54 protein-coding genes, 1 tRNA gene, 1 other RNA gene and 3 pseudogenes (2 of these 59 running past the window's edge) are annotated in these 56,746 nt (G+C 54.8%); 33 read left to right on the forward strand and 26 right to left on the reverse strand.

Annotation, left to right across the window (positions count from 1 at the left end):
- On the reverse strand, positions 1-1,380 hold the 5' portion of the coding sequence (locus NMK_RS13145; RefSeq protein ID WP_146187208.1) for a HAMP domain-containing sensor histidine kinase. 60 nt of this gene lie to the left of the window's left edge; only the first 1,380 of its 1,440 coding nucleotides appear in the window; it begins with the start codon at positions 1,378-1,380; its stop codon lies beyond the left edge, outside the window.
- A gap of 81 nt (positions 1,381-1,461) precedes the next feature.
- On the opposite strand from NMK_RS13145, the gene NMK_RS13150 reads away from it, so the two are divergent.
- The 7 genes from NMK_RS13150 (at position 1,462) to NMK_RS13180 (ending at position 5,615) form a co-directional block, all read left to right on the forward strand.
- On the forward strand, positions 1,462-1,953 hold the full coding sequence (locus tag NMK_RS13150; RefSeq protein WP_109016215.1) for a dihydrofolate reductase: 492 nt from the start codon (positions 1,462-1,464) through the stop codon (positions 1,951-1,953).
- 127 nt (positions 1,954-2,080) lie between these two features.
- Positions 2,081-2,707 carry an NAD(P)H:quinone oxidoreductase gene (wrbA, locus tag NMK_RS13155; RefSeq protein WP_109016216.1) on the forward strand — a complete coding sequence of 209 codons (627 nt, stop codon included), beginning with the start codon at positions 2,081-2,083 and terminating at the stop codon, positions 2,705-2,707.
- Between the two features lie 226 nt (positions 2,708-2,933).
- Positions 2,934-3,335, forward strand: coding sequence for a BON domain-containing protein (locus tag NMK_RS13160; protein ID WP_109016217.1), 402 nt, complete (start codon positions 2,934-2,936; stop codon positions 3,333-3,335).
- Positions 3,336-3,430: 95 nt separating this feature from the next.
- Entirely contained in the window at positions 3,431-4,492 is a 1,062-nt protein-coding gene (locus NMK_RS13165) for an NAD(P)-dependent alcohol dehydrogenase (protein WP_109016218.1), read from the forward strand.
- A 1-nt stretch (position 4,493) separates the two neighbouring features.
- Positions 4,494-5,033, forward strand: coding sequence for a hypothetical protein (locus tag NMK_RS13170; RefSeq protein WP_109016219.1), 540 nt, complete (start codon positions 4,494-4,496; stop codon positions 5,031-5,033).
- Entirely contained in the window at positions 5,030-5,374 is a 345-nt protein-coding gene (locus tag NMK_RS13175) for a four-helix bundle copper-binding protein (RefSeq protein ID WP_109016220.1), read from the forward strand. Before NMK_RS13170 ends, NMK_RS13175 begins: the two co-directional genes overlap by 4 nt.
- A gap of 13 nt (positions 5,375-5,387) precedes the next feature.
- Positions 5,388-5,615 carry a hypothetical protein gene (locus tag NMK_RS13180; protein WP_109016221.1) on the forward strand — a complete coding sequence of 76 codons (228 nt, stop codon included), beginning with the start codon at positions 5,388-5,390 and terminating at the stop codon, positions 5,613-5,615.
- 44 nt (positions 5,616-5,659) lie between these two features.
- On the opposite strand, the gene NMK_RS13185 is transcribed toward NMK_RS13180, so the two are convergent.
- From NMK_RS13185 to apbC, 7 genes are all read right to left on the reverse strand, one after another.
- Positions 5,660-7,903, reverse strand: coding sequence for an arginine/lysine/ornithine decarboxylase (locus tag NMK_RS13185; RefSeq protein ID WP_109016222.1), 2,244 nt, complete (start codon positions 7,901-7,903; stop codon positions 5,660-5,662).
- A 90-nt stretch (positions 7,904-7,993) separates the two neighbouring features.
- The gene (locus NMK_RS13190; RefSeq protein ID WP_109016223.1) at positions 7,994-8,218 is read right to left on the reverse strand and encodes a hypothetical protein; all 225 of its coding nucleotides are present in this window, start codon (positions 8,216-8,218) and stop codon (positions 7,994-7,996) included.
- Between the two features lie 16 nt (positions 8,219-8,234).
- Positions 8,235-8,807, reverse strand: coding sequence for a dCTP deaminase (gene dcd / locus NMK_RS13195; RefSeq protein ID WP_109016224.1), 573 nt, complete (start codon positions 8,805-8,807; stop codon positions 8,235-8,237).
- Positions 8,808-8,889: 82 nt separating this feature from the next.
- A complete protein-coding gene (locus NMK_RS13200) occupies positions 8,890-9,450 on the reverse strand; it encodes a GNAT family N-acetyltransferase (protein ID WP_109016225.1) in 561 nt (186 codons plus the stop codon).
- Positions 9,437-10,528 carry a 3-deoxy-7-phosphoheptulonate synthase AroG gene (gene aroG / locus NMK_RS13205; protein WP_109016226.1) on the reverse strand — a complete coding sequence of 364 codons (1,092 nt, stop codon included), beginning with the start codon at positions 10,526-10,528 and terminating at the stop codon, positions 9,437-9,439. The genes NMK_RS13200 and aroG overlap by 14 nt, the downstream gene beginning before the upstream one ends.
- A gap of 120 nt (positions 10,529-10,648) precedes the next feature.
- Positions 10,649-11,080, reverse strand: a complete 432-nt coding sequence (locus NMK_RS13210; RefSeq protein ID WP_109016227.1) for an EamA family transporter — start codon at positions 11,078-11,080, stop codon at positions 10,649-10,651.
- 5 nt (positions 11,081-11,085) lie between these two features.
- Positions 11,086-12,174 (reverse strand): iron-sulfur cluster carrier protein ApbC, encoded by a 1,089-nt coding sequence (apbC, locus tag NMK_RS13215; RefSeq protein ID WP_109016228.1) that lies wholly within the window; start codon positions 12,172-12,174, stop codon positions 11,086-11,088.
- A gap of 153 nt (positions 12,175-12,327) precedes the next feature.
- Here apbC and metG point away from each other — a divergent pair, with 153 nt between their 5' ends.
- Genes metG through NMK_RS13230 form a run of 3 tightly spaced genes read left to right on the forward strand, consistent with a single transcriptional unit; the run spans position 12,328 to position 15,344 of the window.
- On the forward strand, positions 12,328-14,397 hold the full coding sequence (gene metG / locus NMK_RS13220) for a methionine--tRNA ligase (RefSeq protein ID WP_109016229.1): 2,070 nt from the start codon (positions 12,328-12,330) through the stop codon (positions 14,395-14,397).
- A gap of 32 nt (positions 14,398-14,429) precedes the next feature.
- Positions 14,430-14,939 carry a YMGG-like glycine zipper-containing protein gene (locus tag NMK_RS13225; protein WP_227871504.1) on the forward strand — a complete coding sequence of 170 codons (510 nt, stop codon included), beginning with the start codon at positions 14,430-14,432 and terminating at the stop codon, positions 14,937-14,939.
- 15 nt (positions 14,940-14,954) lie between these two features.
- A complete protein-coding gene (locus tag NMK_RS13230; RefSeq protein ID WP_109016230.1) occupies positions 14,955-15,344 on the forward strand; it encodes an RNA-binding S4 domain-containing protein in 390 nt (129 codons plus the stop codon).
- 41 nt (positions 15,345-15,385) lie between these two features.
- On the opposite strand, the gene NMK_RS13235 is transcribed toward NMK_RS13230, so the two are convergent.
- Positions 15,386-16,474, reverse strand: coding sequence for a PA0069 family radical SAM protein (locus NMK_RS13235; protein WP_227871490.1), 1,089 nt, complete (start codon positions 16,472-16,474; stop codon positions 15,386-15,388).
- Positions 16,475-16,644: 170 nt separating this feature from the next.
- On the opposite strand from NMK_RS13235, the gene NMK_RS13240 reads away from it, so the two are divergent.
- The 6 genes from NMK_RS13240 to NMK_RS13265 all read left to right on the forward strand — a co-directional run bounded on the left by NMK_RS13240 (position 16,645) and on the right by NMK_RS13265 (position 23,671).
- Positions 16,645-17,979 (forward strand): DEAD/DEAH box helicase, encoded by a 1,335-nt coding sequence (locus NMK_RS13240; protein WP_109016232.1) that lies wholly within the window; start codon positions 16,645-16,647, stop codon positions 17,977-17,979.
- A 64-nt stretch (positions 17,980-18,043) separates the two neighbouring features.
- Positions 18,044-19,336, forward strand: coding sequence for a Vi polysaccharide biosynthesis UDP-N-acetylglucosamine C-6 dehydrogenase TviB (gene tviB, locus NMK_RS13245; RefSeq protein ID WP_305778756.1), 1,293 nt, complete (start codon positions 18,044-18,046; stop codon positions 19,334-19,336).
- 16 nt (positions 19,337-19,352) lie between these two features.
- The gene (locus NMK_RS13250) at positions 19,353-20,360 is read left to right on the forward strand and encodes an NAD-dependent epimerase (protein ID WP_109016233.1); all 1,008 of its coding nucleotides are present in this window, start codon (positions 19,353-19,355) and stop codon (positions 20,358-20,360) included.
- A 34-nt stretch (positions 20,361-20,394) separates the two neighbouring features.
- Entirely contained in the window at positions 20,395-22,266 is a 1,872-nt protein-coding gene (locus NMK_RS13255) for a polysaccharide biosynthesis protein (protein ID WP_109016234.1), read from the forward strand.
- A gap of 8 nt (positions 22,267-22,274) precedes the next feature.
- The gene (gene galU / locus NMK_RS13260; protein ID WP_109016235.1) at positions 22,275-23,141 is read left to right on the forward strand and encodes a UTP--glucose-1-phosphate uridylyltransferase GalU; all 867 of its coding nucleotides are present in this window, start codon (positions 22,275-22,277) and stop codon (positions 23,139-23,141) included.
- On the forward strand, positions 23,141-23,671 hold the full coding sequence (locus NMK_RS13265; protein WP_109016236.1) for a hypoxanthine-guanine phosphoribosyltransferase: 531 nt from the start codon (positions 23,141-23,143) through the stop codon (positions 23,669-23,671). The genes galU and NMK_RS13265 overlap by 1 nt, the downstream gene beginning before the upstream one ends.
- A 14-nt stretch (positions 23,672-23,685) precedes the next feature.
- On the opposite strand, the gene cysG is transcribed toward NMK_RS13265, so the two are convergent.
- The 10 genes from cysG to guaB all read right to left on the reverse strand — a co-directional run bounded on the left by cysG (position 23,686) and on the right by guaB (position 35,570).
- Positions 23,686-25,098 carry a siroheme synthase CysG gene (cysG, locus tag NMK_RS13270; RefSeq protein WP_109016237.1) on the reverse strand — a complete coding sequence of 471 codons (1,413 nt, stop codon included), beginning with the start codon at positions 25,096-25,098 and terminating at the stop codon, positions 23,686-23,688.
- 103 nt (positions 25,099-25,201) lie between these two features.
- Positions 25,202-26,800 carry an ABC-F family ATPase gene (locus NMK_RS13275; protein WP_109016238.1) on the reverse strand — a complete coding sequence of 533 codons (1,599 nt, stop codon included), beginning with the start codon at positions 26,798-26,800 and terminating at the stop codon, positions 25,202-25,204.
- Between the two features lie 79 nt (positions 26,801-26,879).
- Positions 26,880-27,485, reverse strand: coding sequence for a nitroreductase family protein (locus NMK_RS13280; RefSeq protein WP_109016239.1), 606 nt, complete (start codon positions 27,483-27,485; stop codon positions 26,880-26,882).
- Positions 27,482-27,997, reverse strand: coding sequence for a GreA/GreB family elongation factor (locus NMK_RS13285; protein ID WP_109016240.1), 516 nt, complete (start codon positions 27,995-27,997; stop codon positions 27,482-27,484). The genes NMK_RS13280 and NMK_RS13285 overlap by 4 nt, the downstream gene beginning before the upstream one ends.
- Before the next feature lie 150 nt (positions 27,998-28,147).
- A complete protein-coding gene (locus NMK_RS13290; protein WP_227871491.1) occupies positions 28,148-28,858 on the reverse strand; it encodes an N-formylglutamate amidohydrolase in 711 nt (236 codons plus the stop codon).
- On the reverse strand, positions 28,855-30,081 hold the full coding sequence (locus NMK_RS13295; RefSeq protein ID WP_109016241.1) for a carboxylate-amine ligase: 1,227 nt from the start codon (positions 30,079-30,081) through the stop codon (positions 28,855-28,857). The genes NMK_RS13290 and NMK_RS13295 overlap by 4 nt, the downstream gene beginning before the upstream one ends.
- Positions 30,078-31,544 carry a RimK family ATP-grasp domain-containing protein gene (locus NMK_RS13300; protein WP_109016242.1) on the reverse strand — a complete coding sequence of 489 codons (1,467 nt, stop codon included), beginning with the start codon at positions 31,542-31,544 and terminating at the stop codon, positions 30,078-30,080. Before NMK_RS13300 ends, NMK_RS13295 begins: the two co-directional genes overlap by 4 nt.
- Complete coding sequence (locus NMK_RS13305; protein WP_109016243.1) at positions 31,519-32,271, reverse strand: C39 family peptidase; 753 nt, start codon at positions 32,269-32,271, stop codon at positions 31,519-31,521. Before NMK_RS13305 ends, NMK_RS13300 begins: the two co-directional genes overlap by 26 nt.
- 202 nt (positions 32,272-32,473) lie before the next feature.
- Complete coding sequence (gene guaA / locus NMK_RS13310) at positions 32,474-34,036, reverse strand: glutamine-hydrolyzing GMP synthase (RefSeq protein WP_109016244.1); 1,563 nt, start codon at positions 34,034-34,036, stop codon at positions 32,474-32,476.
- Between the two features lie 73 nt (positions 34,037-34,109).
- Positions 34,110-35,570 carry an IMP dehydrogenase gene (guaB, locus tag NMK_RS13315; protein ID WP_109016245.1) on the reverse strand — a complete coding sequence of 487 codons (1,461 nt, stop codon included), beginning with the start codon at positions 35,568-35,570 and terminating at the stop codon, positions 34,110-34,112.
- 128 nt (positions 35,571-35,698) lie between these two features.
- Here guaB and NMK_RS13320 point away from each other — a divergent pair, with 128 nt between their 5' ends.
- Complete coding sequence (locus NMK_RS13320; protein ID WP_146187209.1) at positions 35,699-36,310, forward strand: hypothetical protein; 612 nt, start codon at positions 35,699-35,701, stop codon at positions 36,308-36,310.
- 3 nt (positions 36,311-36,313) lie between these two features.
- Here NMK_RS13320 and NMK_RS13325 read toward each other — a convergent pair whose 3' ends face one another.
- Both NMK_RS13325 and NMK_RS13330 read right to left on the reverse strand, forming a co-directional pair.
- Positions 36,314-36,634: an RnfH family protein gene (locus NMK_RS13325; protein WP_109016247.1), complete on the reverse strand. Its 321-nt coding sequence runs from the start codon at positions 36,632-36,634 to the stop codon at positions 36,314-36,316.
- Positions 36,635-36,636: 2 nt separating this feature from the next.
- Entirely contained in the window at positions 36,637-37,065 is a 429-nt protein-coding gene (locus NMK_RS13330) for a type II toxin-antitoxin system RatA family toxin (protein ID WP_109016248.1), read from the reverse strand.
- Positions 37,066-37,148: 83 nt separating this feature from the next.
- Here NMK_RS13330 and smpB point away from each other — a divergent pair, with 83 nt between their 5' ends.
- The 4 genes from smpB (at position 37,149) to NMK_RS13350 (ending at position 41,458) form a co-directional block, all read left to right on the forward strand.
- Entirely contained in the window at positions 37,149-37,598 is a 450-nt protein-coding gene (gene smpB / locus NMK_RS13335) for an SsrA-binding protein SmpB (protein ID WP_109016249.1), read from the forward strand.
- Positions 37,599-37,662: 64 nt separating this feature from the next.
- Positions 37,663-38,027, forward strand: a transfer-messenger RNA (tmRNA) gene (gene ssrA / locus NMK_RS13340).
- 414 nt (positions 38,028-38,441) lie between these two features.
- A complete protein-coding gene (locus tag NMK_RS13345) occupies positions 38,442-40,853 on the forward strand; it encodes a putative bifunctional diguanylate cyclase/phosphodiesterase (protein WP_109016250.1) in 2,412 nt (803 codons plus the stop codon).
- Positions 40,854-41,383: 530 nt separating this feature from the next.
- Positions 41,384-41,458 (forward strand) — tRNA-Cys (locus tag NMK_RS13350).
- Between the two features lie 68 nt (positions 41,459-41,526).
- Here NMK_RS13350 and NMK_RS13355 read toward each other — a convergent pair.
- A pseudogene (locus NMK_RS13355) lies at positions 41,527-42,075 on the reverse strand (polysaccharide deacetylase family protein); the annotation flags it as partial.
- Between the two features lie 727 nt (positions 42,076-42,802).
- Between NMK_RS13355 and NMK_RS13360 the strand changes: the two are divergent.
- Positions 42,803-43,498, forward strand: a complete 696-nt coding sequence (locus NMK_RS13360; protein ID WP_227871492.1) for a DUF1345 domain-containing protein — start codon at positions 42,803-42,805, stop codon at positions 43,496-43,498.
- Between the two features lie 388 nt (positions 43,499-43,886).
- Entirely contained in the window at positions 43,887-45,137 is a 1,251-nt protein-coding gene (locus NMK_RS13365; RefSeq protein WP_181376284.1) for a diguanylate cyclase domain-containing protein, read from the forward strand.
- A gap of 125 nt (positions 45,138-45,262) precedes the next feature.
- Here the strand turns inward: NMK_RS13365 and NMK_RS13370 are convergent.
- Together NMK_RS13370 and NMK_RS19175 are read right to left on the reverse strand one after the other, a co-directional pair.
- Positions 45,263-45,617: pseudogene (locus NMK_RS13370) on the reverse strand (methyl-accepting chemotaxis protein); the annotation flags it as partial.
- A 213-nt stretch (positions 45,618-45,830) separates the two neighbouring features.
- Positions 45,831-46,106 (reverse strand): annotated as a pseudogene (locus NMK_RS19175) (PAS domain-containing protein); the annotation flags it as partial.
- Between the two features lie 158 nt (positions 46,107-46,264).
- Between NMK_RS19175 and NMK_RS13380 the strand changes: the two are divergent.
- Positions 46,265-47,578: a sensor domain-containing diguanylate cyclase gene (locus tag NMK_RS13380; RefSeq protein WP_109016256.1), complete on the forward strand. Its 1,314-nt coding sequence runs from the start codon at positions 46,265-46,267 to the stop codon at positions 47,576-47,578.
- A 45-nt stretch (positions 47,579-47,623) separates the two neighbouring features.
- On the opposite strand, the gene NMK_RS13385 is transcribed toward NMK_RS13380, so the two are convergent.
- Entirely contained in the window at positions 47,624-47,962 is a 339-nt protein-coding gene (locus NMK_RS13385; RefSeq protein WP_109016257.1) for a hypothetical protein, read from the reverse strand.
- A gap of 239 nt (positions 47,963-48,201) precedes the next feature.
- On the opposite strand from NMK_RS13385, the gene NMK_RS13390 reads away from it, so the two are divergent.
- A complete protein-coding gene (locus NMK_RS13390; protein ID WP_109016258.1) occupies positions 48,202-48,477 on the forward strand; it encodes a cupin domain-containing protein in 276 nt (91 codons plus the stop codon).
- Positions 48,478-48,514: 37 nt separating this feature from the next.
- Here NMK_RS13390 and NMK_RS13395 read toward each other — a convergent pair whose 3' ends face one another.
- Entirely contained in the window at positions 48,515-50,188 is a 1,674-nt protein-coding gene (locus NMK_RS13395) for a methyl-accepting chemotaxis protein (RefSeq protein WP_109016259.1), read from the reverse strand.
- Positions 50,189-50,354: 166 nt separating this feature from the next.
- On the opposite strand from NMK_RS13395, the gene tcdA reads away from it, so the two are divergent.
- From tcdA to leuC, 8 genes are all read left to right on the forward strand, one after another.
- Positions 50,355-51,119, forward strand: a complete 765-nt coding sequence (tcdA, locus tag NMK_RS13400; RefSeq protein ID WP_109016260.1) for a tRNA cyclic N6-threonylcarbamoyladenosine(37) synthase TcdA — start codon at positions 50,355-50,357, stop codon at positions 51,117-51,119.
- Between the two features lie 181 nt (positions 51,120-51,300).
- Complete coding sequence (locus tag NMK_RS13405; RefSeq protein WP_109016261.1) at positions 51,301-51,792, forward strand: urate hydroxylase PuuD; 492 nt, start codon at positions 51,301-51,303, stop codon at positions 51,790-51,792.
- A gap of 95 nt (positions 51,793-51,887) precedes the next feature.
- A complete protein-coding gene (locus tag NMK_RS13410; RefSeq protein WP_227871493.1) occupies positions 51,888-53,078 on the forward strand; it encodes an acetylornithine transaminase in 1,191 nt (396 codons plus the stop codon).
- Positions 53,075-53,989 carry an ornithine carbamoyltransferase gene (gene argF / locus NMK_RS13415; RefSeq protein WP_109016263.1) on the forward strand — a complete coding sequence of 305 codons (915 nt, stop codon included), beginning with the start codon at positions 53,075-53,077 and terminating at the stop codon, positions 53,987-53,989. Before NMK_RS13410 ends, argF begins: the two co-directional genes overlap by 4 nt.
- A complete protein-coding gene (locus NMK_RS13420; protein ID WP_109016264.1) occupies positions 53,989-55,212 on the forward strand; it encodes an argininosuccinate synthase in 1,224 nt (407 codons plus the stop codon). Before argF ends, NMK_RS13420 begins: the two co-directional genes overlap by 1 nt.
- A 7-nt stretch (positions 55,213-55,219) precedes the next feature.
- Positions 55,220-55,531 (forward strand): pyrimidine/purine nucleoside phosphorylase, encoded by a 312-nt coding sequence (gene ppnP / locus NMK_RS13425; protein WP_109016265.1) that lies wholly within the window; start codon positions 55,220-55,222, stop codon positions 55,529-55,531.
- Between the two features lie 105 nt (positions 55,532-55,636).
- The gene (locus NMK_RS13430; RefSeq protein WP_109016266.1) at positions 55,637-56,131 is read left to right on the forward strand and encodes a YajQ family cyclic di-GMP-binding protein; all 495 of its coding nucleotides are present in this window, start codon (positions 55,637-55,639) and stop codon (positions 56,129-56,131) included.
- 37 nt (positions 56,132-56,168) lie between these two features.
- Positions 56,169-56,746 carry the 5' end (the start) of a 3-isopropylmalate dehydratase large subunit gene (leuC, locus tag NMK_RS13435; RefSeq protein WP_109016267.1) on the forward strand. It continues 832 nt past the right edge of the window, so the window shows 578 of its 1,410 coding nt (coding positions 1-578); it begins with the start codon at positions 56,169-56,171; its stop codon lies beyond the right edge, outside the window.

Raw genomic sequence — 56,746 nt, forward strand, 5'->3', positions numbered from 1 at the left:
TTTCCAGTCCGGGTTGTGCACGATCTCGATAGTGCCGCCGTGGGCAAGTACGCAATCCTTTGCGATCGACAGCCCCAGGCCTGTCCCCTTGACGTGGCCTTCCTGGCGGGCGCTGCCCTGGTAGAAAGGCTCGAATAGGAACGGCCGATCCTTTTCCGAGACGCCGGGGCCGTTATCCATGACTTCCAGGATCGCCAGATCGTCGCGGCCATGAAGGCTGATTTTCAATATTCCCCGTTGCGGCGCGAATTTGGCCGCGTTCGAGACCAGGTTGTCGCACAAGGTTTTGAGCCGAGTCTCGTCGCCCCACAGCCAAGTGTTTTCGATGTCCGAGATCAGCCTGAGTTGGCGTGTGGAAAGTGGCAGGGCATGGTCTTCCAGGACGCGCTTGACCACCTCGTGCAGCGCCACTTGCGTTCTCGGAGTATCGGCGTGAAAGCGGCTGGCGCTGTAGTTGAGCAGACCTTCGATGAGGCGCTGCAGCTTGAGGCTGTTCTCGCGCAGGATCGTAGCGATTTCCTGTTGTTGCTGGCTCAAGGGGCCGCCCACACCTTCGGTGAGCAGTTCCGTGCCCTCGCGAATGGCGGTGAGCGGCGTCTTGAGTTCGTGCGAGACTTCACGCAAGAAACGGCTCTTTTGGTCTTCCAGATGGGCTTGCTGTTCGCGCAGCCAATCCAGGCGCTCTCCGAGTTTCTTGAGGTCTTCCGGGCCGTTGACTTCGATCTTGCCGGAAAGCTTGCCGTTGCCGAGGTCGTGAATTGCGCTGTCGATCTGGCGTAGCGGCCGGGCGATGAGATAGGTAATCGTAAACGTCACGAACAAGGCGAAGGGAATCAGCGACAGCCCCTGCCACATCAACGCGTTCTGGGCTTCTTCTGCGGCGGCTTGCAGTGCCGAGGTTTCGCGTTCGATTACTTGGTTGTCGGTCACCAGCAACGTGTTTGCAGCATCGAACATCCGGCCGAACTCAGGTAAAAGCCGCATGGTTTTGGCGGCATCGCCCTGGCTGACTTGCTTTGCCAGCATATCTACCCTGGATTCCAAATCGAACAGCAACGTCTGCTGTTGGGCATCCAACGGAAGTTGTCTCAATTTTGCGACAGTGTCGTCGAAAGCCTTATGGTTGAGATTAAAACGGTCCAGCAACTCGCTGCTGCCGATGACCAGATATTGTCGGGTTGCGCGCTCCATGTGGCTGAGCTGTTCGATGAGCGTTCGCGTCTCGCTGGTCATCTGCACGGCTTGCGTCACGGCCACGCGGCTTTGCTTGGTAATGTTCTTGAGGTTGTGCGACGCGTTGGCGAAGGCTAGCAAAAACGGCAGCACGACGAGCGAAAAGCCGATCAGCAGCAACTTGAGGAATGATTTTGGATAGGGCACGTGCAATTGTCGAAATCAGGGGAGTCCAGGGTAGTATAATCCTTACCCGCAAAAATCATACCTAAGCGAAAACAAGCGAAAATGTCCTCACGCCTCTCCGTCATCGCCGCCTTGGCGCGTAATCGTGTTATCGGCCGCGACAACGATCTGCCCTGGCACTTGCCGGAGGATCTCAAGCGTTTTCGCGCGCTGACCATGGGACACCACATCGTCATGGGACGCAAGACTTATGAATCGCTCGGCAGGCTGCTGCCCGGACGTACGACCGTCATTGTCACCCGTAATCATGATTACCAAGTGCCAGGTGCGGTTGTCGTCCATTCGCTGGAAGAGGCCGTGACGGCCTGCGGCGACGATCCAGAAGTTTTCCTCATCGGCGGTGCAGAGTTGTACCAGCAATCCCTGGCATTGGCCGGTCGCTTGTATCTGACCGAAATCGATGCCGAGTTCGAGGGCGATGCTTATTTTCCCGCTTTCTCACAGGACGGTTGGCGCGAAACTGCTCGCGAATCGCATACCAGCGGCGAAGGCTTGCCTTTCAGCTACGTCACCTACGAAGCCGTCCCACGCTGATTCCGAGCTGAATTTACCTCGGTTCTAAAATCTGCCTGACCATTTTTCGGTTCGGTAGCGTACATACGATCGTCATCTTCAGCGCTTAGGCTGATCGTCCCTAATTAGCAATTCGGTGGACGAGTCGATGACGACTAAGGTACAAGTGGTTTTTTACAGTTCTGGCGGGCACGTTTACCAGATGGCGGAAGCCGTCGCTGCGGGTGCACGCGAAGTGGAAGACACGGAAGTTACCTTGTTGCAGGTGCCCGAGCTGGTGCCGGAGGAAGTGCTTGAAAAAAGCGGAGCCAAGGCATCGCGCCAAAAGTTTTCCTCAGTACCGGTAGCCAAGCCGGAGCAGCTGGCGGAAGCCGATGCCATCATCTTCGGTACGCCCACACGGTTCGGCAACATGTGTTCGCAAATGCGTAATTTTCTCGACCAGACCGGCAAGCTCTGGATGAAGGGCGCCTTGGTCGGCAAGATCGGTAGCGTATTCACCAGCTCGTCCACGCAGCACGGCGGGCAGGAATCGACCATTCTCAGCTTTCACACTACGTTGCTGCATCATGGCATGGCCATCGTCGGTGTGCCGTATTCCGAGCAACGCCAGATGACCATGGCCGAAATCAGCGGGGGAAGTCCCTACGGCGCCTCGACGATCAGCGGCGGCGACAATTCGCGAGATCCAAGCGAAAACGAACTTGCTATTGCGCGCTTTCAAGGCCGACATGTGGCCGAGATCGCCAAGAAGCTCAAGGCCGCAACGGCCTGATTCCGCTTTAGCCCATCCATTCGGGTGGGCCCCGCCTTCATCTAAGTGCCGTATCGAACAGAACCCGCAGCCCCATCCCTCCACAATAGATTTCATTCTTGGACGTCAGCACTTGTGATGTGCAAAGCCGATTTCACAGGCTTGGAACCGCAGTCTGACCATCACCAAGCATCTACTGATTTCTAGTGCTGATGCCCATTTTCCGTCGAGTCGAAAGGAGAATGTGATGAGACAGCCTAAATATTTATCCGCCTTGTTAGTTGGTACCGCATTGATGGGGCCGCTGGGCGCAATCGCTTATGACGATCCGGTACGCAGCAACGAACCGGTGCAGATGACAGATAAGGATTCGGATGCTGCCAAGCTTTCTACCGGGCAGGGGCGCTCGGATAGCAAATCCAAGGCGGGCTTTGTTGATGATCGCGATATCAGCGATAACGTAAAAAAAGCCTTGGGCCGCGATCCCCAAGTCTCCGGCCAGGATGTCAAGGTGGATGTCCATAACGGCTTGGTCACGGTGAGCGGCAAGGTCAACGACGAGCGCTTCAAGGGACGCATCATCCAGGTCGTGCAAGGCGTGAAGGGCGTTCGGGCCGTCAAGAACGAGTTGAAGCTGGGCACGCCTTAATCCTAGGTCGTAATGCTGGTGCGGAAGCCGATAAGCGCTTCCGTTTTTTAACTGTCACCGTTTTTTAACCGTTATTTTCTACGGAAACGCCAGCCATGTTCAAAACCTCCGGTTATGCCGCTTTCGATCCTAGATCCCCTCTCGGCCCGTTCGAATTCGAACGGCGCGATTTGCAGCCGACCGATGTCCGCATCGAAATCCTGTATTGCGGCGTCTGCCATACGGATATTCATCAGGTTCGCAACGAGTGGGGAGAGTCGGTATATCCCATCGTTCCCGGACATGAAATTGTCGGCCGTGTGGTAGGCGTGGGCACGGAGGTGAAGAAATACCAGGCCGGCGATCTGGTCGGCGTGGGTTGCCTGGTGGACTCTTGCCGCTATTGCGAGGATTGCGAGGACGACCTCGAGCAGTTTTGTCCGCACGCCGTCTTCACCTATAACAGCCTGGATAAACATACCGGGAAGGTCACCTATGGCGGTTATTCCCGCGAGATCGTGGTGGAAGAACGCTTTGTGCTGTGTATCTCGGATAAGTTTGCGGCCCCGGAAAAACTGGCGGCTGTGGCGCCTTTGTTGTGCGCCGGGATTACTACCTATTCGCCGCTACGGCACTGGAACGTGGGCAAGGGTGACAAGGTCGGCATCGTCGGGCTCGGCGGCCTAGGCCACATGGGCGTCAAATGGGCACATGCCTTCGGCGCGCATACCGTGTTGTTCACTACCTCGCCCAACAAGAAAGAAGACGCACTCCGGCTGGGTGCCGACGAAGTCGTGGTTTCGCGAAACGAGGAGGAAATGAAGAAGCATGTACGCAGTTTCGACTTCATCCTCAACACCGTCGCCGCGCCTAACGACCAGAACCCCTTGCTGGCGCTGTTGAAGCGCGACGGCGTGCTGTGCCTGGTCGGTGTGCCGGATCATCCCCATCCGCCAATTCATGCCAGTGCGCTGGTGCTGTACCGCCGCTCGCTGGCCGGCTCTCTCATCGGTGGGCTCAAGGAAACCCAGGAAATGCTGGATTTCAGCGCCGAACATGACATCGTCAGCGATATTGAATTGATCGCCATGCCCAAGATCAACCAGGCCTACGAACGCATGCTGAAAAGCGACGTCAAGTATCGCTTCGTGATCGACATGGCCACGCTAGGAGCCTGACATGGAAGACTACCTGCATCGGGTATACGGCATCTACGCCCATCGGCGCGACGCCGAAGCGGTCTGGAACGATCTGACCGAGGCCGGATTCGGCAACGACCAGATCGAATTGCTGGAACGCAAGGAACAACTGGAAACGCCGGCGAAAGAACAGGTGGTGAAGCCTGACAGCGACGAGGTACGTAACGACATTCTCGTGGATAGTGCTATCGGCACGGCCATCGGAGCAGGCGCCGGCGCTATCGGCGAAGCTTTGCTGGCCGCGGCCAATATCAGCCTGTTTGTCGCTAGCCCTATCATCGGCACGTTGACCATGATCGGCTGGGGAGCCGCCGCTGGCGCTATTGTCGGAGCCGCCGCCGGTGCCGGGGATGAAACCAAGAAGGATTTCGAGCGCTTGGTGAAAGAAGCGGTCGATAGCGGCTATTACGTACTTATCGTGAAAGCGGCGAGCGAAGCGCAGACCAAAATCGCCAGGCAATTGATCGGCGATTCGACGGCGGAAAACGCCGTGGTACCCCTGGACGGAACCGCATCATGACCCAGCAGGCCACGACGACGCATCAGAACATGCAGTCCTGCATCGACATTAGTTTTCACTGCCATCAAACCTGCTTACAGACGGCGATGAATCACTGCCTGGACACGGGCGGCAAGCTGGTCGATTCCGAGCATTTCCGGCTCATGATGAATTGTGCCGAGATCTGCCAGGTCTGCGCCAATTTCCAACTCACCAATTCCGCGTTTTGCGTGCAAATTTGCAAGCTCTGCGCTGACGTTTGCGAGGCTTGCGCCGATGATTGCGAAAAGCTAGGGGGCATGGATGGCTGTGTCAAAGCCTGCCGCGAATGCGCCCAGTGCTGCCGCAAACTGGTGGTGTAGTCCTGCCAACCGCATGGAGGGCTTGAGCTGGTTGCAATGGCCTGCCATGGCGGTGACGATTTGCGCCACCATGTTTACTGCATCGCTAGGTAAGCATAAGCGCGAAATCGGCTTCTGGATGCTGCTGGCGGGAAACGTCTTGTGGGCGGTGTGGGGCTGGCACGACCGGGCCTATGCATTGATCGCCATGCAAGTAGCCCTGGCCGTGCTCAACATCTACGGCATTATCAATAACGATTAACGCAATTAATGGATGGGGAAACGTTTCCCCATCCATTGTTCGTCTTACTCTGATGCTACGCAATCGACGTGGTAGCTGACCTCTCCGCTGTCCTTGTCCACGACCAAACCGTGAATGTCGGTTTCGAAGCCTGGGAATTTGCCGTTGAACTCACGTGCGAATTGCAGGTAACGCACGATGGTGGCATTGAAGCGCTCACCTGGAATCAACAGCGGGATGCCCGGCGGATAGGGCGTCAGCAGCACGGCGGTAATCCGGCCTTCCAACTCATCGATGGGCACGCGCTCGATATTGCGGTGTGCCATTTTCGCAAATGCATCGGCAGGCTTCATTGCCGGCACCATGTCGGAGAGATACATTTCCGTGGTCAGGCGTGCCACGTCGTTGGCCTTGTAGACGCCGTGAATCTGGTCGCACAGGTCGCGCAGGCCGGTCTTTTCGTAGCGGGGATGCTTGGCGACGAATTCCGGCAGCACGCGCCAGCACGGCTGGTTCTTGTCGTAGTCGTCTTTGAACTGCTGCAAGGCGGTCACGAGCGTGTTCCAGCGGCCCTTGGTGATACCGATGGTGAACATGATGAAGAAGGAGTAGAGGCCGGTCTTCTCGACGATAACGCCATGCTCTGACAGATATTTGGTCACGATGGCCGCCGGGATGCCGAATTCTTCCGAGAACTCGCCGTCCACGTTGAGCCCCGGGGTAATGATGGTGGCCTTGATGGGGTCTAGCATGTTGAAGCCCTTGGCCATCTTGCCGAAGCCATGCCAGCGCTCCTTGGTCTTGAGCATCCAAGCGTCGCGCTCTTCGATACCTTCTTCGGACAGATCGTCCGGGCCCCAGACCTTGAACCACCAGTCGGAGCCCCATTCCTCGTCCACCTTGCGCATGGCGCGGCGGAAGTCGAGCGCTTCCATGATGGATTCTTCCACCAGCGCAGTACCGCCCGGCGGTTCCATCATGGCCGCTGCCACGTCGCACGAGGCGATGATGGAGTATTGGGGGCTGGTGGAGGTGTGCATCAAATACGCTTCGTTGAACACGTCGCGGTCCAGCTTGCTGTTCTCGGCGTCCTGCACCAGGATTTGTGAAGCCTGCGACAGGCCGGCCAGCATCTTGTGTGTGGACTGCGTGGAGAACACCATGGATTCCTTGCAGCGCGGACGGCCCTCACCAATCGCATGGTAATCGCCGTAGAAGTCGTGGAAGGAAGCGTGCGGCAACCATGCTTCGTCGAAATGCAGGGTGTCGATCTTGCCGTCCAGCATTTCCTTGATTTCCTCGACGTTGTAGAGCACGCCGTCATAGGTAGATTGCGTGATGGTCAGTACGCGCGGCTTGGCGTTTTTATCCGTGGCGAAGGGGTTGCGGGCGATCTTTTTCTGAATGTTAGACCACTCAAATTCCTCTTTGGGAATCGGCCCGATGATGCCGAAGTGGTTGCGTGTCGGCATGAGGAACACGGGAATGGCGCCCGTCATGATGATGGAGTGCAACACCGACTTGTGGCAGTTGCGGTCCACCACGACGATATCGCCCGGCGCCACGGTGGAATGCCAGACGATCTTGTTGGAGGTCGACGTGCCGTTGGTCACGAAATACAGGTGATCGCTGTGGAAAATGCGTGCAGCGTTGCGCTCGGAGGCGGCTACCGGGCCGGTATGGTCGAGCAGTTGCCCGAGTTCGTCCACGGCATTGCAAACGTCGGCGCGCAGCATGTTTTCGCCGAAGAACTGATGGAACATCTGGCCCACAGGCGACTTCAGGAAGGCTACCCCGCCGGAGTGGCCGGGGCAGTGCCAGGAGTACGAACCGTCGGCAGCATAATGCGTCAGCGCACGGAAAAACGGCGGCGGCAGCGAATCCAGGTAGTCGCGGGCTTCTCGCACGATGTAGCGTGCGATGAACTCCGGCGTATCTTCATACATGTGGATGAAGCCATTGAGTTCGCGCAGGATTTCATTGGGAATGTGGCGCGAGGTACGCGTCTCGCCATGCAGGAAAATTGGGATTTCGGCATTGCGGAAGCGGATTTCGTCCACGAAGGCTCGCAGGCGCTTCAGTGCGGCCGGCGATTCCTCGACGAACTCTTCATCGTCGATGGAAAGAATAAACGCCGAGGCCCGGCTTTGCTGCTGCGCGAACGAGGACATATCGACGAAGCTGGTGACGCCCAGCACCTCGAAGCCTTCTTCCTCGATGGCTTTGGCAAGTACGCGGATGCCGAGACCGGAAGCGTTTTCAGAACGGAAATCTTCGTCGATGATGACGACGGGATAACGAAATTTCATCGGGGTTTCCTTACGGAAAAATGCGCGAATTGTCGCAGCGGCTGATGACACTGCGATGTAACGGCTTCGAAAACGGAACCGGACAGGACACTATTCTGCCGGAGGGTAGGGGTTGACCAGGTTGGCCACTAATTCTGTGAGCACGGCGCGGACTTGATGCTCGTCGCATCCCATGAGCACCGCGTCTTCCAGGGCATCCTGGCAAATCTGGCGGATTTCCTCGAGGTTTTCCTTCATCACCTTGTTTTTTTCGGTACAAGAGATGATTTCGCCCTTGGGGCCGCGCCAGACGATTTTTGGAATATCCAGGTTCATGCGTTAAATCTTCAGGTCAAATCTTGGGCAGCGTCACACCGTGCTGACCCTGGTATTTGCCGCCGCGGTCCTTGTACGAGGTTTCGCACACGTCGTCTTCATCCGCTTCGAAGAACAGCACCTGGGCGCAGCCTTCGTTGGCGTAAATCTTGGCCGGCAGCGGCGTAGTGTTGCTGAATTCCAGCGTGACATAACCTTCCCATTCCGGTTCGAAAGGCGTCACGTTGACGATGATGCCGCAGCGTGCGTAAGTCGATTTTCCGAGGCAAACCGTCAGTACGTTGCGCGGAATACGGAAGTATTCGACGGTGCGTGCCAACGCGAACGAATTCGGCGGAATAATGCAGTAATCGGCATCCACTTCGACAAACGAGTTCGGATCGAAGTTCTTGGGGTCGACGATCGTACTGTTGATGTTGGTGAACAGCTTGAACTCGCTTGAGCAGCGGATATCGTAGCCATAGCTCGAGGTCCCGTAGGAAACGAGTTTCTGCCCGTTGGCCTGTTTCACCTGGTTGGGTTCGAAAGGCTCGATCATGCCGTGCTGCTCGGCCATGCGGCGAATCCACTTGTCAGATTTAATGCTCATCGCGTCGGTCGTTGTCGGGTGAATGAAAAAAGAGTGCGCATTATACGGCGAACGCGCTGTTTTGTATGCGAATTAAGGGCTTTTAATCGCCCGAAACCAAGGGTTTTTCGAGTACTTCCAGCTGCAGGCCGCTTACCTTGGGGATGCCGAACTTTTCCGATTGCGGAAACGGCTTGATTTCTCCGGTGCGGCGGAAGCCTCGACGCTCGTAGAACGCGATCAGGGATAGTCGCAAAGTGATGACCGACATGGTAAGGGATGAGCATTGCCAGGAGGAGCGTACAAACCCTTCTGCGGCCTGCATGAAGCGCTTGCCGATGCCGCCGTTTTGCAACCCCGGCTTGACTGCGAACATGCCGAAATGCGCTTGATCGCCAGCTTTTTGCAAGTGCGCGCTGGCAATCAGTTCCCCATTCGATTCGCCCAGGAAAAAGACTGAATTTGGATCGGCAAGGATACTGTTTATTTCCTCGCGATCTGTGCGCTGGCCATCCAATAGGTCGGCCTCGGTAGTCCATCCCTTGCGGCTGGAATCGCCGCGGTAAGCAGAATTGACCAGCGAGACGATATTCGGCACATCCGCTGGCTGGGCAATGCGGAAGTCCAGCGCTGGTACGGCGGCACCCGGTTTATTGCCCGTCATCGTGCTCCTGGCTGACGCGTCGGCGGGCGCGAACGCTTTCGGCGAGGATTTCCAGCAGGCGAGTGCTGTCTTCCAACCCCAGGCATGCATCGGTAATGGATTGGCCGTATTCGAGCTGGCAACCCGTTTCCAGATCCTGGCGGCCTTCCTTGAGGTGCGATTCCACCATCAGTCCGAAAATACGCTGATCGCCCGCTGCGACTTGGGCCGCCACTTCGCTAGCTACCTCGACTTGCAGCTTGTACTGCTTACGGCTGTTGGCATGGGAGCAATCGACCATGACGCGCTGGGCCAAGCCTGCTGCGGCCAGTTCCTTGCAGGCGGCATCCACGCTCGCGGCGTCGTAATTGGGCTGCTTGCCGCCGCGCAGGATGACGTGGCAATCCTCGTTGCCGCCGGTGGAAACAATGGCGGAATGGCCGGCCTTGGTCACGGACAGGAAATGGTGCGGGCTGGCCGCTGCCTTGATAGCGTCTACCGCGATGCGGATGTTGCCGTCGGTGCCGTTCTTGAAGCCCACGGGGCAAGACAAACCGGATGCCAGTTCGCGGTGAATCTGGCTTTCGGTCGTACGGGCACCAATGGCACCCCAGGTGACGAGATCGGCCGTATATTGCGGGGTGATGACGTCGAGGAACTCGGTGCCGGCGGGCATGCCGAGCTCGTTGATATCGCGCAGGATACGGCGGGCTAGCTTCAGGCCTTCGTTGATGCTGAAACTGCCGTCGAGATGCGGGTCGTTGATGAGGCCCTTCCAGCCCACCGTGGTGCGCGGCTTTTCGAAATATACCCGCATGACGATGACCAGCTCGGAAGCGAAACGCTGGCGCTGCTCCAACAAGTAGTTAGCGTACTCCATCGCGGCATCGTAATGATGGATGGAGCAAGGGCCGATGATGACGAGCAGGCGGTCGTCTGCACCATGAAGAATGCGGTGGATGTCCTGGCGCGTCGCCAGGATGTTCTCGGAAGCCAGGCTGGTCGCGGTGAGTTCGGCGAGGATGCGTGAAGGCGGCAGCAGCTCCTTGATTTCCTTGATGCGGACGTCGTCGGTAGCGGGTTTGTGCGGAGTATTCATTCCAGCATTAAGGCGGCTTCAGCCGCGAAAATTCGCAAAAAGGGGCATTTTACCCCGGAAGCGCTTTAGAGCCTATTTCGATCTAGTTTCGGATGGTGAAAGGAGGATGGCGGCCGATGTTTACAGACGTAGCCCTAGCAGGACCACGCCAGCCGCTACCAGCAGGATGCCCAGCCAGTCCATGTTCGATGGCCGTTCGCCGAGAAAAACGAAGGCGAGGATAGCGACCAGCACCAGACTGAGCTTGTCGACGGGGGCAACCTTGGAAGCCTCGCCCAGCTTGAGCGCACGAAAATAGCAAACCCACGAAGCCCCGGTCGCAATACCGGACAAAGTCAGGAAGGCCAGGGCTTTGGGGGAGAACTTGAGCGGGTTGGTCCATTTACCGCTGTAAATGATGAATCCCGCCAGGATCAGCAGGATGATGACGGTACGACCCAGCGTCGCGAGATCGGAGTCGATGCCCTCCAGCCCGATCTTGGCGAAGATCGCCGTCAGCGCCGCAAACAGCGCCGACAGCAATGCCCAGGTCAGCCAACCGGTTTCAGGCATCTTCCTTAAGAGTTCTGGATCACGATGTTGGGAAACTTGCTGCTGTAATCCATGGCGAGCTCGGAGAGCTTGACTGCAGTGCGGCGGGCGATCTCACGATAAGTGCCGGCGACCTTGCCTTCCGGATCGGCCACGACGGTAGGCTTGCCGCTGTCGGCTTGCTCGCGGATGTTGATGTCGAGGGGGAGCGAACCCAGCAGTTCCACGTTATAGTCCTTGCACATTTGTTCGCCGCCGCCTGCGCCGAAGATGTGTTCCTCATGGCCACAGTTGGAGCAGATGTGCGTGCTCATGTTTTCCACGATGCCGATGATGGGGATGCCCACCTTCTCGAACATCTTGAGGCCCTTGCGTGCGTCGAGCAGGGCGATGTCCTGCGGTGTGGTAACGATAAGTGCACCTGTGACCGGTACTTTTTGCGACAGCGTGAGCTGGATGTCGCCCGTACCCGGCGGCAGGTCGATCACCAGGTAATCCAGGTCGTTCCAGTTGGTCTCGCGCAGCAGTTGTTCCAAGGCGCCGGTGACCATGGGGCCGCGCCATACCATGGGGGTGTCGGTATCGATGAGGAAGCCGATGGACATGGCCTTGAGGCCGTATTTCTCCATGGGTTCCATGCTCTTGCCGTCCTTGGTTTCGGGGCGGCCGGAAATGCCCAGCATCTGCGGCTGCGAAGGGCCGTAGATGTCGGCGTCCAGGATGCCGACCTTGGCGCCTTCTGCGGCCAAGGCCAGTGCTAAATTGACGGCTGTGGTGGATTTGCCTACGCCGCCCTTGCCGGAAGCGACGGCGATGACGTTCTTGACGCCGGGAATCAGTTGCACACCGCGCTGCACGCTGTGCGAGACGATCTTGCTTGTCACGTTGACGAACACACTGCCGACTTCAGGCAGTGTCTTCAGCTTGTCGGCGACGCGCTGTTGCAGCTCGGCGGAAACGGTCTTGGCGGGGTAGCCCAGCACGATGTCCAGCGCGACGTTATTGCCGTCGATGCGGATGTTCCGGGCCGACTTGGAGGAGACGAAATCCTTGCCGGTATTGGGATCGACGATTTCTTTCAGAGCGTTCTGGACCTGAAGTTCGGTTAAAGCCATGAGTGGATAATTCCTGAGTAAATAATTCGGCTAATTTTAGCCCATGTCGGGTTCGCGTTGCGCGTTTATGTAGTACAACATAAACAACCATAGCCATGATGGCATTTGCTAAAATGGCGGCCTTTTCCAAGGTTTCAAGCTCCATTTAGCCCAATGACACGAAAAATTCTCGTCACGTCCGCATTGCCCTATGCCAACGGCAGCATCCATCTCGGCCATTTGGTCGAATATATCCAGACCGATATCTGGGTGCGCTTCCAGAAAATGCAGGGGCATGAGTGCCATTACGTTTGCGCCGACGATACGCATGGCACACCCATCATGCTACGGGCGGAAAAAGAGGGCGTGACGCCGGAACAGCTGATTGAACGCGTGCACGGCGAGCACAGCGCGGATTTCCGCGATTTCCTGGTTGCGTTCGACAACTACCACTCGACCAACTCGCCCGAAAACAAGGAGTGCGCTACCGGCATCTACAAGGCGCTCAAGGCCAACGGCAAGATCGCCACACGCACCATCGAGCAGTATTACGACCCGGTCAAGAACATGTTCCTGCCGGATCGCTTCATCAAGGGCGAGTGCCCCAAGTGTCATGCCAAGGACCAGTACGGCGATTCCTGCGAGGTGTGCGGTGCGACTTATAGTCCGACCGAGTTGATCAACCCGTTCTCGGCCGTTTCCGGCGCAACCCCGGTACGCAAGGAAACCGAGCACTACTTCTTCAAGCTGAGCGATTGCGAGGAGTTCCTCAAGAACTGGACCACCGGCAAGCTGAGCGACATTGCCCCCTTGCAAACCGAAGCCGCCAACAAGATGCAGGAGTGGTTCGCCTCTGGGTTATCAGATTGGGATATCTCCCGCGATGCGCCGTACTTCGGCTTCGAGATTCCCGATGCGCCGGGCAAGTATTTCTACGTGTGGCTGGATGCGCCCATCGGCTACATGGCGAGCTTCAAGAACTTGTGCGAAAAGCGCGGCCTCAACTTCGACGAATACTGGGCCAAGGATTCCAAGACCGAGTTGTATCACTTCATCGGCAAGGACATCCTGTATTTCCACTCGCTGTTCTGGCCGGCGACGCTGGAGTATTCCGGCTACCGCACGCCGACGCAGATCTTCGCTCACGGCTTTTTGACCGTGAACGGCGAGAAGATGTCGAAGTCGCGCGGGACTTTCATTACGGCTCGGAGCTACCTTGAGCACGTGAAGAATCCCGAGTACTTGCGTTATTACTACTCGGCCAAGCTGAACGGCTCGATGGAGGATATCGACCTCAACCTGGACGACTTTATCGCGCGGGTGAATTCGGATTTGGTCGGCAAATACGTGAATATCGCGAGCCGGACTGCAGGGTTTATTGCCAAGCGTTTTGACGGCAAAGTCAAAGCTGCTGGCGCGAATTCCGTGATCGAAATGATGCGCGAAGGCGCTAGTGTCATTGCGGCCCATTATGAAGCGCGTGATTTTGCCAAGGCACTTCGCGAAATCATGACCTTGGCTGATCGGGCAAATGCTCATGTTGCTAATGCCGCGCCCTGGGAAATGGCGAAGCAGGAAGGGCTTGAAGCGAACTTGCACCAAGTCTGCTCCGAAGCGCTGGAAATGTTCCGGCTGCTGACGCTGTATCTCAAACCCGTGCTGCCTGCGCTGGCTGCCGCAGTGGAGGAGTTCCTAAATATTCCCGCGCTGGACTGGACCAATGTTCCGAATGGCTTGCCTGAAGGACATCAGATCAATACTTACCAACACCTCATCACCCGTCTCGATCCCAAGCAGATCGAAGCCATGGTGGAAGCCAACAAGGAAAGCCTGCAACAAGCGCAGGCCCCTGCACCGCAAGGAAAAACCGAAATGACGAATCAAGCCGCATCTGCTGCGGAAGCTACTGAGCAAACCTACATCTCCATCGACGACTTCACCAAGGTCGATCTCCGCATCGCCCGCATCGCCAATGCAGAGCATGTGGAAGGCGCGGAGAAGTTGCTTAAACTAACCCTCGATATCGGCGAGGAAAAGCCGCGCCAGGTGTTCGCCGGTATCAAGTCGGCTTATGATCCTGCTACGCTTGTCGGCCGACTGACGGTCATGGTGGCGAACCTTGCGCCACGTAAAATGAAGTTCGGCATGTCCGAGGGCATGGTGCTCGCGGCGAGCGACGAACGCGGCGGCCCGTTCATCCTGACGCCGGATGTCGGCGCGCAGCCTGGCATGCGCGTTAAGTGATTTCCATAACACCTAGAATAGGAAAACAACCAATGAAAACTCAGTCTCTTTTTATCTCCCTGATGCTGGCTTCCGGCCTGGCTATGGCAGACAGCAGCGATGTTAACTCCGCGCTTGGCGGCGGTTTGGGCGCTGTTGCCGGCACGGCTATCGGTCAGGCCGTAGGCGGCAAGACCGGTGCTGTCGTGGGCGGCGCAGTGGGCGGCGGCGCAGGTGCTGCGGTCACCACCAAGGGTTCCGGCAAGACTGGCGCCATCGTGGGAGGTGCAGTAGGCGGCGGTGCGGGTGCAGCGGTAGGCCAATCGGTCGGCGGCAAGACCGGCGCACTGATCGGCGCAGGTGCTGGTGGTGCTGCGGGTTCCGTGATCGGCAAGAATGTGGGCGAATCCACCCCGACGACCAAGGTTTCCAACCGCAAGCCCGAAACGCGTGTGGCCATGGAGGACGGCTACGATGACGATGAGCATCATGGTCACGGCAAGCACGGCCGCGGTCACGCTTATGGCCACTACAAGAACAAGCATCACGGCCACGACGATTAATGGCTGAGTGCTTCAATGTCGGATAACGATAAATTCCGTCTCGACAAATGGCTCTGGGCCGCGCGTTTTTTCAAGACGCGCGGCTTGGCCGTCGATGCCATCGATGGCGGTAAGGTGCGCGTCGACGGCTTGCGCGCCAAAGCCTCCAAGGAATTACGTCTTGGCAACGAAGTCCGCGTCACCCGTGAAGACGGCGAATGGACGGTGATCGTCAGGGGATTGTCCCTGCAACGCCGTCCTGCCGCCGAAGCGGTGCTGCTGTATGAAGAAACCGAGGAAAGCAAAACACGACGCCTGGCGTTGGCCGAGCAGCGCAAAGCCGAATACGGCGAGCGCGAACGCGGCGCCGGACGCCCAACCAAGCGCGATCGCCGCTTGATCCATCGCTTTACCGACGATTATTGATGTTCCGTCGATGCGTCCGCATCGATCATTAAATTCCTGTCCTAGAACAAATCCATCTGTAGACTGTTGTCGCGAGGCGGCTGGAACAAGGTGGTATCCAGCCGGCTTCTATCCTGCAATCCCAATCGTTTGACCGCCAGGCGGAAGCGCTGGGCGAGCATCTGTGCGAACAATCCTTCGCCTTGCATGCGTTTATGGAATGTTGAGTCGTAGGCTTTGCCGCCGCGACTTTGACGGATCAGGCTCATCACATGCTCAGCCTTGAGTGGAACATGCAGTTGCAGCCATTCCTCGAATAGCCCCACCAGTTCATGTGGAAGGCGTAGCAATACATAAGCGGCCGAGCGCGCACCGGATTGGTGGGCAGCTTCCAGAATCGCCTCCATCTCGTTGTCGTTGAGCGCCGGAATCATGGGGGCGGTCATGACGGTGGTAGGAACGCCTGCCTCGGTCAGACGAGCGATTGTTTCGAGTCTGCGTTGCGGTGCGGCAGCGCGCGGTTCCAGATGGCGCGAGAGCGTTCTGTCCAGCGTGGTGACGCTGACGGCGGCATGAGCGAGACCGAGCTTGGCCATGGGGCCGAGGATGTCGAGGTCGCGCTCGATCAGCGCCGACTTGGTCACGATGGTGACCGGGTGCTTGCACTCTGCCAACACTTCCAGGATTTGCCTCGTCGCCCGGTATTGCCGCTCGATGGGCTGGTAGGGGTCGGTATTGGTGCCCATGGCGATGGGCGCGCAGCGGTATTTGGGATGCGCCAGCTCTTTCCTTAATAACGCCGCGGCGTCGGGTTTGACGAAGAGCTTGCTTTCGAAATCGAGACCAGGAGACAAGCCAAGGTAAGCGTGACTGGGACGGGCGAAGCAATACACGCAACCGTGCTCGCAGCCCCGGTAGGCATTGATGGAGCGATCGAAGGGGATATCCGGCGACTCGTTGTAATTGATGATGCTACGGGTGGCATCGAGCGTGACTTCAGTGCGCAGTGGCGGCAAGTCTTCATCCAGCGTGCCCCAGCCGTCATCCACCTGTTCGCGCGTCAGGTGTTCGAAGCGTCCCACTTCGTTGCTGGATGTGCCGCGGCCCTTGAAGATCAGTGGGCGAAAAGCGTTTGTTGTACGATCGTTCACAAAACGCATTCTAACGTAAAATCGGCGCGGCTGTTAGAATAGCGTCCGCGGCATTCGTCCCAGTCTACGCGCCGCAGCCTATCCTGGTGTTGTCTCGATTTTATTCCGCCTGATACTGGCGCTTCGGCCTGAGAGCCGATGCGACAGGCAAGATTTTTATTTGGAAATTTATGACCTTTGCATCTCTCGGTTTGTCCGAAGACATCGTTCGTGCCGTGACTGAACGCGGCTATACCGAACCTACCCCCATTCAAAAGCAAGCCATTCCGGCCGTCCTGAACGGCGGCGACTTGCTCGCCGGCGCCCAGACCGGCACCGGCAAGACCGCAGGTTTTACCCTGCCTATCCTGCATCGATTGTCCGATAAATCCGTCAAGGGTCCGTCCAGCGGACGCCCGCCCATCCGCGCCTTGATCCTCACGCCGACCCGCGAGCTGGCGGCCCAGGTCGAGGAAAGCGTGCGGGAGTACGGCAAGTACCTGAAACTCTCTTCCATGGTGATGTTCGGCGGCGTCAGCATCAATCCGCAGATCACCCGCTTGCGCAGCCGCGTCGATATCCTTGTCGCAACGCCCGGCCGATTGCTCGACCATGTTCAGCAGGGAACGCTGGATCTGACCAAGATCGAAATTCTGGTTCTGGACGAAGCGGATCGCATGCTGGATATGGGCTTCATCCGCGACATCAAGAAGATCCTCGCGCTGTTGCCGGCCAAGCGCCAGAACTTGCTGTTTTCGGCGACGTTCTCCGATGAAATCAAAGCCCTCGCCGATGGTCTGCTGGATAATCCGGCCCTCATCGAAGTGGCGCGCCGCAATGCGACCGCCGATACCATCGCCCAAAAAATCTATTTGGTCGACCGCGAAAAGAAACGCGACCTGCTGGCGCATCTCGTCCAAGAGCACAACTGGTTCCAGGTACTGGTGTTCACCCGCACCAAGCACGGTGCCAACCGTCTGGCGGAACAGTTGACCAAGGGCGGAATTCCAGCGCTCGCTATCCACGGCAACAAGAGCCAATCGGCCCGCACGCGCGCCCTGAAGGAATTCAAGGACGGCACGCTGCAAGTGCTGGTCGCCACCGACATCGCTGCGCGCGGCATTGACATCAGCGAACTGCCGCACGTGGTGAACTACGAGCTGCCCAACGTCCCAGAGGATTACGTTCATCGTATCGGCCGTACAGGACGTGCCGGGGCGGAAGGCGAGGCGATTTCGCTGGTGTGCGTGGACGAGCATAAATTGCTCAAGGACATCGAACGCCTCATCAAACGCGAATTGCCCAAGGTGATCGAGCCGGGCTTTGAGCCCGACCTTAACGCCAAGCCGGAACCGATACAGAATGGGCAGAACCGCGGTGGCCAGCGGCATGGACGCAATCAGCCCCGCGCCGCGGGTCAAGGGCAAGGCAAGCCTCGGGATGCTGGAGCGAACAAGGGCAACCATACTGCTCCCGCCCGCCGCCAAGGCGCACCGCGCGGCCGTAACGGCCAACGTTCGAGCTGAAGCCGGAAGGCATGCGCCGGTTCGGTGATAGAATCGGCGACATTCTTTTGCGTAGGGGTACCGAATGGGTGAAATGCACCTCGTCTCCCTCGATGACGTCAGGTTAGGCGTTGTCGGGCTCGGTTATGTCGGCTTGCCGTTGGCGGTTGAATTCGGCAAGCGTCTGCCGACGGTGGGGTTCGATATCAACCAGGCCCGCGTCGACGAGCTGGCTGGCGGTGAGGACAGTACGCTAGAGGTAGAAGACGCCGAGTTGCGCGAGGCAGCCCATTTAAGCTTCAGTACCGATCTCGAGTCATTGCGCGGTTGCAATACCTTCATTGTGACCGTGCCGACGCCCGTGGATGCGTACAATCGCCCTGATTTAACGCCGCTGATCCGTGCCAGCGAAAGCCTGGGCAAGGTGATCAAGCCGGGCGACGTGGTGATTTACGAGTCTACCGTCTACCCCGGCGCGACCGAGGAAGACTGCGTGCCGGTGATCGAAAAAATCTCCGGCCTGACCTTCAACCGCGATTTTTTCGTGGGCTATAGCCCGGAGCGCATCAATCCCGGCGACAAGACCCACCGGTTCACCAATACCCGCAAGGTGACGTCAGGCTCCACTCCGCAAACGGCCGATTTCGTGGATGCACTGTATGCCAGCGTTGTGACGGCGGGCACGCATAAGGTCAGTTCCATCAAGGCCGCGGAAGCGTCCAAGGTGATCGAAAACACCCAACGCGACTTGAATATCGCACTCGTCAACGAATTTGCGCTGATTTTCAACCGCATGGGCATCGATACCCAGGAAGTGTTGGAGGCGGCTGGTACCAAGTGGAATTTCTTGCCGTTTCGTCCCGGTCTCGTCGGCGGGCATTGCATTGGCGTCGACCCTTACTACCTCACTCATAAGGCGCAGGAACTAGGTTATCACCCCGAAGTAATACTCGCCGGCCGTCGTATCAACGACGGCATGGGTGCTTATGTGGCCGAGCAGGTCATCAAGTTGATGACACAAAAACGCATCCATGTAGTGGACGCCCGCATCTTGGTACTGGGGTTGGCCTTCAAGGAGAACTGCACCGACCTGCGCAATACCCGCGTGGTGGATATCGTGCAGGAATTTGCCCAGTATCACGCCAATGTGGATGTTTTCGATCCTTGGGTGGATGCAGACGAAGCCAGGCATGAATACGGCATTTCGTTGATCGATGCTCCTCAGCAAGGTCGCTACGATGCCGTGATCCTGGCAGTTGCGCATCAGGAATTCGCTTCGATGGGCGCGGAAAAGATTCGAGCTTTCGGCAAGCCGGTTTCGGTACTATACGATGTGAAATACCTGCTGAAACCGGAGCAGGTGGATGGAAGACTCTAAGCAAAGGCTGTAAACAATGAAGATTTTAGTAACCGGAACCGCCGGTTTTATCGGTAACGAACTCGCTATCCGACTGTTGGAGCGGGGGGATGAAGTTGTCGGCATCGACAACGTCAACGATTACTACGACATTCGCCTCAAGGAAGCGCGATTGGCGCGCATCAATCAGTATCCCGGTTTTACTGAAATCCGTGCCGGCATTCATGACCGGGCCGTCATGGAAGAAGTCTTCGCCAAATACAAGCCGCAGCGGGTGGTGAACTTGGCAGCGCAGGCGGGTGTTCGCTACTCGCTCAAAAATCCTTACGCTTACGTCGATTCCAACTTGCACGGCTTCATCAATATCTTGGAAGGCTGCCGCCATCACGAGGTCGAGCATCTGGTATACGCTTCGTCTAGTTCGGTCTACGGCGCCAATACGAAAATGCCGTTCTCGGTGCACGATAACGTTGACCACCCCGTGAGCTTGTACGCCGCCAGCAAGAAAGCCAACGAGTTGATGGCGCATTCCTACAGCCATTTGTACAGCCTGCCCACGACCGGCTTGCGTTTCTTTACCGTCTACGGTCCTTGGGGACGTCCCGACATGGCGTATTTTTCGTTCACCAAGGCCATCCTCGAAGGCCGTGCCATCGATGTGTTCAATCACGGCGACATGAAGCGCGACTTCACCTATATCGACGACATTGTAGAAGGCGTGATGCGGACACTTGATTACGTACCAACCGGCAACACCGAATGGAACGGCAACGATCCCGACCCCGGTTCCAGCCGCGCGCCTTATCGTATCTACAACATCGGTAACAATAATCCCGTGGACCTGATGCACTTGATCGGGCAGTTGGAACAAAACTTAGGTAAAACCGCCGAGAAGAATTTTCTGCCGATGCAGGCTGGCGATGTGCCCGCCACCTTTGCTGATGTGGACGATTTGATGCGGGATGTAGGTTTCAAGCCGGCCACGTCGATTGAAGACGGCATTGAGAAGTTTGTACGCTGGTACAAAGATTTTTATCGCGGATGATAGAATCCGCTTATTGCGAATAAAGCTAGCTTCCATGCGTTTCAGCCCACGCTCTCGTATTCTCCTGGTGTTCGTTCATGACGTCCTGGCAACGCTCGTGTCTTGGGCGTTTGCCTATCTGCTGCGCTTCAATTTTTCCCTCCCCAAGGAATTTATCGTTTCGCTGTTGGAAACCTTACCGGTGGTGATGCTGTTGCAATCTGCTATTTTCCTCAAATTTGGCCTTTATCGAGGAATGTGGCGGTTTGCCAGTTTGCCCGATCTCAAGCGCATCCTTGCGGCAGTGGGGGTTTCTGCCTTGACGGTGGCAGCTGTGATGCCATTCATGCACCTGGGTATTGTCGTTCCGCGCTCGGTGCTGGTTCTCGACCCGCTTCTGCTGGTCATGATCATGGGAGGTAGTCGGTTTGCCTATCGCGCCTGGAAAGAACATCACCTGTATGGACCTCGTCAATTGCAGGGCGAGCCTGTCATCGTGCTCGGTGCCGGAGATGCAGCCGTAGCGCTGCTCAAGGATCTGGAACGTAGTACCGCCTGGCGTGTGATCGGGTTGCTGGCCGATAAGGACGAGCTAAAGGGCCGACAGGTTTACGGCGTTAAGGTGATGGGCAGCCTGGAGCAATTGCCGATAATCTGCGAAAAAACAGGCGTACGGCATGCCATTGTAGCTATGCCATCCTCCACTCATGTAGAGCGCCGCAGGGCTGTGGACATTGCTAATAGCGTAGGCATCACGGTGCTAACCGTACCATCTTTCGACGATCTGGTCAGCGGCAAGGTCAGCGTTTCGCAAGTGCGTCGCGTCGAAGTGGAGGATTTGCTCGGGCGTGAGCCGGTGCAACTCGACGATGCGGGCTTGCACCAATTGATCGAAAAGCGCGTCGTGATGGTGACGGGGGCAGGAGGGTCGATCGGTTCCGAATTATGCCGTCAGATTGCCAACTTCCACCCTGCATTGCTGGTTCTTTTTGAGCTGAGCGAGTTTGCTCTTTATCGGATAGAACAGGAACTTGCGCAAAGTTTTCCCCAACTTCGGGTGGCTTGTGTCATCGGCGATGTCAAGGATAAAAAACGCCTTGATGCTGTCGTGGGACGTTATCAACCCGAAGCTGTTTTCCACGCGGCAGCCTACAAGCATGTACCCATGATGGAGGATATCAACGCCCCTGAAGCCTTGCGTAATAATGTGCTCGGCACATTTTCCGTTGCAGAAGCATGCGTTCGCCATCAAGTCGCCAAGTTCGTATTGATTTCCACGGACAAGGCTGTGAATCCGACCAATGTGATGGGGGCTACCAAGCGCCTTGCAGAGATGGTTTGCCAGGGGCTGCAGAACGGTGGTGTGACGCGATTCGTCATGGTGCGTTTTGGCAACGTGTTGGGCAGCAGCGGGAGTGTCATTCCGAAATTTCGCGAACAGATTGCCAAGGGCGGACCAGTAACGGTCACGCATCCTGAGGTGACGCGTTTCTTCATGTCAATTCCCGAAGCCGCGCAATTGGTCATGCAGGCGGGGCTGATGGGGCAGGGCGGTGAAATTTTCGTGCTGGATATGGGCGAATCCATCCGTATTGCCGATTTGGCGAAAGAAATGATCCGCCTGTCCGGGTTTACCGAAGATGAGATCAAGATCGTCTACAGCGGACTGCGTCCTGGTGAAAAACTCTACGAGGAATTGCTGGCCGACGACGAACATACCTTGCCCACGCCGCATCCCAAGCTGCGTATTGCCGAGGCGCGAAAAGTAGACGAGGCATGGGTGCAGGAAGCGGTTAGCTGGATCGAGTCCGGCGATTTCGACGAGATCGCGGTTAAACGCAAACTGAAGGACTGGGTGAGTGAGTATGCGCCCATGGAACCAGGTTTTCAGACGCTTGCCGTTCCTCATTCCATTACGATTCATTGAGCACGAGAATGAAAAGAGTCACCAAAGCCGTTTTTCCCGTCGCCGGGATGGGCACGCGTTTTCTTCCTGCCACCAAGGCAAGTCCCAAGGAAATGTTGCCCATCGTCGATAAGCCCTTGATCCAGTATGCTGTAGACGAGGCTATTGCAGCAGGCATCACCGAGATGATTTTCGTCACCGGACGCAGCAAGCGTGCCATTGAAGATCACTTCGACAAAGCCTATGAGCTGGAGACCGAGCTGGAAGCGCGCGGCAAGGAGGCGATGCTGAAGGTACTGCGTGGTATTCTTCCGCCACAAATCACGTGCGTCTACATTCGCCAAGCCGAGGCGCTGGGGTTAGGACACGCCGTGCTGTGCGCCAAGCCTGTGGTGGGTGATGAGCCGTTTGCGGTGATCCTGGCCGACGATCTGATCGATGGGGCACCGTACGCCACCCAGCAAATGGTGCAGCGTTATGAGGAAACGGGCCATTCGATCCTGGGGGTGGAAACGGTTGCGCCTAGTGAAACCGCGAGTTACGGCATTGTCGATACCAATGGTGCTAATGATGCACTGACCCCGATCAAAAGCATCGTCGAAAAACCGGATCCAGCCGAGGCGCCATCCAACTTGGCGGTCGTCGGTCGTTATGTTTTGACCACAGGCATTTTCGAATGTCTGGAGAACGTCAAGCCGGGCAAGGGGGGCGAAATCCAGCTCACCGACGGCATCGCTGCTTTGATGGAAAAAGAACCCGTCCTGGCCTATCGATATCAGGGAACGCGCTACGATTGCGGCAGCAAGCTCGGCTATATGAAAGCCAACGTCGAATTCGCCCTGCGTCATCCCGAGATCGGAGCAAGTTTCCAATCCTATCTTGATGGGCTTAAGTAATGACAGGCGACGAAATTTTTTCTCGGTCCGACCTGGTGTTTTCCGCCGAGGAAGTCGGCGCCGCTTATGTGCGACTCGCCAGGGAAATCACTGAAACACTGGGGGAGGGAAATCCCTTGGTGTTGTGCGTGATGAAGGGGGCTGTGGTGTTCGCCGGACAGTTGCTGCCACTGCTGCGCTTTCCCCTGGATTTCGATTACGTACATGCCACGCGTTATCGCAATGAAACGGTAGGCGGGGAGATTGATTGGCGCGTCTTTCCTGATACGCAAATGGCCGGCCGCCAAGTGTTGATCCTTGACGATATTCTCGATGAAGGCCATACGCTGGCGGCGATTCGCCAGCGTTGCCTGGATGCTGGGGCAACAGCATTCTACAGCGCAGTCTTGTTGGAAAAGCTACTGGACAAGCCCAAGCCGGTTCACGCGGATTTCATCGGCCTGCAAGTGCCGGATCGCTACGTCTTTGGCTGCGGCATGGACGTGAATGGCCTCTGGCGCAACCTGCCCGCTATCTACGCCCTGCGGTAAATCTCCGATACATCCTAGAGCATGAGCGGCGGTTGCGTGCCGTCGCTTGGTTCGAACCAAGCCAGCTTTTCCCGTAGTTTCACCACTTCCCCAATAATCGTCAGTGTCGGTGCCTTGAAGCCGGCTTCCGCAACGCGTGCGGCAATATCGGAGAGAGTACCGGTCATGACGCGCTGATGTCTCGTCGTGCCTTGCTGCACGATGGCGATAGGCCAATCAGCGGGGAGCCCGTGAGCGATCAGCTGTTCGCAAATCTTAGGCAAGCCGACCAGTCCCATGTAGATCACGACCGTTTGATTCGGCTGTGTAAGCGCCTGCCAGTCGAGGTCGATGGAGTTGTCGCGCAAATGCCCGGTAGCGAATAGCACAGACTGCGCATAATCGCGGTGCGTGAGTGGAATGCCGGCGTAGCTCGCCACGCCGTTGGCGGCTGAGATACCAGGCACCACCTGAAAGGGAATGCCTTGCTCCGCCAGCATTTCGATTTCTTCACCGCCGCGGCCGAAGATAAACGGATCCCCGCCCTTGAGCCGCAGCACGCGCTTGCCTTCCTTGGCGAGCCGTACCAGCAGTGTGTTGATTTCTTCTTGAGGCAGTGCGTGGTTGTTGCGCCGCTTGCCGACGTAGATGCGTTCCGCGTCGCGTCGCACCAGTTCCATCACGCCGGGTGAAACCAGCGCGTCGTAGACCACCACGTCGGCCTTCTGCATCAGCCGTAGTGCGCGGAACGTCAGCAAGTCTGGATCGCCTGGGCCGCCCCCTACTAAATATACCTCGCCTTTGATACCACTATCCGCTGCGCTGTCCAGCGCCTGTTGCAGGTTGTGCTTAGCAGCTTCTTCCTGGCCAATCAGCACTTGTTCGGCGATGGGCCCTTCGAAGATGTCTTCCCAGAAGACGCGGCGTTGCTGGATCGTAGCGAGACGCTGTTTCACTTGGTCGCGGAATTCGCCTGCCAAATGCGCGAGTCGACCGTATGCAGCCGGAATCATGGTTTCCAGTCGCGCGCGCAGCATGCGCGACAGGACCGGCGCAGCACCGCCGCTGGAGACCGCGATGACGATGGGGCTGCGGTCGATGATGGAAGGGAAAACGAAAGTGCAGAGTTCAGGTTGATCGACGACGTTAACCGGAATATTCAGCGCTTGCGCCGCTTGCGATACCTGCCGGTTCACGCTGTCGTGGTCGGTCGCGGCGATGACGAGCGTAGCGCCGCTTAATTGCTCAGGATGGAACGGTGCGGCAAGCCAGTGCAACTGTCCTGCGCTGTTGTATTCGGCTACAGCGGGGCACAACTCCGGTGCCGCAACATGAATGTCGGCGCCGGCTTTCAGCAGCAAACTGATCTTGCGCGCTGCAACTTCGCCGCCGCCGATGACGACGCAACGGCGGTCTTGCAGGCGAATGAAAATAGGGAGTTGGTCCATCGAATGCCTATTCAAATCTGGAGACTGACGAGTTGAGCTATTTTAGCCGCCCGCCGGGTCTCAGATTGAGTTATACAAAAGGGCATTCATTATACCGCTTTAGTTATTCCACCCCTTGGCTGGCAAGGTAGTCTTCATAGTTACCGGCGTAATCGACAATGCCGTCTGCCTTGATCTCGATAATGCGTGTTGCCAGCGACGATACGAATTCGCGGTCGTGCGAGACGAAAATCAGCGTGCCCTTGTACTTGTCCAGGGCAGTATTCAGCGCTTCGATGGATTCCATGTCCATGTGATTGGTCGGTTCGTCCATCAGCAGTACGTTGTGCCTGCCCAGCATGAGCTTGCCGTAGAGCATGCGGCCCTTCTCGCCGCCGGAGAGCACCTTGACCGACTTCTTGGTCTCTTCGCCCGAGAACAGCAGGCGGCCCAGCATGCTGCGCACGGATTGGTCGTCGTCACCGGCCTGGGTGAACTGTGACATCCATTCGAACAGTGCTTCGCCCTTGTCGAATTCGTATTCGTGATCCTGCGCAAAGTAGCCGACATTGGCCTTTTCCGCCCACTTCACGACGCCGTGGTTGGGGTGCAGGTCGCCGGCAATGCAACGTAACAACGTGGTTTTACCGATGCCGTTCTCGCCGATGATCGCCACTTTCTCACCGGCTTCAAGAATGATGTTGAAATCGTTGAACAGCGGCTTGCTGCCGTAGCCGTGGCTGAGCTTCTCAATTTCCACGGCCTGACGGTGCAGTTTTTCGCGATCGTCGTACTCGAAGCGGATGAACGGGTACTGGCGGCTAGACGGCTTGAATTCGGCAATCTCGATCTTGTCGATCATCTTCAAGCGGCTGGTGGCCTGCTTGGCCTTGGACTTGTTGGCCGAGAAGCGGCGAACGAATTCCTGCAACTCCGCCACCTTTTCCTTGGCGCGGGCGTTGTCCTTGGCTTGCTGGGCACGCGCCGATTGGGCTGCCTCCATGTAGTCGTCGTAGTTGCCCGGATAGACCTTGAGCGTACCGTAGTCCATGTCGCAGGTATGCGTACAGACCTGATTCAAGAAGTGACGGTCGTGGGAGATGATGATCATCGTGCTGTTGCGGTTGTTCAGCACGTCTTCCAGCCAGCGGATAGTGTTGATGTCCAGGTTGTTGGTCGGTTCGTCCAACAGCAGGATATCGGGGTTGGCGAACAGCGCCTGTGCCAACAGCACCCGCAGCTTCCAGCCTGGTGCCACCGCACTCATCGTACCGTTGTGCTGTTCAGTGGGAATGCCTACGCCTAACAACAATTCCCCAGCCCGCGCTTCGGCGGTGTAGCCGTCGTACTCGGCGAATACCGACTCGAGTTCGGCCGCACGCATGTAGTCGTCTTCCGTGGCTTCCAGGTTGGCGTAGATGGCATCGCGTTCCTGCATCGCCTTCCACATCTGCTCGTGGCCCATCATCACCACGTCAAGCACGCGCTGATCTTCGTAGGCGAACTGATCCTGCTTAAGGAAGGCCATACGCTCGTTGGTATCCAGCGAAACGTTACCGGCACTCGGCTCCAGCACGCCGGCGAGGATTTTCATGAAGGTGGATTTGCCGCAGCCGTTGGCGCCGATGAGGCCGTAGCGGTTGCCGTCGCCGAACTTGACGGAGACATTTTCGAACAGGGGCTTGGCCCCGAATTGCATGGTGATGTTGCTGGCGGTGAGCAAGTGGAAACTCCAGAAAAAGAAGCGGCCGCGTTCATGCGCGGCCTGTCAAAGTAATTGAATTATCTCAGATTAAAAGGGATTAGCGGAAACGGTTTTCCACAACGACTTCATTCATGGGGAGTTGACCGCCGCGCGGCCACGCTTCGCGCGCTTTCTTGCCGATGGCGACGAACATCGCCACTACGTGATCTTCCGGCAGATTGATGAGTTTTCCCACTGCATCGAAATCGAAGCCGTCCATGGGGCAGGAGTCGTAGCCCATTTCTTTGGCAGCCAGCATCAGCGTTGTGGCTGCCATGCCGCACGAACGCATGGCTTCGTCGCGCTGTACCTGTTCGCGGCCGCTGTAGTACTGGCCGATCGCCGGCACGAGAAAATCGCGCACAGGCTGCGGCGCGTCTTTCCAGTAGCGACCCGGTTCCTTTTCCCAGGACTTGAGGTCGGCCGTGAGGATGACCAGCAGGGAGGCATCGGTCACTTGCGCCTGATCCCAGGCGACTGCACGCAGTTGTTGACGCAATTCCGGATCGCGCGCCAGCACGAAACGCCAGTTCTGGATATTGAATGCCGTGGGCGACAGCAGTGCGAGCGACATCAAGCGCTCGATCTCGCTTTCCTGCATATGATGGCGCGGATCGAAACCCTTGATGGAGCGGCGGGTCTCGATGGCTTGCGTTACGTTCATGCGTTTTCCTCCAGGGGATAGTTGATGTTGGTGATTTCCAGTTCCATGTCGCCCGCCGGACGCCGCCAGCGCACCACATCGCCGACTTTGGCGCCGATCAAGGCGCGTGCCAGGGGGGATACCCAGCTGACATGGTTATTAGCGATGTCGGCTTCGTCTTCGCCTACGATGGCGAAGGTGTGCACATCGCCGTTTTCGTCCTCGACTTCGACTACCGCACCGAAACGCACCTCGGTGACAGGCTGTGTCGCGGGATCGACCACGATGGCGCTCTCCATACGAGCACCGAAATAGCGCAGATCGCGCTCGACCTCGGCTTTCTGCTGGATGGCAAAGGGATCGTCCTTGCGGGCAATCAATTGCTTGCGCAAGGTATCCAGCCGTGCCGCTTCCTCGCTTAGCAAGCGGAAACCGCGCGGCGTGACGTAATTGGGGTGCGGACTGATCGGGCGTTCGACCAGCTCATCGCCGGCCTGCTCGAATTTATCCTCGTTGAGAAATGCGCGACTCATGTTCTGACTCTATCAAAAGCTTGCCGCCATTCGGTTGCTGCCGGGCATCGAACGGTGATGTCGGATCACATCAAATGGAAAAAAGCAGGCAACTGCTGAAGGCGGGCAATGGGTTGAATTATACGCTTACCCGGCTGTTTTTATAAGGTTTTAGGCCAAGGATAGCAACAGGGAAGCGATGACGGTTTCGCGCAGCCAGGCCCAATCGGCTTCCGGCTGCAGCGTATGTTTCTGGTTGATTTCGAGCTCGATGCCCAGGTATTGCGACTCGGTGAAGCGTTTGCGTAAAAAGGTGCACATGCCATCGGATTTACCCGCGTAAGGGTAATTGCGGCGAATGCGCAGTTCAGGCCGTGCCTGGCACAAGGCATGCTGCCAGCGCAGGCACAGACCCAGTTCTCCTTGCCGCTCGGGATCGTACAAGAGGCCGACGTCGGCATTACGTACCTCGCCGTTCAATTCCGGGGTAAAGCTGTGGCTGGATATGTGAATGACCCAGCGGCCTTGCTGCACGGCGTCTGCGACGTGGCGTTCTACGGCCTCCCGGTAGGGATGGTAGTAGTCGCGCAGGATCTCGGCCTTAACATTTGCCGGCTGGTTTCGCACCAAGGTCGAGAAGAGCTTGTGATGGCCGGGAGAGCGATTAAGCTCGACCAGCAACCGACTCGTTGTGGACGACACCAACGGCGCACGCAGGGCCTCAGCCAGCTCCTGCGCCATGATAAGTGCACCGGGGTCATAGCCGCGATGCGTGTTGAGCAAGGTTTCATAGCCGCGGAACAAGGTGGCGTAAGCTGGCGGTATCTCGTTGCCGCCGTGCTCGCAGCTCACGAGATATTGAATTTCCGTCCCATTCGTCAACCCAGCCCCCGTCCCAGGAATAAACGTCCCTCGTTCAGGCAATCGCACAGTTCGCGATACGTCGCTTCCAGTTGTTTATGTTCCACCTTGATTCCGATGTAATGGCGCAGCCGGCGTGCCAGCGTGCCGTGTTTGAGGATCAATTGCAGCGTCGGCCCCCAAGGCTGGAGCAAAGATTGGCTGCTCAAGGGTTGGTCGATGAGAAATTGCCAGAGTTCCCTCGCCATGCAGCGTTCTCCGGCATAGCCCAGGCGACGTAGGTAGACGCTATCTGCGATGACGGCTTGTTCGGCATCGAGCATGGTGCTTTTGAGAATGCGGAACAGGTTGGCCGTATCGGCGGTAGGCCAATCGCCGGTGTTGTCGTACAGATGCTTGACCAAGGCAATGACGGCGGCAGCAATGGCGATGTCGGCTTGCGGGCATTCCTGTACATCGGCGAGACGAATTTCTATGGCGCTACGCTCGAAGCGCGGTACAGCGGCACGAACATTCAGCCATTCGTGTTGCAAGACGCCCTCGGGGTCGTAAGGCGCGATTTCCTTGAACATTGGGGCAAGAATGTTGTTGCGGTACTCTTCCGGGCTGGCGATGGGCTCGGGAATCAATTCTCCGGCCGTCGATGGTATGCGTTGCTGATGGGTGCGATAGACCTCCAACCGGTAATCCATGAAGCCGCTCCATTGCCCGTCGGCATAAGGGGAACTGGCCGCGAGAGCAGGGATCAGCGGCAAGGCCCAGCGTACGGCCTCATGCAACCGAGCAAACTCGGTTTCGTCTGCAAACGGCAGGTTGACCTGCATGCTTTGCACATTGGCATGACCGTGACGATGGCAATCGAAAATGCGTTCATAGGCTTGGTATATCTCTGCCTGTCGATGCGGCCACAGCCGGGTTTCGCTTTCAGGGTTCATCCAGGGGTGCATGGCGCTGGGCATAAGCCGTGCGTTGAAAGCGTTGAGGGCCGAGTTGATACGCTGGATTTTTTCCATGAACCAGATGGGCAGGGCTTCCAAATCGGCAGTGGGGTGTTCGTTCTTCAGTTCGATTTGATGCAGCACGAGTTCATTGCTGCATCCGATACGGTCATGTTCCTGATGCAACGAACCGGCATCGTCGAACAAGCGATCGGCGATGGGCTGGATGGATAGCGTCTCCCGATCCACGATCATGTATTCGAGTTCGATGCCGTAGCCGGCAAAGACGGAAATGGGCGATTTCATGCGGACCTCCGGTTCTTGCGTTCTTCAATGCGCTTCAGGAATACGCTCATCACCTCGCGGTACAGTGCATCGTGCAGCACGCCGTCCTCGTTGCCGGCGTCCACGTTGGGGTTGTCGTTGATCTCAATGATGTAGAGCTGTTTGCCGGACTGTTTGATATCCACACCGTAGAACCCGTTGCCGATGAGGTTGGCCGCTTGTAGCGCCGTACGTACGACGTCTTCGGGTGCATCGGCGATGGGAACGGCGACAGTCGGGCCGTCAGACCAGCCGTGCTCGTCGTGCTTGACGATCTGCCAGTGCCCATCGGCCATGAAATATTTGCAGGCGAACAATGGCCGCTGATCGATGACGCCGATACGCCAGTCGAAGTCGGTGGGCAGCCATTCCTGCGCCAGGATGAGGTCTGATTTTTCCAGCAGCTCTGGCACTTTCTCCCGCAAGTCATGTTCGCTCTCGGCCTTAGTGACTCCGATGGAGAAAGAGCTATCCGGCTGCTTGAGCACGCAAGGCAGCGACAAGGTGGGGATGATGTCGTCGATATTGTCGCGATGCACCATCAGGGTCTTGGGCGCAGGCAGGCTATACCGTGTCAGCAGTTCGGCCAGATAGACCTTGTTGTTGCATTTGAGGATGGAGTCCGGATCGTCGATGACCACCAATCCCTCAGCTGTGGCCCGGCGGGAGAAGTGATAGGTGTAGTGGTGCATGAAGGTGGTATCGCGAATGAATAGCGCGTCGAATTCAGGCAAACGCGCATAGTCACCTGGGGTAATGAACTCGGCGCGAATGCCTAGGGATTCCGCTGCGGTGACGAATTTATTAAGCGCTTGCTCGTTTGAAGGTGGTTCCTTACTGTTGGGATTAACCAGGATAGCCAAGTGATGGCGCAACGAGAGCCGCCTGTCGTGCTGGCGTTTGCGCCCCCCGGCTAGCTGTTGGGCTGCTTGCACGGCGAAGGGTTTGTGTTCTGACGGGATTTCTCTGGCGTTTAGCAATTGAATCGCGGCTACCCGCCAATGACGGTTTTCGCGGGTAAAGGTTACATTGGCCAGCGGCGCTTCGAGCAGGTTAAACAGTTGCCGCGCCAGCACGCCGTATTCGCTGCGCATGTGTTGCCCGAAATAAATCGCCAGTTCGAAACGGTCGTCTTCAAGATGCGCCAGCGATTGATCGATCAGATCGGATAATTCGCCCGTGAGGACGTGCATCAGGCTGAACGATTGCACGTCTTCAATTGTGCCTGCCGGCGGCAAGGGTGCGTGGTCACGTGCTTCTGCCAACAACGAAACGTAATAGCCCAGGCTTTGATAGCGTGTGGATTGGCACAGGTTATAGACCTTGATGGAAGGGTCTTCGCCGTAGGATGCCGTCGTTAGATAATGGCAGGCTTCCACCACGGTATAGGCGGTTTCGTCCCTCGGCCAGTCGTCCTCCTCATCGATTACGATCAAAGTATTCATGTCTCGGACGTCTCATCTTCTTGGTCGGGTAAATCACCAGCAAATTGGCGTCGTGGGTGACGATCCCCAGCAGCACTGAATTCAGTACGCGATCGAGGCGTATCCAGTATTCGCGGGAGTTGCCGTAGGGGTGAGGGCCGTAGGGGTCGGCGACAAGTACTTTCTGGTTCTTGAGGTCGTATCCCGCCAATATCACGAAATGCCCGGAAGGCGTGCCGCGAATGTCGTCAGGAATATCGTGGGGACCGTATTCCCGTGGTGTGCGGTAAAGAAAGGTGGAACTTAGCCCAGTTAAAATCGGCAGGCCGCGGCCCAAGAGCGAACGCACCAAGGCGAGCGATAGATCGGTAAATTGCAGCTTGCCGCCTAGCTGCAAAAATTCCAGGTAACCCTCGGTCGCCGATTGCAGTCGGGGATCGGCCTTGGCCTCCAACTGCAGCCTTAAGCGCTCGGCGATATCCATTTTCTCGCTGAACCAAACGGGATCAAACACCATGAGGTTGTAGGTGTAGATGGTTGCCTTGAAGCCGCGCGCCAGGGCGTCGCAAGCTAAAAATACAGCCAGCGTGCCGCCACGCTCGATGATGCGTGTCCTGCCGATGACGTTCTGCAACGGCTCTTCCATGCCCCAATAGCGATAAAGCGAATGCAAACAGGTTGGCCCGCAGGTGGTTTCCGTGGGCTGGGGCAATATCTGGACAGGCAAGTGCAACGAGACTGCAAGCATCTAAAGACTGGCCCTCGGCAGTTTGGCATTTTGGTGGCCCTAGGCCGGAGATATCGCAATGAATTTGCGACGTGAGGAATGGTTGCAGATGGGCCGAGGCTGATCTGTGCGCGAGCGTACTCTAGCGGGACGGCTGAGGCTCGACGTGGTGATCTAGCAATAAAAAAGGGAGCCGAAGCTCCCTCTTGGACATGCGGTGGGATTATTCCCACTCAATCGTTGCCGGAGGTTTCCCGGATATATCGTAAACCACCCGGTTGATACCGCGGACTTCGTTAATGATGCGGTTGCTGACCTTGCCCAGCAGGCTGTGCGGCAGTTCAGCCCAGTGAGCGGTCATGAAGTCTTGGGTTTCGACTGCGCGCAAGGCGACGACATATTCATAAGTCCGGCCGTCACCCATGACGCCGACCGATTTCACCGGCAGGAACACGGTAAAAGCCTGGCTGGTTTTCTCGTACCAGCCGGCGGCGCGCAGTTCGTCGATGAAGATGGCATCGGCGCGGCGCAGCAGGTCTGCGTATTCGCGTTTGACTTCGCCGAGGATACGCACGCCCAGGCCGGGGCCGGGGAAGGGGTGGCGGTAGACCATGTCATGCGGCAGGCCGAGTGCGACGCCGAGTTCGCGCACTTCGTCCTTGAAGAGGTCGCGCAGCGGTTCCAGCAGCTTAAGGCCGAGGGTTTCGGGTAGGCCGCCGACGTTGTGGTGGCTCTTGATGGTGACGGCTTTCTTGGTCTTGGCGCCGCCGGATTCGATGACGTCCGGATAGATGGTGCCTTGCGCCAGCCACTTGGCTTGCTTGAGCTTGGCGGCTTCGGACTGGAACACTTCGACGAATTCGCGGCCGATGATCTTGCGCTTGGCTTCCGGGTCGGAAACGCCGGTAAGCTTGCCGAGGAATTGTTCGCTGGCATCCACATGTACGACCTTGGCATGCAGGCGGCCGGCGAACATGTCCATCACCATCTGGCCTTCGTTAAGACGCAGCAGGCCGTGATCGACGAATACGCAGGTCAGTTGATCGCCGATGGCGCGGTGAATCAGCGCTGCAGCGACGCTGGAATCCACACCGCCGGAGAGGCCGAGAATGACTTCTTCATCACCGACTTGTTCGCGAATTTTGGCGACGGCTTCCTCGATATAGTTGCCCATGATCCAATCCGGACTGGCGGCGCAAATATCCAGCACGAAGCGCTGCAGCATGGCAGCACCCTGGACGGTATGCGTGACTTCCGGATGGAATTGTACGGCGTAGAAATTACGGACTTCATCCGCCATGCCGGCAATCGGGCAGCTTTCGGTGGAAGCCATGAGCTTGAAGCCCGGCGGTAGTTCAGTGACTTTATCACCATGGCTCATCCACACATGCAGCATGCCGTGACCTTCTTCGGTCTCGAAATCCTGAATGCCGTTGAGCAGCTTGGTATGACCGCGAGCGCGAACCGCTGCAAAGCCGAATTCTCGCTGATGACCGGCCTCGACCTTGCCGCCCAGTTGATGCGCCATGGTCTGCATGCCGTAGCAAATGCCCAGTACCGGCACACCCAGTTCGAACACGGCTTGCGGGGCGTGATCGGTGCTTTCCTCGTACACGCTGGCATGGCTGCCAGAGAGGATGATGCCCTTGGCGCCGAAGTTGCGGACGAATTCATCACTGACGTCGCATGGATGAATCTCGCAATAGACATGCGCTTCGCGTACGCGGCGGGCGATGAGTTGGGTGACCTGGGAACCAAAATCGAGGATGAGAATTTTGTCGTGCATGCTGGGTAAGGGGAAAGGGGGAGGGGAAGGTGCTTGCGCCGACCTTCCGCCTCCCCCTTTCCCAGCCTTTCAGTTAGTCAACGTGATAGTTGGGCGCTTCTTTGGTGATTTGCACATCGTGGACGTGCGATTCACGAATACCGGCAGAGGTGATTTCCACGAATTCCGCACGGTCGCGCATTTCGGCGATGGTGCTGCAACCGACATAGCCCATGGAGGCGCGCAGGCCGCCCATGAGTTGGTGGATGACGGCGAGCACGCTGCCCTTGTAAGGGACGCGACCTTCGATGCCTTCCGGTACCAGCTTGTCGGCGTTGCCTTCGTTATCCTGGAAGTAGCGGTCGCTGGAACCTTTTTGCATCGCGCCCACCGAGCCCATGCCGCGGTAAGACTTGTAGGAGCGGCCCTGGAATAATTCGATTTCGCCCGGCGCTTCTTCCGTGCCGGCGAAGAGGCCGCCCAGCATGACGCTGTGAGCGCCGGCTGCAATGGCCTTGCCGATGTCGCCGGAGTAGCGGATGCCGCCGTCGGCGATGAAAGGAATTCCACTGCCTTCGAGCGCCGACGCAACGTTGGCGATCGCGGTGATCTGCGGTACGCCGACACCGGCAACGATACGGGTGGTGCAGATGGAGCCGGGGCCGATGCCGACCTTGACTGCGTCAGCGCCATGATCGACCAGGGCCTTGGCTGCGGCAGCAGTAGCGATATTGCCGCCGATGACCTGAACCTTGGGGAAGTGCGACTTGACCCACTTCACGCGGTCCAGAACGCCCTGAGAATGGCCGTGGGCGGTATCTACCACGATGACGTCGACGCCGGCATCGACCAGCAGTTCAACACGTTCTTCGGTGCCTTCACCCACGCCGACCGCTGCGCCAACGCGCAGGCGTCCGTTCTCGTCCTTGCAAGCAAGCGGATGGTCGGAAGATTTTTGAATGTCCTTGACGGTGATCAGGCCGCGCAGTTCGAAAGCGTCGTTGACGACCAGCACACGCTCGAGGCGGTGCTTGTGCAGGAGCTTCATCGCTTCTTCGCGAGGGGAGCCTTCGCGCACGGTCACCAAACGCTCGCTCGGCGTCATGATGCTGCTGACGGGCTGATCCAGGTTGGATTCGAAACGCAGATCGCGGTTGGTAACAATACCTACGACCTTCTTGCCTTCGACCACAGGCAGGCCGGAGATACGATGCTGACGGGTCAGCGCAAGCACTTCGCGTACCGTCATCGACGGCGAAATGGTGACCGGATCGTGGACGATGCCCGACTCGAAACGCTTGACGCGGGCGACCTGGGCCGCCTGCAGGGCTGCGGTCATATTCTTATGAATGATGCCGATGCCGCCTTCCTGTGCCAGCGCGATTGCCAGCGGAGCTTCGGTCACAGTATCCATGGCAGCGGAAACCACGGGAATGTTCAGTGTGATTTCGCGAGTAAGACGGGTAGATAGATTGACGTCGCGCGGCATGACGCTCGAATGTGCCGGAACCAGCAAAACATCGTCGAACGTAAGCGCTTTTTGCAGCAGGCGCATAAGTTGTAATCCTTAGTGGCAAAAAGAAATTATACAGGGTGAAGCCTGACTGGTAAATTGGGATTGACTGTGCGGAACAGCACGATTAAGGTTCATCGTACAAATTTAATAGCTGGAACAGGCTTTTTATGAAAAAACTCTTGAGTGCGATTGCTATCTCGTCAACGCTGATGGTTTCTCATGCTTGGGCGGAAACCTATAAATGTCATATGCCTAACGGCAAGATTGCCTACATGGGACAACTCCCCATGGATAAAGGGGCAAAATGCGAGGCGATGTTCGTCAGAAAGCCTTCGACAGAATCGCAGCCTGTGCCTGCACAGCCAGCTTCAACCCCAACCGGCGGTTCGCCTGCACAAGCAGCAGCTACCGGGCAAGCTCAGCCACCGGCACCACTTAAGCAAGCACCGCCCGCTCCCGCAAACGGTGTCGCCGCCGCACCCCAGGCGTCTCCAAGTCCGAAATCCCCTGAAGATCAGGCCCTCGAAGCCAAGCGGAAGCAGCAGGAAACTGCCGATGCGCAAAAAAAGGCCGATCAGGACAAGCAAAACAAACAGGCAGAACAAAAGGTGAAGGAAGAAAACTGCCAAAAGGCGCGCGCCAATCTGCAGATGTATCAGATCGGCGGCCGTATTACTCGAATCAACGAACAGGGTGAAAAGGTCTATCTGGACGACAATGAGATCGCCCAGAAGCTGGATGCTGCGCGACAGGACGTCGCCAAGTGGTGCGAAGGCTGAGGATTACTCAGCCGGTAAATCTCCACCGCCTTTTTTCATCGCCTTACCTTCTGTCGCCCGCTGCCTTCTGACCTCTTTTGGGTCGGCAATCAGCGGGCGATATATTTCTACCCGGTCGTTTTCCCGCAATGCTGTATCCAGCTTGGTGATCTTGCCGAAGATGCCAATCTTGTTCTGGGCGAGGTCAATCTCAGGGAATTTTTCGAGAATGCCGCTGGCCTGGATCGCCTGTTCGGCGGTGGCGCCTTCCTCGACCTGTAATTTCAATAGTGTTTGTTGCTGGGCCAGCGCGTAAGCGATTTCGACGGGGATGGTTTTGCTCATGACTAATAAACTTTCTCTGCTCGTGATACGAAGGCGTCGACGAAGGTGTTGGCAATATGATTGAAGACTGGCGCGATGAGTTTTTCCAGCAGCGCGCCGGAAAATTCATAGTGCAATCGAAATTCGATCTTGCAGGCGTCTTCGGCAAGCGGGATGAACTTCCACACGCCTTCCAAATGACGGAACGGACCGTCCACCAGTTTGATGTCCATCAAGGTGGGAAACGTTTTGCTGTTTTCCGTGGTGAAATTCTGCTTGATGCCGTGATAATCAATATGGAGTCTCGCTGAAGTGCCGCTCTCGTTGCGCCAACGCAAATCCACGCCTCCGCACCAAGGCAGGAATTCCGGATAGCGCTCAACTTCATCCACGAGCCGGAACATTTGGGCTGCGGAGTAGGGTACGAGTACGGTTTTATGAACATTGGCCATCTAGGCGCGGTCTCTTTAAGAGGGGACTCTCATGTAGAATACCGGATTGTAGTTTATTTCCAGCCCCATTTTTAGCCCCGCTCATGAGCATCGCGCAAAACAAAAAAGCCTTCCACGATTACTTCATCGAAGAAAAGTATGAAGCCGGTATTGTGCTCGAAGGCTGGGAGGTCAAGGCGATCCGCGAAGGTCGCGTGAACCTCAAGGAATCGTACGTCATCATTCAGCGAGGCGAAATCTATCTCATCGGCTGTCACATCACAGCCATGGGTACGGCTTCGACCCATATCCGCCCTGATGCCACGCGTACCCGAAAATTGCTGTTGCACAATGCGCAAATCGCCAAACTTATCGGGCAGGTCGAGCGAGCCGGTTATACCCTCGTTCCGCTGGATATGCATTACACCCGCGGCCGCATCAAAATTGAAATCGGGCTTGCCAAGGGTAAGAAGCAATACGACAAGCGTGATGCCGAGAAAGAGCGCGACTGGCAGCGCGAGCGTGGCCGAATTATGCGGGCGGCCAACAAATAAAGCGTATAATACGAACTCTGCATGAAACTTTATTGACCGGGCTAAGGTCAATGACAGCGAACCCGGGGGTGACCTGGTTTCGACGTGGGTTGCAAAGCAGTGTAGGGCATACCGAGGACCAGATACCTCGTAAATCCTCTGGAAAAAAGATAGTCGCAAACGACGAAACTTACGCTCTAGCCGCTTAATCCGGCTGGACGCTGCGCCGAAGAGCCTCTCGGTCGGGCGGGGTAAAACCCGCAGCAGCGTCATTTAGAGAGGATCGTGTCGTATCGGGTTACTTGGTACGATATTAAACAAAAGGTAACTCGTCTTGCCTCAGCCTGTCGGTTGGCGGTTTCAAGATTAAATTAAATTAACCAGACTAAGTATGTAGAACTGCCTGTAGAGGGCTTGCGGACGGGGGTTCGATTCCCCCCACCTCCACCATCTTCTAGTTTTAAGAAGTCCCATGAAGTCCACTAAACCCGCGTAACTGCGGGTTTTTTGTTGTCTTTTTATCTTGTGTCGTCCAAAGAAATCTCCTTCTATCTCATCGTAATTGTACGATGTCGGTTGCAATATGCGAAAACTAGCAGCGCTAGATTGCTAGGATAGAAACATCAAACTAATTGATCCTGCACTGGAGCTGGCTGGGGGTAAAACTGCATAAGTTGCTATCACTATGATGTAGTAGTAGCCTCAGGTGAAATATCTTATTCAAGACTATAAGCTACTGTCCCTTTGATACATCAACTGTGGTCAATGGCTATAACCACATTAGTATTTTGTAGGGAGAAGAGCTGTGAGAGACAACCTAGGAAAAACCGCTAGAGGACGAACGGTCTTTCTAGAATACAAGTCATGTTGAGTGGTGATTTTTCAACCTCTCTCTGCAAGTACATGGATGGCGAAGCTTACGCGCCCCCTATTTTTCTTGCTGATCCTAATAATCGATTCCAACTGATATACGTCAATCGAGCTTGCCTAAATTTCGGCATTCAAATTGATGCGCAATTTGGGAAGACATTGACCGAATGTATTCCTACGATTACCCAAGACAAGCTTGATGAATTGTGGGCTAAGGTTTGTAAATCCGGGAAGGCTACGTTACTTACAGATTTTCAAAAATCCCATGAAACTGTCCTTTCCATCGAGTTGTCACTCAGTCAGATGGTCCATGCAGGAAAAAATCTGATGTTCGGTTGTATAAGGGACACCAGTGAGCAAGGTGCAATCCTGCACGCCCGAGTAGCGCTCGAAGACGCACAGCGCATAGCCCATATTGGGAGTTGGGATGTAGATATTCTCAATGACGTATTGACCTGGAGCGATGAAACTTTTCGAATATGGGAAATCGACAAAACCAAATTCGAGGCGACCTTTGCGGCATTTGTTGAAACCGTTCATCCGGATGACCGCGAAAAGGTGGTCCATAACTACAATCAGTCGTTGATCAACAAGACTTTGTATCAGGTTGAGCATCGTTTGTTATTTCCTGATGGTCGGGTGAAATACATTCAGGAACGCGGTGAACCCTTCTACGACGATGATGGAAGACCTATCCGCTTTATCGGCACTTCATTGGATGTTACCGAGCGCAAACGGTTTGAGGAGTTGGTTGCCCTGCAAAATCATGCACTCGATCATATGGGCGAGGCTGTTTATCTTGTTGATGAGGATGCTCACATTCTTCATGTCAACAATGCTGCGTGCAAAATGCTTGGTTATACACAGGAAGAGCTATTAACAAGACGGGTATGTGATCTAGATCCCAATTACGACCCAGCAACATGGCATCATCACTGGAACGATCTACTTAACCAGAAGACGATTACGCTGGAAACCCTACATAGAAGCAAATCAGGCGCTCTGGTGCCTATCGAAGTGAATGCGAATGCCATTGAATATGAGGGGCGGCGCGTTAATTTTGCTCTTGTACGCGATATAACCGAACGCAAGCGAATTGAGGCTCAGATTCAACATCAAGCCAGCTATGATGCTCTCACCGGGCTCCCTAACAGGCGTTTATTCGGGGATAGACTCAGGGAAAAAATCAGCACGGCTGAACGCAGCGGAAGTAATGTTGCCATATTGTTCATTGATCTTGACCGCTTTAAGGAGGTCAACGACACATTGGGCCATCATTACGGTGATCAACTGTTAATCCAGGCTGCACAGCGTATTCAGCGATGCGTTCGAGAGAGCGATACCTTGGCCAGGATGGGGGGAGATGAATTCGTTCTTATCCTTCCCGATGTCACCGAAATTTCGCATTTAGGACGCGTAGCTCAAAGTATTATCGATGTGATGGCATCTCCCTTTGATGTGGATAGCCAAATATCCTATGTTTCAGCAAGCATAGGCATTGCTAGCTACCCCTCAGATGTCGACAGTTTCGAAGGGCTGATCAGTGCGGCAGATCAGGCAATGTATTTTGCCAAGGAGCGTGGGCGCAACTGCTTTAGCTTTTTTACTCCTGCCATGCAGAAGCAAGTCCAGCAGCGCCTCTCCTTAGCGAATGATCTGCGTGAGGCTATGTCCAAAGATCAGCTTCAGATTCATCTTCAGCCTATCGTTGACATTGTCAGCGGCCAAGTGGTGAAGGCGGAGGCTTTAGTCCGCTGGAAACACCCGAAACATGGCATGGTCTCGCCCGATAAATTTATTCCTATTGCTGAGGAAATGGGACTGATCCATGAGATTGGCGACTGGGTATTCAGGCAAGCGGCAGAAGCAATGTCGCTCTGGCTTGCTAAGGCTACTGGGAATGATTGCTGCCAGATTAGTGTAAACATATCCGCGCGTCAGTTCATGCATAGCGATATTGGTAACTCATGGGTCGATTACTTGTCCGCAATTCACTTACCTCCATCTCATGTAGTGATCGAAATTACTGAAAGTTTGTTGTTGGGCGATGAAGCTGACGTTATGGTGAAACTGCAACGTCTGCGTGAGGCCGGTATGCAATTGGCATTGGATGACTTTGGCACTGGCTATTCTGCTATGTCTTATCTAAAGAAGTTCAACATCGACTACCTCAAGATCGACCGTTCCTTTGTGCGTGATCTGGAATCCGACCCTAATGACCGTGCCATTGCTGAAGCGATTGTAGTCATGGCCCACAGATTGGGGTTGAGAACTATTGCCGAAGGAGTGGAGACGGAACACCAAAAAGATATTCTGGCTCAAGTTGGATGCGATTACGTCCAGGGTTATCTCTATGCCAAACCTATGCCAGTTGAGGAGTTCTTTGCGTTTTTAGAGGCTAAGTAAGGTACAGTAACCTATCAAGTAGAAGCGCAAACGGCAGCGCATGATGCCGAGGGAGGAAAGCAATGAAAGCAACAAAATTGGTATTGGCTTTGGTATTCGCATTTGCCGCTTCCTCGGCATTTGCCTGCCCCAAGGGACCCCATTGAGTTGGTGACACTGGTGCCCATCATAAGGGCGGCAAGTGCGCCTCTGCTGAAGAGGCTGCCGCCGCAAAGGGCGCTGCAAAGAAAGACAAGGAAGTCACCGTAGGTAACGAAAAAGCCGCTACCAGTGGTGCTACTGCTGACGATAAGTCAGTGAAGGAAGCGAAACCGCATGGTAAGAAAAAAGCAAAACAATTAAGAATCCCAGAGGCGGGGCCGAAAAGCTCCGCTTCTCTCCTTATCTATTCTGCAAGCCACTGGATGGCTTCACCCCTAAGCACTAATCTCAATATCGCCGCTAGTCTTATCTAGCAAAGAGCAGAGCCCCTTGAAACGCTGGGTTACGCCCCTATCTTAAGTACAGTAGATGAATAATCCATCATCAAAGGCAGGGTGTCTGAGTGGTTAAGGTCACGGTGTGCAAAGCCGTGCAGGCTGGTTCGATTCCAGCACCTGCCTCCATCGATTAGCTTTCCTTCAATCTCCTCCCTCAGCGGCCTATCCCCTTGGCCGCTTTTTTTATGTGCTGATTAACGCCAATATCCCTCAGGGAAGAATTGAGAGCCGATATTGTGGGGATCAACATATGAAACATTCATCTGATCCAGCTTCGTAAGGAAGCCATCCAAATAGCTCAGCATGAAAGCAGTATCATGCATGAGGATAATATCCCCAGATTCAAATCGTATAGTCCTATAAAACTTCTTCCAGTCATCCAACTCTTCTTTTGTTTTGGTATCACTACTGTCATTCATATAGGTTTGCCAACCCATCGGTTCCATGCCTTGCCTTAGGCTCATGTCTATTACTTGAGGTGTGAATGATCCAAAGTGGGCACGAAAGAAATGAGAACGGTGGCCGATTAGCTTTTGCAGATAATCAGCACACCCGCCAATCTCCTTGTTCAACTGATCTGGATGTTGAGAGCCCACCTCCTTCAAGTCGAGATGGTTATAGGCGTGATTGGCTATCAGATTGCCTTGCGATTTGATTTCGGCGAGAACTTTTCTGTTTTCGGCCCAGCATGGGTTTTGTGCTGGGTCGATATTTGAGCAATTAGCAAACCAGATGGCATGAGCCGAATGCTTTTTTCAGAACATCAAGGATTGCTCTGTCAATATCCGGATTTTTCGGGCCATCATCAATCGTGAGAAGGATGAACTTGCGATTAAGTGCTTTCTGCTCAAACCCAACTAATGAGTCTTTAATGTCGACTTGTGCGGAGCTTTTTGAAAGAGTGAAGTTGACTGGGCGACCTGCCAGAGTGTGTCCAATGAATCCGAGGAAAAATATGCTGAAGAAAATACCAAAAGACGATAATGATTTTTCAATCTGCCACTCCTTGATCGAGATCAGAGGCGGTATAAAAATCAGATTTGAAAAAAATGAAATTTATATAAATGTATTGTTATTCGACGATTCTGCTTATTGAGACGAGTTTATTATTTTTGTTTTGGTAGTAGGATTGATGGGTAGGATAGAGCGGTGTTTTGCAAGGTTGTTGGTGTATGAGTTGATGAATGCGGGGGTATATTTAGGGGTATGTATATTTAGGGGTATATTGAAAACTTAATTTTCATAGAACAGCCACAGTAAAGGATAGCAGCCATTTATGTGGTTGACCCCACACCATCTTCTAGTTTAATGAAGTCCAATGCAGTACCTAAGAACCCGCCTAAGTGCGGGTTTTTTATTGCTATTTATCCGGTATTGCTCAGTATCAAGCTATTCCGCAGTACATAATACTGGGCCTGAAGAGGTTAAATTTAGACAAGACTAATGTTTCGGCGAAGAGACCGTGGCACGATGACTAATTTCACTTTTGAGAAATGTTTTATGCCTTCCAATCTACTTACCCGACAAGTACACGCTAGGCCTCGATTATTGCTATCAATTGTAGTTGGATCACTTGTCGCCTTGATGCTACCAAAGTGGCTCGCCTTGCATGCTATCACCAGAATTATTATTGGCTGGTCGAGTGTAACCACCCTTTATTTGGCACTGAGCGCGGTGATGATGTATCGCTCATCTCATGAGCAAATGAGGCACAGGGCGCAACTTGAAGATGAGGGGCAGTTCGTCATTCTGACGCTGGTGATGTTGGCTGCTTTAGCAAGCCTTGCTGCTATTGTTGCTGAACTGGGACTGGTGAAAGATATGAAGGGTGGCTTGAAGTACGCCCATATTGGATTAGCTGCTTTTACTATCGTCTCTTCCTGGTTTTTCACGCATGTAATGTTCGCCCTGCATTACGCCCATGACTACTATGCCTCAATCGACACGCGGGAGAGCACAGGCCTCGACTTTCCTCATGACAAAACTCCAAGCTATAGCGATTTCCTTTATTTTTCCTTTGTTATTGGCACATCCGGCCAGACAGCGGATGTGTCGTTCACTTCTAAGCGAATGAGGAAGATAGGGCTGGCTCACTGTGTTCTGGCTTTCTTCTTCAATACAACCATTCTAGCGTTGACCATCAACATCGCCGCAAGCCTTATCTAGACGGATTCAAGCTTTCTTACTTGCGCCTGACGTGTTCGTCGGTTTGTCCAGCGCTACTTAGAGCGCCAGCGTACTTTATAGAATCAGTCGGCTTTATTTGGTTGCATTTGAAGAAGCTGAAAACTCCATTTATTTAGAGTGAAAGGAGACTATAAAAGCCAAATCTAATATATATTGAAGGAGTATGCAAAATGAATATTTAAAGCAGGCAAATATTTATCTGGTTAGTAAGAAAGATGAAGACCTAAGCAGCGAATAACTGTGGAGATATCGAAAGCTTTTTGCGAGCAGTACGGATTGGGCTGATCCAAAGATGGTGCAATTTCACCACTCTCATGAGGAATGGGGTTATTAAATGGTCTCAAATATTTCTTCACGGCAACTCGACATGCATCAGCTATCAAAAATTAGCATGGACATGGCATACGATGCCATTCTATGGTTAGCCTTGGATGGCAGTATTGTTTACTCCAATTTCTCCGCTAGCCGCTATCTTGGATATTCAGAAGAAGAGCTTACACAACTCACTATTTTCGATCTCGATCCGAATTACCCCAGAGAAGTTTGGCCACAGCATGTTGCCGAGCATAAACAAAAAAAATCAGTATCACTTGAATCAAAGCATCTCACTAAAGATGGTCGAATGATTGATGTGGAGATTTCGTGTAATTACGTGGAATGGGATGGGCAAGAGTACTTTTGTTCTATTGTCAGAGACATCACGGAACGCAAGGAGTCAGATAATTCACTAAAGCTGGCAAGCCTCATATACAGCGAGACAAGCCAAGCCATGCTTGTTACTGACCAAGAAAATGAGATTATCGCTATTAACCCTGCTTTTACTGCTTTAACTGGCTACGCATGGGACGAGGTCCTAGGTAAGAATCCAAAGTTCTTAAGCTCCGGGCGCCAAGATAAAAGCTTTTATGATTCGATGTGGGAGTCCTTGCATCTGCGTGGGACGTGGCAAGGTGAAATCTGGAATCGCCGCAAAAATGGTGAGATTTATCCAGAATGGCTTTCTATTAACACCGTCTATGATGAAAAGGGGGCTGTCTATCGTCGTATCGCTTTGTTTACCGATATCACGGAGATAAAAAAATCAGAAGAACTGATATGGAATCAGGCTAATTATGATGCGTTGACAGGGCTGCCCAATCGCCGCATGACTCTAGACCGGCTCGATTTTGAAATTAAAAAATCAAGACGAGAAAATTTGCCGCTGGTTGTCCTGTTTATAGATCTGGACGGCTTCAAAGAAGTTAACGATACATTTGGTCATGATATTGGGGATCAATTACTGATTGAGGTCTCACAAAGAATTTTGAAGTGTGTTCGTGAGTCCGACACACTTGGTCGCATAGGCGGCGATGAATTTGTCGTCATACTTGGCGAAGTGGTAGATATTGATAGTACCGATCGGATACTTAAGGAAATGCTTAACGCAATTTCAGAGCCATATTTGCTTCAGAACCATGCTGTGACGATATCGGCAAGTATTGGATTAGCCCTATTTCCAGACGATTCGGAAGATGCCTCTACACTATTGAAAAGTGCAGATAAGGCCATGTATGAGGCTAAGCATAGGGGGAAAAATCAGCATTGTTGGTATTCGGAACTTAAAACCGCAACTCGATAGCCTATTTAAGATAGTACAACACAAAACAGAAAACCCGCGAATCACTACGATTACGCGGGTTTTCTGTTTTATGACCTCCAAATCCTGTCTATTGCAATTACGAAGTTCGAGAAACAGGGGGGTACTCAATTTTCTCTATTGGATAGACTCTTAACGGCTGAAAATTGCCCGACTACGTTGGAAATTTCCTGATTGCTTGCCTGAATTTTTTGTATCGCATTACCCGCTTGATTAGCTTGCATCACTCCTGTTTCGGCTTGTTCGACCATTTTGTTGATACTGATGATGGCTGTCGAGGTACGTTGGGCGATGCTCTTGATCATAGAGGTAATCTCTACCGTTGAGGTATTCGTTCTTTCGGCCAGTTTACGCACCTCGTCGGCTACCACCGCAAACCCTCTTCCCATTTCGCCGGCTCGCGCCGCCTCTATGGAGGCATTCAATGCTATAAAAATTGGTTTGATCGGCGATCTCCTTGATCGTTTTAACAAGGGCATTGATTTGTGAGGATTGTTTTTCCAACTCACTGATGTGCTCAGCCGACATGCTTGCACTCTCTGCAATTTTGCGCATTCCACCTACTGTGTGCTCAATAATGATATGCCCTTGCTCGCAAATTTCGCGTTGCTCGGTGGATAGCGAGTGGGTGGAATGAACGAGCTCAACATCGTGTCGAATGTCCTCCTCGCGTTCAGTAGCATCATTTGCAAATTTAATTACTTTATAAACGTGACCCTCATCATCAAATATCGGGTTATAGCTCGCTTCCAGCCACAATATCTGTCCGTTCTTGTCGCGTCGCTCGAATAGGCCGGAGATGAACTCTCCCTGATTGAGGCGATTCCAGAATCCTTGATACTCCTTGGAGTTGGCGTAATCCTCGTTGCAAAAGATACGATGGTGCTTCCCTGCGATCTCGGGCAGCGAAAATCCCACAGCTCTCAGAAAGGTACATTTGGCACTTGAGATGCATCGAGTTAGCGATTGTCATTACAAAAAATGTAAGTTTTATGCAATATGAGTAAATTACCTTCTTTTATGCAAGAATAAATTGAAATGTGCTAATTAACTTATGGTTATGGCATAAGGGGTGCTATAAATATATCTATGTAAACCCTTGGGGAAATTTGAAGATTGTCGACTTAGATGATTGGTCATTTTTTAAGGGCATAAAAATGTACACATGGTCGAGAATTAAGCAATTGCAATTTCGTAGTTTTCCAATACGACTTTCAGTGGCTCTGACACTATTAGCTATTGGAATACTTGCAGGTCAATTAATCCTCCCTCCCAATACACGCACGCCTTTTATTACTGTTTATCCCATCATCATTCTTACGTTTTACCTTTGCGGTAACGAGTTAGGCATTTTCAATTCATTAGCTTCTGCCTTTCTTGCTGGATTTTTGTTTATCGAGCCAATTCACACTTTTCCCAATAAGCACTTCGATTATCTGATCCTGGGTTTTTTCGCTCTGACGTGCTGCATGATTGGTTATTTGGTCTCTCGTCTGAAATTGCTGAATGAAAAAAAGCAGGATTTGATCTTGAGGCTGATGGAAAGCGAATCTCACTATGAGGCCTTAATGAAGGCTACTCCTGTAGGGGTTTTTGAGACTGATGCAAAGGGTTATTGCTTGACCGTGAATTCAAAATGGGAAGAGATAGCGGGCATCTCTTGCATCGATGCATTGGGAGATGGATGGGCACGAGCACTGCATCCCGAAGATCGCCTGAAGGTTTATCAGGAATGGCAAGTTGCTGCGCTCAAAAATGACGACTTTACGATGGAGTTTCGCTTTCAACACCCGGACGGTACTGTGAGATGGGTAATAGGCTTGGCGGTGCCTTTAATGGATGAACTAGGAAAAGCGGTTGGCTATGTTGGGACCATTACTGACTTCACTCCCCAAAAGGCCATCGAAGCATCGCTTGAATACCAGGCTCAGACAGATGCGCTAACAGGATTGAATAACCGACGGCACTTTATGGAGTTGGCTGAGCGGGAAATAAACCGGGCGAAGCGTTATGAAGAATCACTGACTTTATTTATCCTCGATATCGATCATTTCAAGAAGATTAACGACAGCTTTGGACATGCGGCAGGTGATTTCGTCTTAAAACAACTTGGCCAAGTTTGTTGCAATAGCTTGCGCAGTGTAGATATTGCAGGACGAATTGGCGGGGAAGAGTTTGCTGTGCTGCTTCCCGAGACAACTTTGGAAGAAGGAAAAGCAGTAGCGAATCACTTAAGAGAGCACTTCATGAATGCAAGGATGGAATACCCTGGTTTTGATAGCTCTCAACCGTTCACGCTTTCAGTTGGGGTTGCGTCAATGAGCCAGCGCCGTACTCATCTCGCTTCCCTTCTGGCAGCAGCAGACGCGGCGTTATACGAGGCGAAAAATCAGGGGCGAAATCGTGTTTGCCTCGCTAATTGATTTCGGTATGGGCCGTGGCGCTAGAAGTGCGATCCGTAATGTTTTTCATAGTACTTGCCTGACCATAAACTCGTCGCCCAGTTTGAATAAACCCACCACTTTTTCGTTCTTTTCTTCACTCGCGTATTTGTAGGCATCCCAGAAGTGGGAGAAACGTAGGCCCTGTTGCGCATCCGGAGTTGCAGTGCGGTTCACGGCGGAAGGCGTTTCTTCAACCGATTGAACGAATGCGTTTTGCTCGGTGAGGTGGATGATGTACCCGCAGAATTCGGCTTCTTCCGGTACGCCTATCCGTTTTTTGATGTCGTCCAGCTTTTGTTTCTTGTTGTCCTGGGATTGCTGGATGCGTTCTTCCTTGGTGCCTCTGCGTTTAGATTCGCCCATGGCGCTGCTGCCTAATGAAATAAAGCCGACAAGGATAGGCGGCGTGGCGGCTTATTTCAACCTTGGGAGGCCCTGTAATGTGTGAAGCTGGTCAAATATCGGTTGAGTAGGGGGGGCGTTTGAAATTATAAAAAACAGAGCCGGGGAATAGCCCCTAGCTGACTCGCTATTGCAATACGGCAGTAGAATTAATGGCGCATGATCCGCGTCATTGATTCAAAAGATGTGAGGAGACCTAAATGAGCAAAATCCTAGTAGAACACGAGCCTTCCCCTGAGCGTCTGAAGGCATTGGGAGTCGATAGATGGCCGACTTGGTCGAAAGAGGTCTCGACGTTTCCGTGGACCTATGACGACCAGGAAGTGGCCTATATTCTCGAAGGCGAGGTTACCGTAACGCCGCAAGGCGGCGAGCCGGTCAGTTTTGGCAAAGGCGACTTGGTGACGTTTCCGTCGGGCATGTCCTGCACGTGGAATGTTCGAGCTCCCTTGCGCAAGCACTATCGATTTGGTTAATGGTGTTTGTCGGGTAAATCTGGTGGTTGGGTAGGCGTTAGAGCCTGAATAGTCTGACTGCCTCGGACAGTTTGCCGGCAAGGGTATCAATCTGCTGGGCCGAAGCCGACATAGTGCTTACGGATTCGCTGTTTTTTTGAACCATGCTGACGATATTGGTCATGCTGGTTGAGATTTCTTGTAGGTCGCGGTTGCCCTCGCGCAATGCCTGAGTAATCGCGTGTACGGCATGGCTGGCATTTTCCGCGCCTGAATGAATGCTTTCCATGGCTTCTGCGGCTTTCTGGACCATGTTGACGCCGTCAACGACGCGTTGGCGACCGCCATGCATGCTTTCGACAGCCGCTGAAACGTTGCTGAGGATGGTGGCGATCATGTCCGAGATTTCGGACGTGGCGCGGGAAGTTCGTTCTGCGAGTTTGCGAATTTCGTCTGCCACCACCGCAAAGCCGCGACCTTGGTCGCCTGCATGTGCGGCTTCGATTGAGGCATTCAGGGCGAGCAGGTTGGTCTGGTCGGCAATGCTCTTGATGAGGTTGGTGATTTCGGAAATCTTGCTGGAATAATCGCCCAGCTTTTGAACGATTTCGGCAGAGCTGCCAACCACTTCTGAAATTTTGTCCATTTCCGCGGCGGCGTTGCTGATGACCACCTTGCCTTCGAAGGAGGATACGCCGGCTTGCGCAGAAACTTCGCCTGCGGTTGCCGCCGATTCGCCGACTTGAACAATCCGGCCGGTAATGGACTGCACGGCGTCTGCCGTCGTACGCGCAGCCAGGGATTCGGCCGCACCATTGGACGAGACTTCGTTGACGTTGTGCGTCAACAAATGTGCACTCTGGAAGAGTTCGTCCGAGCCTTGCAGTACTTGGCCGATTAGTTTTCGCAAGTTTTCCTGCATGTGAGCCAGCGAGGCCAGCAAGCTGGTCGTATCGCCCGCTTGCAAGGGAATGTTGAAGGTGAGGTCGCCGCCTGCGATCCGACGCGTCATTTGCACGGCATCGGCGGGGTCTCCGCCCATTTGGCGGAGAATGCTAAAGGTAATGCGCAAGGCCAGAATGGCGAGTCCAAAAAACGCGACGCCACCAACCACAAACATGATGCGTTGAGCCCAGAATGTGGCGTTCTCAGCATTGCGCGTCTCGCTTTCCACCTTTTTGGCGTTAAGTTCGACGACCTGGTTCAACAGGGATTCGGCGCGTTGATAGGACGCCCGTTGCTGTGCACCCAGGCTAAAGTATTTCTCGAAATAAATTTTCTGTTGTGCGGCATCGTGGTTACGTGCGAGGGCCTCGATCAGTCCCAGTATTTCCAAGTCGCTCTTTTTCCAGGTGTTCCACTCGACTACAAACTGGTTCCATAGCGCGATTTCCTGCTCGGACTTGGGAATGCTTTCGTAGGCTTTCCAGGCGGGTTCGACCTTGGCCCACAGTTTTTTCTTGTCCTGGGCGATATTGGCAAACTGGTCCTGTACGTCGTTATCGTTTTCCCATAGGCCGGCTTCGTAGGTACTGCTCTTGAGGCCGATCTGGATTTCCTTGATGGTTTGAAGCGCCAGTACCGAAGGCAGGCGATGGCGGCCGATATCCTGAACGCCGTTGATCCCGCTGCGAATACCCAGGGTGCCCGTTAGCACAGAGGCGAACAGGGCGCTCATGGCGAGGCCTGAAAGCAGGAACAGTTTTAGTTTCAAGCTGGCATTGTTCAGCATGTCGATAGAGGACCGAATGTTTATTATTAGTTTTAGAAAATATTAGTTATTCAAGCTTGCTGCGGTGTTGTTGCGGCGCAAGTCAATCAAAACTTTAGCAGTTTTTTACCTGGATGAAATTCGGAGTTGTCTTATTATTCGGGTTTTGCGGGAGTGTGGATTCGAGATGGAAGTGGATTTTGAGCGGCGATTCGGTGGCGTTGCGCGTCTTTACGGCATCGAGGCTTTAGAGCGTTTTCGGAAAGCGCATGTGTGCGTCATCGGTATCGGCGGTGTAGGCTCTTGGGCGGTCGAGGCTCTGGCGCGTAGTGCGATTGGGCGCCTGACGCTGATTGATCTCGATCATGTAGCCGAATCCAACACCAATCGACAGATCCACGCATTGGGCGAGGAATTCGGTAAAGCCAAGACAAGTGCGATGGCCGAGCGTATTAGCGCCATCAACCCCTATTGTTCGGTAGAGGAAGTCGAAGACTTCGTCACCGAAGATAATCTTGATGCCTTGCTGGGCCGGGGGTACGATTACGTGATCGACGCTATCGATCAAACCAGGGTCAAGGCTGCGCTTATCGCCTGGTGCAAACGCCATGACGTCAAATTGATTACGACGGGCAGTGCCGGTGGGCAAGTCGACCCTTCGCGTATCAAGGTGGACGATTTGTCGCGCACCATCCAGGATCCGCTGGCTTCGCGCATGCGTTCTTTGCTGCGTAAAAATTATGGATTCCCACGCGATGTGAAAAAGAAATTCGGCGTGGAGTGCGTCTACTCTGATGAGCCGCTGAAATATCCGGATGCGGGGCAGGCTTGCGAGGTCGATCAGGGCGGCGTGACCGGGCTCAACTGTGCGGGGTTCGGATCGTCCGTTTGTGTAACGGCGAGTTTCGGTTTTGTCGCGGCTTCAAGAGTGTTGATGCACTTAGCTAAATAGGCTGCTTCCTTGCCTGAAATGGCCTTTTGCGATACCCTTTAAGGCCCTGAATTCACGCATTTGCGAGAATGGCAATGAAAAATCCCCTTGAGTCCGTCTTGGGCACCATCCTCTCCGGATTGGTGTTGACGGCATTGCTTTATCTCTTCTTGCGTAACTTCATCCTGGCGGGCGTGTAATCATGGAGCTGATGCCCGCGTTGGCTCGCTGGATTCACTTTATTGCCGGCATCACCTGGATCGGCATGCTGTATTACTTCAACCTGGTCCAGATGCCCGCGCTCAAGGACGCTGCTGCTGACGGTACCGCCGCAGGCATCACGAAGCATGTTGCCCCACGCGCTTTGTTCTGGTTTCGTTGGTCCGCGCTGGTGACTTGGCTTGCAGGCGCTGCGCTGCTCGGCCCTCATTTCAATGCTGCCTTTAGTTTGCAGCCGGGATTTGCGGGCATCGGCGTCGGTGCATGGTTGGGCACGATTATGCTGCTCAATGTATGGGGTCTGATTTGGCCTAATCAGAAAAAAGTCCTGGGCTTGGTGCCCGCCAGCGACGAAGAAAAAAACCGTGCCCGACGCGTAGCGTTTTTGGCATCGCGAACCAACATGATGCTGTCGCTGCCGCTGCTGTTTTTCATGGCTGGAGGCTTGTCTCATCGAGCTGCCTTCGGGCTCTGAAATCCAGATTCGAAATTGGCGAGCGGCGGCGTTTGCCGCCGTTCCTGTTTTATACAAGTGAAAATTAACACTTAAAAGTTTGTGATCGATCAACCATGTCGCAACAACATTTAATGAACACCTATGGCCGGCAACCGGTCACATTTGCCTACGGTGAAGGCGCCTGGCTTTGGGATACTAACGGCAAGCGCTATCTGGACGCGCTGGCTGGTGTTGCCGTCAACGGTCTTGGTCATGCGCATCCAGTACTGGCCAAGGCGATTGCGGAGCAAGCCGCCAAGCTGATTCACGTCTCCAACATCTATCAGATCGACGAGCAGTCTCGTCTGGCCAATCGCCTTTGCGCGCTGTCGGGCATGGACCGGGTATTTTTCTGCAACTCGGGCTGCGAAGCCAATGAGGCAGCCATCAAGCTGGCGCGCCTCTACGGCCACGGCAAGGGAATAGAGAACCCGGCCATCGTCGTCATGGAAAAGTCATTCCATGGACGGACGCTGGCAACGCTCTCTGCTACCGGCAACTATAAAGTGCAAGCCGGTTTTGAGCCGCTAGTGCCCGGTTTCGTGCGCGTGCCGTTCGATGACCTCGACGCGGTGCGTCAAGTCGCTGAGCACAACCCTAATGTGGTCGCGGTGCTGGTCGAGCCCATCCAGGGCGAGGGCGGCATCAACATCCCCCACGGCGGTGCAAATTACTTGCGCGGTCTGCGCGAGCTGTGCGATCAGCACGGCTGGCTGCTGATGCTGGATGAAGTGCAGAGCGGCATCGCCCGTACCGGTACCATGTTTGCGTTCCAGCATACGGGCATCAAGCCTGACGTGATGACGCTCGCCAAAGGCCTCGGCTCGGGCGTGCCGATCGGTGCGTGCCTGGCTTACGGTGCTGCAGCGGAGGTTTTCACACCCGGCAAGCACGGCTCGACGTTCGGCGGCAATCCGCTCGCTTGTGCGGCTGCACTGGCCACATTGGATGTCATTGAAAACGACAAACTCGGTCAGCATGCCGAACAGCTGGGTAACTGGATCAACCAGGCGTTTTCTGCACAGTTGAAGGATGTCGCCGGTGTCGTGACCATACGCAACGCCGGCTTGATGATCGGTATCGAACTCGATCGCCCATGCGGCGACCTGGTTAAGCAGGCGCTGGAAGCCGGTTTGCTCATTAACGTGACTGCCGACAAGGTCGTGCGCTTGCTGCCGCCCTTGATCCTCAACCAGGCCGAGGCGCAACAGCTGGTGGATGGATTGTCCGGGTTGATCAAGAAATTCCTGGAGGCCTCCGCATGATCCGCCATTACCTGCAATTCAAGGACCTTAATCGAGAAGAGCTGGATTACCTGTTCGAGCGCACACGCTGGATCAAGGAGCAGTTCAAGTCCTACAAGCAGTACTGGCCACTGACGGACCGTACATTGGTGATGATCTTCGAAAAGGCCAGTACGCGTACCCGCTTGTCGTTCGAAGCTGGCATGCAGCAACTGGGTGGTTCGGCGATCTATCTCAACACTCGTGACTCCCAGTTGGGGCGCGGTGAGCCGGTGGAAGACGCGGCGCAGGTGATTTCTCGCATGTCCGACATCGTGATGATTCGTACCTTCGAGCAGGAGATCATCGAGCGTTTCGCCGCCAATTCGCGCGTGCCGGTGATCAACGGGCTGACCAACGAATATCACCCGTGCCAGATCCTCGCCGATATCTACACCTTCATCGAGCATCGCGGCCCTATCCAGGGCAAGACGGTGGCTTGGATCGGCGACTCTAACAACGTGTGCAACACCTGGCTGCAGGCTGCGGAAGTGCTGGACTTCAACGTCCATGTCTCCACACCGCCCGGCTATGAGGTTGAGCCCGAGCGTGCAGGCCTTTACGGAACGGCACATTACGAAGAGTTTTCCGATCCCATGGAAGCCGCTCGCGATGCCGACTTGGTGACCACCGACGTTTGGACCAGCATGGGCTTCGAAGCCGAAAACGAAGAACGCATGCGCGACTTCGCCGATTGGCAGGTGGACGGCGACATGATGAAAATCGCCGCCAAGGACGCCTTGTTCATGCACTGCCTGCCTGCCCACCGTGGCGAGGAAGTCGCTGCTGAGGTTATCGACGGCCCGCATTCGGTGGTATGGGATGAGGCGGAGAATAGGTTGCACGTGCAAAAAGCATTGATGGAATTTCTATTGTTAGGAAAAGTAAGTTAATGAGCGATATCAAGAAAGTTGTACTCGCCTATTCCGGCGGGTTGGATACCTCGGTCATCCTGAAATGGCTGCAGGACGAATATCAATGCGAGGTGGTGACCTTTACCGCCGATGTCGGCCAGGGCGAAGAGTTGGAACCGGCGCGCGAGAAGGCCAAGAAGTTCGGCATCAAGGAAATCTATATCGACGACCTGCGCGAGGAATTCGTGCGCGACTTCGTATTCCCGATGTTCCGCGCCAATACCGTTTATGAAGGTGAGTACCTCCTGGGCACCTCCATCGCACGTCCGTTGATCGCCAAGCGCCTCATCGAAATTGCGCGCGAAACCAAGGCCGATGCGATTTCCCACGGTGCAACCGGCAAGGGCAACGACCAGGTGCGTTTCGAACTGGGCGCGTATGCCCTGAACCCGAACATCAAGGTCATTGCGCCCTGGCGCGAGTGGGATTTGCTCTCCCGCGAGAAGCTGCTGGCCTATGCCGAAAAGCATGGCATCCCGGTTGAAATGAAGCACAAGCAAGGCGGCAGCCCGTATTCCATGGATGCCAATCTGCTGCACATCAGTTACGAAGGCCGCCATCTCGAGAATCCGGCTGCCGAGGCGGAAGAAGATATGTGGCGCTGGACCGTGAGCCCGGAAAAGGCGCCCGATCAGGCCGAATACCTCGATATCGAATACGTCAACGGCGACCCGGTTGCCCTTAACGGCAGCAAGATGGCTGCGCACGAGATTCTGGCACAGTTGAATAAGCTGGGCGGCAAGCACGGCATCGGCCGTCTCGACCTGGTGGAAAACCGTTACGTCGGCATGAAGTCACGTGGCTGCTACGAAACTCCGGGCGGTACGATCATGCTCAAGGCACACCGCGCCATCGAATCGATCACGCTGGACCGCGAAGTCGCCCATTTGAAGGATGATTTGATGCCCCGCTACGCCAGCCTGATTTACAACGGCTACTGGTGGAGCCCAGAGCGCATCGCGCTGCAAACGCTGATCGACCACACGCAAAAGACCGTCAACGGTTCCGTGCGTCTCAAGCTCTACAAGGGCAACGTCATCGTCGTCGGCCGCGACAGCAAGACCGATTCGCTGTTCGACCCGACCATCGCGACGTTCGAAGATGACAAGGGTGCCTACGACCAGAAGGATGCTGGCGGCTTCATCAAACTCAACGCGTTGCGCATGCGCATCGCAGCAAATTTACGCAATAAGAAAGGTTAAGTAGATCATGGCTCAATTCGACAACGTCAGCGTCAAGAAAAAGGCTAACGTTTATTTCGACGGCAAGTGCGTAAGCCACACCGTCATGTTCCCCAACGGCACACGTTGCACTGTCGGTGTGATTTTCCCCAGCACATTGACGTTCAATACCGGCTCTCCTGAACTGATGGAAATCAACTCCGGCGTATGCAAGGTGCGTCTCAAGGATGAAACCGAGTGGAAAACCTACGGTGCGGATGAAAAGTTCTCTGTACCGGGAAATTCCAGCTTTGATATAGAAACCCTTGAAACCCTGGACTACGTCTGCCACTTCGAGTGATAGCTGCTTGCCTCTGCGTTGTTGCTTGCGCTTGTCGTGCTAAACGCACTGTCTGCGCGCAAGGCGCCTAGCAGAGGCTGCGCCGATACTGGGTCAGGAGAAGATATGCCATCGTTTGATATTACGTCCGAAGCCGATATGGTCGCGCTCAAGAACGCGATCGATGTGGCTGATCGGCAGATCACCAACCGTTACGACTTCAAAGGCACCTCTGCCAAAGTCGAGTTGAACGAGAAGGAGAAGCTGATCACGCTGTATGGAGATTCCGATTTTCAGCTCGACCAGATCAAAGACATTCTGATGCCCGCCCTGGAGAAGAAAGAGCCGGATAGCAGCAAGCGTCTGGATCATCAGGACGTGCAGAAGATTTCGGGTAATAAGGTCAAGCAGTTGCTGAAGATTCGCGACGGCATCGACAGCGACCTGGCAAAACGCATTGTGAAACTCGTCAAGGATTCCGGCCTCAAAGTGCAGGCCAGCATTCAAGGCGATACGGTGCGGGTAAACGGCGCCAAGCGCGATCTGTTGCAGGATACGATTGCTTTCGTGAAGAAGTCCGTGACGGACTTCCCGTTGAAATTCGGTAACTTCCGGGATTGATGAAGGGCCGTTTATACGGCTGAAATATAGGTTTTATATGGCAAAAACGCTTTACGACAAACTTTGGGAATCACACGTCGTCCATCAGGAAGCCGACGGCACTGCTCTCATCTACATCGACCGCCATCTAGTGCATGAAGTCACCAGCCCACAAGCGTTCGAAGGCCTCAAGCTGGCGGGCCGCAAGCCATGGCGCGTGGGCAGTATCCTGGCAGTGCCCGATCACAACGTCCCGACGACCGACCGTAGTTCGGGAGTGAGCGGCATTGCAGACCCGATCTCGCGTCTGCAAGTCGAGACGCTGGACCAGAACTGCACGGATTTCGGCGTGACGGAGTTCAAGATGAACGACCAGCGTCAGGGAATCGTGCACGTCATCGGGCCGGAGCAGGGCGCGACCTTGCCTGGCATGACCGTGGTGTGCGGCGATTCGCATACCAGCACCCACGGCGCATTCGGTGCTTTGGCCCATGGTATCGGTACTAGCGAAGTTGAGCACGTGCTTGCCACGCAATGCCTGGTTGCCAAGAAGTCCAAGGCCATGCAGGTCAAGGTGGAAGGTCAACTGCAAAAGGGCGTGACCGCCAAGGACATCGCGCTGGCCGTCATTGGGAA

Source organism: Novimethylophilus kurashikiensis (assembly GCF_003112435.1).
Lineage (GTDB): Bacteria > Pseudomonadota > Gammaproteobacteria > Burkholderiales > Methylophilaceae > Novimethylophilus > Novimethylophilus kurashikiensis.

Coding starts and splice junctions, on each gene's coding strand:
- NMK_RS13150 (WP_109016215.1), top strand. CDS start 1,462: ATGTCCTCACGCCTCTCCGTCATCGCCGCCTTGGCGCGTAATCGTGTT.
- wrbA (WP_109016216.1), top strand. CDS start 2,081: ATGACGACTAAGGTACAAGTGGTTTTTTACAGTTCTGGCGGGCACGTT.
- NMK_RS13160 (WP_109016217.1), top strand. CDS start 2,934: ATGAGACAGCCTAAATATTTATCCGCCTTGTTAGTTGGTACCGCATTG.
- NMK_RS13165 (WP_109016218.1), top strand. CDS start 3,431: ATGTTCAAAACCTCCGGTTATGCCGCTTTCGATCCTAGATCCCCTCTC.
- NMK_RS13170 (WP_109016219.1), top strand. CDS start 4,494: ATGGAAGACTACCTGCATCGGGTATACGGCATCTACGCCCATCGGCGC.
- NMK_RS13175 (WP_109016220.1), top strand. CDS start 5,030: ATGACCCAGCAGGCCACGACGACGCATCAGAACATGCAGTCCTGCATC.
- NMK_RS13180 (WP_109016221.1), top strand. CDS start 5,388: ATGGAGGGCTTGAGCTGGTTGCAATGGCCTGCCATGGCGGTGACGATT.
- NMK_RS13185 (WP_109016222.1), bottom strand. CDS start 7,903: ATGAAATTTCGTTATCCCGTCGTCATCATCGACGAAGATTTCCGTTCT.
- NMK_RS13190 (WP_109016223.1), bottom strand. CDS start 8,218: ATGAACCTGGATATTCCAAAAATCGTCTGGCGCGGCCCCAAGGGCGAA.
- dcd (WP_109016224.1), bottom strand. CDS start 8,807: ATGAGCATTAAATCTGACAAGTGGATTCGCCGCATGGCCGAGCAGCAC.
- NMK_RS13200 (WP_109016225.1), bottom strand. CDS start 9,450: ATGACGGGCAATAAACCGGGTGCCGCCGTACCAGCGCTGGACTTCCGC.
- aroG (WP_109016226.1), bottom strand. CDS start 10,528: ATGAATACTCCGCACAAACCCGCTACCGACGACGTCCGCATCAAGGAA.
- NMK_RS13210 (WP_109016227.1), bottom strand. CDS start 11,080: ATGCCTGAAACCGGTTGGCTGACCTGGGCATTGCTGTCGGCGCTGTTT.
- apbC (WP_109016228.1), bottom strand. CDS start 12,174: ATGGCTTTAACCGAACTTCAGGTCCAGAACGCTCTGAAAGAAATCGTC.
- metG (WP_109016229.1), top strand. CDS start 12,328: ATGACACGAAAAATTCTCGTCACGTCCGCATTGCCCTATGCCAACGGC.
- NMK_RS13225 (WP_227871504.1), top strand. CDS start 14,430: ATGAAAACTCAGTCTCTTTTTATCTCCCTGATGCTGGCTTCCGGCCTG.
- NMK_RS13230 (WP_109016230.1), top strand. CDS start 14,955: ATGTCGGATAACGATAAATTCCGTCTCGACAAATGGCTCTGGGCCGCG.
- NMK_RS13240 (WP_109016232.1), top strand. CDS start 16,645: ATGACCTTTGCATCTCTCGGTTTGTCCGAAGACATCGTTCGTGCCGTG.
- tviB (WP_305778756.1), top strand. CDS start 18,044: ATGGGTGAAATGCACCTCGTCTCCCTCGATGACGTCAGGTTAGGCGTT.
- NMK_RS13250 (WP_109016233.1), top strand. CDS start 19,353: ATGAAGATTTTAGTAACCGGAACCGCCGGTTTTATCGGTAACGAACTC.
- NMK_RS13255 (WP_109016234.1), top strand. CDS start 20,395: ATGCGTTTCAGCCCACGCTCTCGTATTCTCCTGGTGTTCGTTCATGAC.
- galU (WP_109016235.1), top strand. CDS start 22,275: ATGAAAAGAGTCACCAAAGCCGTTTTTCCCGTCGCCGGGATGGGCACG.
- NMK_RS13265 (WP_109016236.1), top strand. CDS start 23,141: ATGACAGGCGACGAAATTTTTTCTCGGTCCGACCTGGTGTTTTCCGCC.
- cysG (WP_109016237.1), bottom strand. CDS start 25,098: ATGGACCAACTCCCTATTTTCATTCGCCTGCAAGACCGCCGTTGCGTC.
- NMK_RS13280 (WP_109016239.1), bottom strand. CDS start 27,485: ATGAACGTAACGCAAGCCATCGAGACCCGCCGCTCCATCAAGGGTTTC.
- NMK_RS13285 (WP_109016240.1), bottom strand. CDS start 27,997: ATGAGTCGCGCATTTCTCAACGAGGATAAATTCGAGCAGGCCGGCGAT.
- NMK_RS13295 (WP_109016241.1), bottom strand. CDS start 30,081: ATGAAATCGCCCATTTCCGTCTTTGCCGGCTACGGCATCGAACTCGAA.
- NMK_RS13300 (WP_109016242.1), bottom strand. CDS start 31,544: ATGAATACTTTGATCGTAATCGATGAGGAGGACGACTGGCCGAGGGAC.
- NMK_RS13305 (WP_109016243.1), bottom strand. CDS start 32,271: ATGCTTGCAGTCTCGTTGCACTTGCCTGTCCAGATATTGCCCCAGCCC.
- guaA (WP_109016244.1), bottom strand. CDS start 34,036: ATGCACGACAAAATTCTCATCCTCGATTTTGGTTCCCAGGTCACCCAA.
- guaB (WP_109016245.1), bottom strand. CDS start 35,570: ATGCGCCTGCTGCAAAAAGCGCTTACGTTCGACGATGTTTTGCTGGTT.
- NMK_RS13320 (WP_146187209.1), top strand. CDS start 35,699: ATGAAAAAACTCTTGAGTGCGATTGCTATCTCGTCAACGCTGATGGTT.
- NMK_RS13325 (WP_109016247.1), bottom strand. CDS start 36,634: ATGAGCAAAACCATCCCCGTCGAAATCGCTTACGCGCTGGCCCAGCAA.
- NMK_RS13330 (WP_109016248.1), bottom strand. CDS start 37,065: ATGGCCAATGTTCATAAAACCGTACTCGTACCCTACTCCGCAGCCCAA.
- smpB (WP_109016249.1), top strand. CDS start 37,149: ATGAGCATCGCGCAAAACAAAAAAGCCTTCCACGATTACTTCATCGAA.
- NMK_RS13345 (WP_109016250.1), top strand. CDS start 38,442: ATGTTGAGTGGTGATTTTTCAACCTCTCTCTGCAAGTACATGGATGGC.
- NMK_RS13360 (WP_227871492.1), top strand. CDS start 42,803: ATGACTAATTTCACTTTTGAGAAATGTTTTATGCCTTCCAATCTACTT.
- NMK_RS13365 (WP_181376284.1), top strand. CDS start 43,887: ATGCATCAGCTATCAAAAATTAGCATGGACATGGCATACGATGCCATT.
- NMK_RS13385 (WP_109016257.1), bottom strand. CDS start 47,962: ATGGGCGAATCTAAACGCAGAGGCACCAAGGAAGAACGCATCCAGCAA.
- NMK_RS13390 (WP_109016258.1), top strand. CDS start 48,202: ATGAGCAAAATCCTAGTAGAACACGAGCCTTCCCCTGAGCGTCTGAAG.
- NMK_RS13395 (WP_109016259.1), bottom strand. CDS start 50,188: ATGCTGAACAATGCCAGCTTGAAACTAAAACTGTTCCTGCTTTCAGGC.
- tcdA (WP_109016260.1), top strand. CDS start 50,355: ATGGAAGTGGATTTTGAGCGGCGATTCGGTGGCGTTGCGCGTCTTTAC.
- NMK_RS13405 (WP_109016261.1), top strand. CDS start 51,301: ATGGAGCTGATGCCCGCGTTGGCTCGCTGGATTCACTTTATTGCCGGC.
- NMK_RS13410 (WP_227871493.1), top strand. CDS start 51,888: ATGTCGCAACAACATTTAATGAACACCTATGGCCGGCAACCGGTCACA.
- argF (WP_109016263.1), top strand. CDS start 53,075: ATGATCCGCCATTACCTGCAATTCAAGGACCTTAATCGAGAAGAGCTG.
- NMK_RS13420 (WP_109016264.1), top strand. CDS start 53,989: ATGAGCGATATCAAGAAAGTTGTACTCGCCTATTCCGGCGGGTTGGAT.
- ppnP (WP_109016265.1), top strand. CDS start 55,220: ATGGCTCAATTCGACAACGTCAGCGTCAAGAAAAAGGCTAACGTTTAT.
- NMK_RS13430 (WP_109016266.1), top strand. CDS start 55,637: ATGCCATCGTTTGATATTACGTCCGAAGCCGATATGGTCGCGCTCAAG.